Consider the following 54,164-nt stretch of genomic DNA (forward strand, 5'->3'; position numbering starts at 1 on the left):
GAATCCGACCCCGGACAGCAGCGCGCCGGCCCACAGCACCGGCGGTTGCCGCCAGCGGTCCACGGACCGGGCGAGCAGCGGCGCCCCGACCGCCATCGCCCCGGTGTAGGCCGCGACGAGCAGCCCGGCGGTGGTCAGGCTGAGCGACTGTCGGGCGAACAGCAGCAGGGCGAGCGGCGCGGAGGCCGAGGGCAGGCGGCCGACCTGGGCGGCGGTGAGCACCCGGGGCACCTGCGGGGCGCGCAGGACGGACAGGATCCCGACGGCGGGCATGGGACATCGCTCCCGTGCGATGAGAGATGAGCGGGGACCGGCGCGCGGTGCTGGCGCGGGTCAGGGAGCGAAGTCGGACCGATCGCGGTCGTCGCCGTACAACGGGAGGGCGGGCGTGACCCACTGTGCGTACGCGGCCGCGACGGCCTCCACGGGGGTCACCCGCCGACGGTAGCGCACGGGACGCCCCGGGCGCTGTCCCGCAGCCCCGGAGCCACGGCTTCCGAGGTGCGGAACAGGCGCCCGGTGAGGAAGGTCAGCGGGCCTTCTTGGTGGCCCGCTTGCGGGGCGGGGTGAGCAGGTCGGCGATCGCCGCGATCGCCGACGGCACGATCCGGTAGTACGCCCACACCCCCCGCTTGTCCCGCTCGAGCAGGCCCGCCTCGGTGAGGATCCGCAGGTGGTGACTCACGGTCGGCTGGGAGAGGCCGAGCGGCGCGGTGAGGTCACTCACCGACGCCTCGCCGTCGGGGGCGGACTGGATCAGACTGAGCAGTCGCAGCCGGGCCGGGTCGGCGAAGGCCTTGAGGACTCCCGCGAGCCGCTCGGCGTCGGCGCGCTTGATCGGCTCGCCGGTCAGGGGCGAGATGGCAGGCATGGCGGTGTTGGCAGTTCCCACGCTCACCATCGTTGCACCAACATCGTCGATAGGCCGGTGGAACGGTGCGCGTCTTCGTCACTTTCCGCGAATGGGGGACGGGCGTCGACCTGCCCTGCCGCGGCGAGCGGCGAGCACGCGGAGTTGCGGGTGCAGACGAAGACCACCCGGCTCACCCCGGTCAGCGACGCCGGGGTCAGGGCGGCGAGGGCCGCGGGGCGCAGCCGCAGGTAGGTGCGGAGCCGGTCACCCTCGGACCGGCTCCGGACGACCAGGCCGGCCCCGGTGAGCACCTTGACGTGGTGGGCGACCAGGTTCGTCGGCGACCCGAGGTCGTGACCGGTACCGCGCCGCCCGGCGCGGTTGGGACCACGCCCGGCGCCGGCAGGACGCATGCTGGGTCAGGTGCCGCGACAGCGTGGAGGGGGAAAGCGATGACCGACCTCACCGTCCGCCCGATGACGGCCGACGACGCGGGCCCGGTCCTGGCCGTCTACCAGGCCGGCCTCGACGGCGGCGACGCCAGCTTCGAGGTCACGGCACCGACCTGGGCGGCCTTCGACGCCGGCCGGCTGGCCGCGCACCGCCTGGTCGCGGCGACCGGCGACGGCACCGTGGTCGGCTGGGTCGCCGTCTCACCGACCTCCACCCGTGCCGTGTACGCCGGCGTGGTGGAGCACTCGGTCTACGTCGATCCGGCCGCCCGTGGTCGGGGGGTCGCCCGGCGGCTGCTGGACGCGCTCGTCGGGTCGACCGAGGCGGCCGGCATCTGGACGATCCAGTCCGGAGTCTTTCCCGAGAACGCCGCGAGCCTGGCCCTGCACGCGCGGGCCGGTTTCCGGGTGGTCGGCGTCCGCGAGCGGGTCGGTCGTCATCACGGCCGCTGGCGCGACGTGGTGCTGATCGAGCGGCGCAGCCCCGTCGTCACCTGAACCGGGACGGCACGGGGCCGATGACTTTTCCGGCCGCGGCCGGTCCACCCTTCGACCGCGTACGGAAGGATCATCATGGCCACGCTGCTCTACGCCGCCACCGCGTCGCTCGACGGCTTCATCGCCGGCCCCGGCGGGGACATGTCCTGGCTCACCGAGCACATCGGGGGCGAGAACCCGACGGCGGACCGCCTGCTGGCCGGCGTCGGTGCGCTGCTGGTCGGCAACACCACCTTCGGCGGCGACGACCCCAACCGCGGCACCGACAGCGAGGGCGCCTTCGGCGGTCGCTACCACGGGCCGGTGTTCGTGCTGACCCACCGGCCGCCGGCCGAGCCCGACCCGGGCGTCACCTTCGTCAGCGACCTGCACGACGCCGTCGCGCGGGCCCGGGATGCCGCCGGCGACCGGTACGTCAACGTGCTCGGCGCGGACGTCGCCCGGCAGTGACGTACTGAGACGGCGTCGCTGTGACCCTCGTCCCCTACCGGGCCGTAGGGGAATCGGATCCTCCGAGCGGGAACTGCACCCAGACGTGACCACTGTGCCGATTTCCGCCCGGGCATCCGACGACCGAACGGGAGAGATCCGATGAGCACCGCCACCGACACCCTCTCCACCCCACCCACCCCACCCACCCCGCCGTCCCCGGGCGACCTGATGACGCCGGGCCAACGGGTACGGCTGGTCCTGGTGCTCGGGTCGCTCATCGCGCTCGGCCCGCTGACCATCGACATGTACCTGCCCGCGCTGCCCGCGATCGTGGACGACCTTCAGACCACCTCGGCGGCGGTCCAGTTGACCCTCACCGGCACCCTCGCCGGCCTGGCGGTGGGCCAGTTGCTGATCGGCCCGCTGTCGGACGCGGTCGGCCGGCGCCGGCCGTTGATCGCCGGCATCGCCGTGCACGTGGTGGCGTCCGTGCTCTGCGTCGTGGCGCCGAACGTGGTGGTGCTCGGTGGCCTGCGGGTGGTGCAGGGCTTGGGCGTCGCGGCCGCCGCGGTGGTCGCGATGGCCGTGGTCCGGGACCTGTTCAGTGGCGCGGCCTTCGCCACCCTGCTGTCCCGGCTGCTGTTGGTGATGGGGGCGGCGCCCATCCTGGCCCCGACCCTCGGTGGCGGTCTGCTGCGCTGGACGGACTGGCGCGGTGTCTTCGTGGTGCTGGCCTTCTTCGGCGTGCTGCTCGTCGGGGTCGCCGCGGTCGGCCTCCGGGAGACCCTGCCCCCCGAGCGACGCCGACACGGCGGCCTGTCCGGCACGACCCGGGTGTACGGCGCGCTGCTGCGGGACCGGACGTTCGTGGGCCTGGTGCTGGTCGCCGGGCTGGCCATGGCCGCCCTGTTCGCGTACGTCGCTGGCTCGTCGTTCGTCCTGCAGGAGCAGTACGGGCTCAACCAGCAGCAGTTCGGGCTGGCCTTCGGCGCCGGCGCGGTCGGGTTGATCGGGGCGACCCAGTTCAACGTGCGACTGCTGCGCTGGTACTCGCCCCAGCGGATCCTGGTCACCGCCCTCATCGTGGGCACGGTGGCCGGCGCGGCGCTGCTCGGCTTCGCCGCGACCGGGCTCGGCGGGCTGCCCGCCCTGCTCGGGTCGCTGTGGGTGGTGCTCGCCGCGGCGGGTCTCGCGATGCCGAACGCGCCGGCCCTGGCCCTGTCCCGGCACGGCGAGGCGGCCGGCACCGCCTCGGCCCTGCTCGGTGCGGTGCAGTTCGGCGTGGGCGCGCTGGCCGCGCCCCTGGTCGGGGTGCTCGGCACCGGGGCGGTCGCGATGGCCGTCGTCGTCGCGGGCGGGATGGTCGCGGCGACGGTCGTGCTGCTGGTCGTCGTACGGCCGGCCCGGCTCGCCGACCTGGAGGCGGACCCGCTCGTCGCGGCGGTGCACTGACCGGTGGCGGCGGCCGGGGCGCGGTCGCGTACCTCACCGACCGGCTGCCGCGTACCCCTGGGGGGTATACGGTGGCGGGGAGGGGGCGATGAGATGCGCAAGGAGCGGCAGCACCCCGACCCGGGCCGGCGCGCCGGGCACGACAAGCACGCCGGGCACGACCCGGCGATGTTCCGGCGCCGGTTCTGGCTGAGCCTGGCGCTGACCGTGCCGGTGGTGGCGAGCAGCCGGATGGTGATGGACTGGTTCGGCTACCGCTGGGACGCCCCCGGCGTCGACCTGATCGGTCCGGTGCTGGGCACCGTGGTGTTCGCGTACGGCGGCTGGCCGTTCCTGGTCGGCGCGGTCCGGGAGGTCCGCGGCCGGGCGCCCGGCATGATGCTGCTGATCGCGATGGCGATCACCGTCGCCTACGGCGCCTCGATCGCCACCGCCCTCGGCGCGTTCGACCTGGACTTCTGGTGGGAGCTCGCGGCGCTGGTCACCATCATGCTGCTCGGGCACTGGCAGGAGATGAAGGCCATCGGCCAGGCGCGGGGCGCGCTGTCCGCGTTGGCGGCGCTGCTGCCGGACGACGCCGAGCGGGTGACGGCCGGTGGCGTCGAGCGGGTGCCGGCGGGCGACCTGCGGGTGGACGACGTGGCGCTGGTGCGGCCCGGTGCCCGGGTGCCGGCCGACGGTCGGATCGTCGACGGCGGCGCCGAGCTGGACGAGTCGATGATCACCGGGGAGTCCCGACCGGTCGCCCGCGGTGTCGGCGACCGGGTGGTGGCCGGCACGGTGGCGACCGACGCGGCGATCCGGGTCCGGATCGAGGCGGTCGGGGCGGACACCGCCCTGGCCGGCATCCAGCGCCTGGTCGCCCAGGCCCAGCACTCCGGCGGCCGGGCCCAGGCGCTCGCCGACCGGTTCGCCGCCTGGCTGTTCTACCTCGCCACCGCGACCGCCGCGGTGACCCTGGTGACCTGGGTGGCGCTGGGCAGCCTGGACCAGGCCGTGACCCGCACGGTGACCGTGCTGGTGATCGCCTGCCCGCACGCGCTGGGTCTGGCCATCCCGCTGGTGGTCGCGCTCTCCACGGCGGTCGCCGCGAAGGGCGGGATCCTGGTGAAGGACCGGCTGGCGTTGGAGCGCATGCGCACCGTCGACGCGGTGCTGTTCGACAAGACCGGAACGCTGACCCGCGGCGAGCACGCCGTCACCGGCGTCGCGGGCGCCGGCGGCGTCGGGCCGGACGAGGTGCTGGCGGTCGCCGCGGCGGTGGAGGCGGACAGCGAACACCCGCTGGCGCGGGCCATCGTGGCAGCGGGCGCGGAGCGTGGCCCGGCCCGGCGGGCGACCGGCTTCCGGTCGCTGACCGGGCGCGGCGTCCGCGCCGAGATCGACGGCACCGGGTACGCCGTCGGCGGGCCGGCCCTGCTGCGCGAGCTGGGCGTCGACCTGCCCGCCGAGCTGTCCGCGCGGCAGGCCGAGTGGTCCGGCCGCGGGGCGGCCGTGCTGCACGTGCTGCGCCTCGACGCCGACCGGCCCACGGTGCTCGGCGCCCTGGCCCTGGCCGACCAGGTACGCCCCGAGGCGCGCGAGGCGATCGCCGAGCTGCGGCGGCAGGGCATCCGCCCCATCGCCATGATCACCGGCGACGCCCGTCCGGTGGCCGAGGCGGTCGCCGCCGACCTCGGGTTCTGCCCCGGCGAGGACGAGGTGTTCGCCGAGGTGCTCCCCGCCGACAAGGACGACGCCGTGGCCGACCTGCAGCGCCGCGGCCTGCGGGTGGCGATGGTCGGCGACGGCGTGAACGACGCCCCGGCGCTGGCCCGGGCCGACGTGGGCATCGCCATCGGCGCCGGCACCGACGTGGCGATCGAGTCCGCCGGGGTGGTGCTCGCGTCGTCCGACCCGCGCGGGGTGACCGGGGTGATCCGGCTGTCCCGGGCGTCGTACCGGAAGATGCGGCAGAACCTGGCCTGGGCCGCCGGCTACAACGTGGTCGCCCTGCCGCTGGCCGCCGGCGCGCTGGCCTGGGCCGGGGTGACGCTCAGCCCGGCCGTCGGGGCGGTGCTGATGTCGGCGTCCACCATCGTGGTCGCGCTCAACGCGCAACTGCTGCGCCGGGTACGCCTGCGGCCGCCCGCCGAGTGAGCGCCGGAGCGGGAACGGCAACCCGGTCGCGATCGGTGGCAGCTTCCGCCAACCGGCCGTGACCGCCACGGCGGCGACCTAGCATCCCTGGCATGACCAGGGCAGCGGACGGCATGGCCGCCCGGTGAGCCGGGCCGGCCGGCGCAGGGCGACGCTGACCCCGGAGGACCACGGGGCGACCACGTTCGAGATCTTCTTCGACATCGTCTTCATCTTCGCCCTCACCAGGATCACCGCGCTGATGGGCTCGCCGCCCCGGCTGTCGTCGATGGGGCAGGGGCTGCTCCTGCTGGTGCTGCTGTGGTTCTCCTGGTCGGCGTACACCTGGTTGGGCAACCTGACCCCGGCGGACGTCGGGCTGGCGCGGGCCGGCGTGCTGGTGTCGATGGCGGGCCTGTTCGTGGTGGCGCTGGTCATTCCGGACGCCTGGCGGTCCGCGCCGGGCGTCGACGGCGCGATGATCTTGGCCGTCAGCTACGTGCTGCTGCGGGCGGTGCACCTGCTGGTCGCTCTCTGGGCGGCCGGCCCGGACGCGGCGCGGCGCCGCCGGGTGGCGATGTTCGCGCTGCCGATCACGGTGGGGTGGGTGCCGTTCCTGGTCGGGGCCCTGCTGGGCGGCACGGCGCAGACCGCGCTCTGGGTGACGGCGCTGGTGCTCGACATCGGTGGGCAGCGGCTGTTCCAGTACCGCAGGTGGGGCGAGTGGCCGTTGCGCAGCCCGAGCCACTTCACCGAGCGGCACCGGCTGGTGCTGATCATCGCGCTGGGAGAGTCGTTGATCTCCGCCGGCGTGGGCGTCGGCTCCCACCTGACCCGGCTCTCCGTGCTCGGCGCCGCCCTGGTCGCCTTCACCGTCACCGTCTGCCTGTGGTGGCTGTACTTCGGCGGCGTCGCCGACGTGGCCGCCCGGGCGCTGACCCTGGCCAGCCCGGCCCGCCGCAACCAGCTCGGCTCCGACGCGTTCAGCCTCGCCCACCTGCCGATGGTGGCCGGCGTCATCTATCTCGCGCTCGGCGGTGAGCAGGCCATCGCCCACGTCGCCGAGGCGGAACCGGCGGCCCCGGCCGGCGCGCCGCTGGGCTGGCCGGCCGCCCTGGCCCTGTTCGGCGGGGCGGCCCTCTACCTGGTCGGCCGGCTGCTCGTGCTGCGGCTGTCCGAGCATTCCCCGTCACCCGGGCAGTGGCTGGTCGCCGGGCTGCCGTTGCTGCTGCTGCCGATCGGCCACGCGGTGCCCGCGCTCGCCGCGCTCGGCCTGCTCGCCGCGCTGCTCACGGCGATCTGCGTCGTGCTGCGGCTGCGTCCCGCGCGGTCTCCGGTGTGATGCGGACCTGGGTGAGACCCGGGCGGTCAGTCGTCGGTGTCGTCGAGGTCGGCCCACACGGTCTTGCCGTCGCCGAAGGCGAAGTAGCCCCACTCGGTCGCCAGCGCGGCGACGATCGGCAGCCCGCGCCCGCCCTCCGAGATCGGCGCCGGCGCACCCGGCCGGGGGCTGTCGGACACCCGGTCCCGGACGCTGATCCGCAGCGAACCGGCCCTCGCCGTGACCGTCATGTCGATCTCCGACCCCGCGTGTTGCACGGCGTTGCTGACCAGCTCCGAGGCGACCACCATGGCCCGGTCGGCCACCGCGGCCACGCCCCATTCGGCGCAGTGCCCGGCGACGAGCCGGCGGGCGGCGGCCGGGGACTGCCGGTCGGCGGGCAGGCAGATGTGCGCCCGGCGCGGGTCGGCCGGGCGCTGTCCGGTGAGGTCGTCGGCCACCCCGAGGACCGCGTACCGGCCGAGGGTGGCCCGCAGCAGCCGGCCGGTCGGGGTCAGCGGGTTCGCCGAGACCATCAGCTGCGGGCCGTCCGCCCGGGCCACCGCCCAGCGGGCCAGCAGCGTGGCCACCGGCGCGGCGTCCGACGTGGTGAGCGCGTCCAGGTCGACCACCAGGGTGAGCGGCGCGTCGAGGCTCGCCCCGGCCAGCAGGGCGGCGAGGCGGGGCTGCGCCTCGGGAGTGAGGCCGGGTCCGATCGTGATCCGGGTGGTGCCGCGGCGGAAATCACGCAGGATCGTCCAGGTTGCCGGTGTCACCAGGCGTCAGCCGCCATTCGCCGAGCCGTAGATCGTGCCGGTCGGTCGGGTGCCGGGTCGCTCCAGCGCGCCGGCGACCCCGGTGACCCGGAGCACCTCGGCCACGATCCCGCGGGCGTTGCGCAGCACCAGCACCCGCCCCTGCCGGGTGGCGAACCGGTGCACGTCGACCAGCTCCTTCACCGCGCTCGAGTCGATCAGGGTGGTCTCCCGCAGGTCGACCACGACCCACTGGGTGGTGGTCGCGGCGAGGGTGGCGCGGACCGCGTCGAGCAGCTGGCCGGAGAAGGTCATGTCCAGCTCACCGCGGACGTGCAGCGTCCGGGGAGCGAGGCCCTCACCGGAGGACCGGATGTCGAACACACGGCCCTCCTCTTCGCCCCGACCGCCGGTTGCCTGCACGGTTGCAGGCACCTGTGCCGGGCCACGCTACCCTTCCCGGCCCGCCGGGCGGACAGAGGGATTCGTCACCCCGTCGACCGGATTCTCCACCGGAGCGGCGGGGTAGGGAACGGGGTTGCGGGTGCACCGCTCCCAGCGCTGCCACCAGTCCCGCTCGGTGCGCTCCCCGGCCGCGACGACCATGGCGTCGAGCAGTTCGCCGGTGGACCGCAGCCGGGCGGCGTCGCCGGCCCGCAGCAGCGTACGCAGCTCGGCCCGCCGGCCGCGCATGACCTCACCCACCAGGGCCCGGCCGGCCTCGGTCGGCGTCAGCCACGCGACCCGCCGGTCGGGGGACCGGTGGTGCCGGGCCACCAGCCCGCGGCGGGTCAACCGGTCGCAGGTGCGGGTCGCGGTGGACGGATGGACATGCAGGGCGGCGGCCAGGTCCAGGGTGCGCAGCGGCGCCTCCGCGGACAGGATGACCAGCGTCCGGAACTGCGGCAGCGTGACGTCGACGTCGAGCGTGGTCAGGATCCGCGCCGTCATGCCCACCACCGTGCGGCTGAACGCCGAGAGCCCGTCGATCAGCTCGTCGTCGGCGTCGTCGGGCAGCGGGCGGATCACCGGAAGCCGTTCCATCCGGCAATGATGGCAGTGCGCGGACCGTGGCCCGGACGGGCTCAGGAGGTGGCGGACGGCTCCGCGGCCGCGCTCTCGGTGGGTGTGGGCTCGCCGCCGGCCTCCGTCGACTCGGTCGGCGCGGGCGTCTGCGGCGCCGCGGTGGACTCGGTCGGCGATGGTTCCGCGCTGGTCGGAGCGGGCCTCGGGACGGCCGTCGTGCTGCCCGGGACCGCCGTCGCCGACGCGGTGGGCGCGCCCGGTGGCGTCGGTGCGGGGCCGTCGGTCGCCGTGGGCTTCGGGTTGGCGGCGGGCCCGACCGGGTCGCCGGCCCGTGGGCCATGGGTCGCGCGGGCGCCACCGGAGACGGGTGCGCCGGCACCGCCGCCGTCCGCCCCGCCCGCCGGCGCACCGGTGACCTCGGACGGCTGCGCGGCGGTGGTCGAGGTGATCGAGGTCGCGGCCTGGCCGCAGGGCAGGCCGTCGAGGGCGAAGTCCGTCGGGCCGCCCCGATCCGCGCTCCGGTAGGTGCCGCGTAGCGTCACCGTGGCCGTACCGGCCGCGGGCGGCGCGCCGAGGTCGACCGTCACCCGGTCGGCGCGCTGGGTGAGTCGCGCGTTGTCGCTGCCGCCCGTCACCCGCTGCCCGGCGGGCAGCCCGAACGACAGCGCCCAGGCGTCGCTCGACCGGGGGCCGGTCCGGGTGACGGTGAGGTCGGCGGTGAACGTGCCGTCCGGGGCCCGGTTGGCGGTGTAGCGCGCGGTGCAGCCCGCGGCCGGTCCGGCCGCGGCGCCCTCGGCGGCGTCGTCCGTCGAGGTCAGCCCGGGCAGCTGGCCGGCGAACACCGCGGCCAGCGCCACGGCGGGAGCGGCCGTGAGCAGGACTGCCCGGGGTACGCCCCGGCGTGGCCGCGCCGGCCGGCCGGCCGGCGCCGGCACCGCTCGGGCGGGCCGGCGCGGCGGCGCGGCGAGCCGGGTGGTGTGCGCGGGATCGGCCGGGGAGGCGGCCGCGAGCGGGGTGACCACGGTCGACGGCCGCACCCCGGCGACCTCGGCGAGCAGGGCGGCCGCCTCGGCCGCGGTGGGCCGGTCGAGCGCCTCCGGCGCCAGGCAGCGCCGCCGCAGCCGGCGCACCGACTCCGGCAGGCCCGCCACGTCGGGCTCCTCGGCGGCGTTGGCCGCGTGATCCTGGGCGAGCAACTCCGCGAGCGTGGCGCCCCGGCGCAGCGGCTTGCCGGTGAGGCACTCGTGCAGCAGCAGGCCGAGGGCGTACACGTCGCTGGCCGGCACGGCCGGGTCGCCGGACACCTGCTCGGGGGCCATGTAGCGGGGGGTGCCGAGCACCTGGCCCCGCTCGTCGGCGGAGCGCTGCCCGACGGCCAACGCCACCCCCAGGTCGACCAGCTTGACGCCGGTGGGGGAGAGCAGCACGTTCGCCGGCTTGACGTCCCGGTGCACCAGCCCCCCGGCGTGCGCGGCGCTCAGCGCCCCGGCCACGTCGGCGCACACCCGGACGGCCTGCGGCCAGGGCAGCGCGCCGGCGGCGTGCAGCCGGGCGGCCAGCGTGTCGCCGGGCACGAACTCCATCACCAGGTACGGCACCCGCCGGTAGCCGCGCGGCCGGGCCTCGCCGTAGTCGTACACCCCGGCGATGTGCGGGTGGTTGAGCCGGGCGGCCGCCTGCGCCTCGGCGCGGATCAGTGCCCGGGAGCGGGCGTCGGTGGCCAGCTGCGGGGCCAGCAGCTTCACCGCGACCGTACGGTGCAGCAGCTCGTCCTCGGCGCGCCAGACGACCGCCATGCCCCCCTGGCCCACCGGCTCGACGAGCCGGTACCGCCCGCTGAGCAGCCGCATCGCGCACCTCCCCCTACCCGCCCGCCGGCAGGTCCCGCCCGTGTCTGCAGGTACCCGGCCGGGCGCTCGGGGAAACGACGGCACGCCCCCACGAGCCGCCCGGCGGCGGGCGGCCCCGTCTCAGCCCTCGCGCGCCTTGCGGGTGCTGCGCGCGTCGGCCTTCCGGATCGGCTCGACCAGGTCCGACCTGGTCATCCGGGACCGGCCGCGGATCTCGCACCCGCGGGCACCTCAAGCAGGTGCTCCTTGCTGGCGGGGAAGCCTCCGTCCGTTCGGATTGCCCTGTTCAGGTGCGCCGGCCGGGCGTGCCGAGACCGGGCGCGAGCGGTGTGCGACAGTAGCCCGACCATGAACCGTTACGGACTGCTGATCCTGCCCGCCAGCAACCGGGTGTACGCCCGCTCGGCCGTCGACCTGACCCGGGCCGAGCTGGAGATCTTCGGCCGGTCGGCGCTCGGCGGGCGGATCGGTGAGCTGGGCACCGCCACGGTGGGCGGGGCCGACTACGTCACCTTCGCCACCGACGACGAGCTGACCGCCCGGGACGCGGCGGTGCTGGGCAACCTCTCCTCGGCGTACGCGTTGTTCGAGTTCGTCGGCGACCTGCTGCGCCCGGTCGACCTGCGCCGGCTGGACCGGCACGACGACGACCTGATCACCATCCAGAAGTACGTCGGGAAGACCAACGAGCAGTTCACCAAGCTGCTGCTGAACGTCACCCTGCTCGGCTCGGCCTGGGCCGGCGAGCTGCTGGAGCGCCGGTTCCGGGTGCTCGACCCGCTGTGCGGGCGCGGCACCACCCTGAACCAGGCGCTGATGTACGGCTTCGACGCGGCCGGCGTGGACCGGGACCAGAAGGACTTCGAGGCGTACCGGGCGTTCGTGACCACCTGGCTGAAGCAGAAGCGGGTGAAGCACCGGGTGCTGGAGTCCGGCCCGGTACGCCGGGAGCGCAAGGTGGTCGGCCGGCGGCTGCGGGTGGAGCTGGCCGCGTCGAAGGAGGCGCACAAGGCCGGTGACGTGCAGCTGCTGGACGTGGTGAACGCGGACACCACCCGGACCGCCGAGTTCTTCCGGCCGGGCAGCGTCGACCTTGTGGTGGCCGACGCCCCGTACGGGGTGCAGCACGGCAGTCGTACCGCCGAGGCGGGGTTGGCCCGGGACCCGCTGGCGCTGCTGGAGGCCGCCGCGCCGGTCTGGGCGTCGGTGCTGCGGCCCGGTGGGGCGCTCGGCATCTCATGGAACACCCACGTCGCCAAGCGGGAGGACGCCGCGGCGCGGCTGGCCGACGCCGGCCTGACCGTGCTGGAGTCGGCGCCCCACCTGGGGCTGCGGCACCGGGTGGACCAGGCCATCGACCGGGACGTGCTGGTGGCCCGCAAGCCCGGCTGACCGATCGGCAGCCGACCGTGCGGGGGCGTGGGCGCGCGGGTAGCGTGCCGGGCGGAACCACGACGGTGATCGCGAGGAGGACCAGGGTGCAGACGACGACGGTGGACGTGCCGACCCGCGACGGGGTGGCCGACGCGTACCTGGTCCGGCCGGACGGCGACGGCCCGTTCCCGGCGGTGCTGTTCTTCATGGACGCGTTCGGCCTGCGCCCCCGGTTGGCCGAGATGGCCGAGCGGATCGCCGAGCGCGGGTACGTCGTGCTGGTGCCCAACCTCTTCCACCGGGCCGGCCGCGCGCCGCTGGTCGACCTGTCCGGCCTGGCCGACCCGGAGCGCCGGGGCGAGATCTTCGCCCAGGTGATGCCGATGGTCGGGGCGCTGACCCCCGAGGTGGTCGCCGCGGACGCCGGAGCGTACCTGGACTACCTGGCCGGCCGGGACGACGTCGCGCCCGGCCCGGTGGCGATGACCGGCTACTGCATGGGCGGCACCAACGCGCTGCGGGCGATGGAGGCCCACCCCGACCGGATCGCCGCGGTGGCCAGCTTCCACGCCGGCCGGCTGGTGACCGACGCGCCGGACAGCCCGCACCTGGGCGTCGACCGGGTCACCGGCGAGCTGTACCTCGGCCACGCCGACGAGGACGGGTCGAACACCCCGGAGCAGATCGCCGCGCTGGAGAAGGCGCTCGACGCCGCCGGCGTGCGCTACCGCTCGGAGCTGTACTCCGGCGCCCACCACGGCTTCACCATGGCCGACACCGCCGCGTACGACGAGCCGGCCACCGAGCGGCACTGGGCCGCCCTGTTCGACCTGTTGGAGCGCACCTTCCGCCGCTGAGCGCAAACCAGCCCGCGGGTCACTCCGGGGGCAGGAACGCCAGCGCCAGCGTCAGGTCGAGCACGGTTTCCGGGTCGTTGAGCCGGTCGCCGTACAGCTCCCGCAGCTGGCCCATCCGGTAGCGGACCGTCTGCGGGTGGACGAACAGGTCGGCGGCCACGTCGTCGCGCCGGCCCTGGTGCAGCAGCCAGGAGCGCAGCGTCTCGGCCAGCCGCCGGGCGGTCGCGTCGGGCAGCTCGCCCAGCGGCCGCAGCACCTGCTCGCGCAGGTCGGCCAGCGCCTCCGGGTCGGTGCCCAGCACCAGTCGGGCCAGGTGCTGCTCGGTGTCCAGCGGCTCGTCCCCGGCCGGCCGGGGCAGCCCGAGCGCCAGCGTCCGCACCACCCGCTGGTACGACCGCGCCACCGCGGTCCACGGCCGGGCCGGCCCGATCACCGCCCGGTGCCCGTGCAGCGCGGTGGCGAACTGCCGCCGCCGGTTGCCGTGCATGTCCGGTACGAGCAGCACGGCCCGCTCCTCGGTCGGCTCCACCCCGGGCAGGTCCTCGCCGCCCTCCAGGGTGTGTCGGCTCAGCGCCGCCAGCACGCCGCGCAGGCCGCTGCGCGGCAGGACGACGACGGTCAGGGTCTGCGGGATCGGCCAGTCGGCCCGCTCGGCGCTGCGCCGCAGCACGTCCTCCGGCTCGCCGGCGAGCAGCTGTTGGGTGAGCCGTTCCAGGTAGCGGCGGCTCACCCGGCCGGCGCTGGCCAGCTCATCGGAGTGGCCGGCGACGCTGGCCGCGGAGAGCTCGTCGATGTAGGCGAACATCAGCTCGGCGAACTCGGCCACGGTCTCCGCGGACAGACCGCCGCGCACGGTGGTCGCGGACACCTCCCGCCAGGCCACCCGGGCCCCCACCCGGTACGCCGCCAGCAGCGCGTCCATGCTCCGCCCGGAGCGCGCCTCGCCGCTGCCCAGCGCGTACGCCGCCTCCAGCGCCCGGCTCAGCGGGGTGCTCGGGTCGGCGGTCTCGGCCCGCTCGATGAGCTGCAGGAACGTGCCCAGCGCGATGCGTACCGCGTTCTCGATCTTGTCGCGCATCTGGCCGGTGAGGGTGCCGGAGTAGTCGGGCACCTCGCCGGTGATCGCGCTGACCGTCCGCTCGGCGACCACGGGCAGCCGGCCGCGCAGCTGGTCGGCGACCCGCTCGTCCAGCTTCAGGTGCGCCGCGCGGTGGCTGGTCGCCGCTGTGCCGTCGGACATGTTGTTCTCCCCGCACAAAAGGTCAGGTGCAATTCACCTTTGCCGGCCAAGATGTTATGCGAACGGGCGGCCACTCTGGTGATATGACCACCACCGTCCCGCGTCCCGGCACGAAGGTGTCCGTCCGGGACCGGCTCCTCCGGCTCGCCGAGACGGTCACCACCCCACTGCTGCCCGCCGACTACCTCGACCTGGTCGCGCCGCTGCGCTCCGGGGCCGCCCTGCGCGGGCGGATCGTCGCGGTCGACCCGGAGACCCGGGACGCGGCCAGCCTCACCATCCAGCCGGGCCGCGACTGGCGCGGCCACCGCCCCGGCCAGTACGTCCGCCTCGGCGTCGACGTCGACGGGGTGCGGCAGTGGCGGGCGTACTCGATCACCTCGGCGCCCGGCCGCCCCGACGGCCGGTTCACCGTCACGGTCAAGGCCATCCCCGACGGCAAGGTCAGCAACCACCTGGTCCGCCGGGTCCGCCCCGGCACCGTGGTGCAGCTCGACCAGGCGCAGGGCGACTTCGTTCAGCCGGACCCGGCCCCGGAACGGGTGCTGTTCCTGACCGCGGGCAGCGGCGTCACCCCGGTGATGGGCATGCTCCGGGCCGGCGCACACACCCGCTCCGACGTGGTGGTGGTGCACTCCGCGCCCACCCCGGCCGACGTGGTGTTCGGCGCCGAGCTGCGGTCGTTGGCCGAGCGCGGCGCGATCCGGCTGATCGAGCGGCACACCGCCGAGGCCGGTCTGCTCGGCCCGCACGAGCTGGCCGGGCTGGTCCCCGATCACCTGGACCGGCACACCTGGGCGTGCGGCCCGATCGGTCTGCTGGACGCGGCCGAGCGGCACTGGGCGACCGCCGGCGCGGCGGACCGGCTGCACACCGAGCGGTTCCGGCCGACCGTGATCTCGCCTGGCGAGGGCGGCACCGTCACCTTCGCCCGTACCGGCCTCACCGTGCGGGTCGACGGCGCGACCCCCATCCTGGACGCGGGGGAGGCGGCCGGCGCGCTGATGCCGTCCGGCTGCCGGATGGGCATCTGCTACGGCTGCGTGCTGCCGCTGCGCGAGGGCGCGGTCCGCGACCTCCGCTCCGGCGAGATCACCACCGCCGTACCCGGCGACGGCGTGCTCATCCAGACCTGCGTGTCGGCGGCCGCCGGTACCTGCGACATCGATCTCTAGGACAGGAGGCCGCGTGACCGCGATCCAGAAGAAGGCCGACAACCCCATCGCCCACCTGAGCGCCGAGGACATCGAGATCCTCGGCAAGGAGCTCGACGCGATCCGGGACCGGGTCCTCGCCGAGCGCGGCGAGAGCGACGCCCGCTACATCCGCCGCGTGATCAAGACCCAGCGCACGCTGGAGATCTCCAGCCGGGCGGTGCTGCTGTTCTCGCTCTTCCCGCCGGCCTGGGTGGTCGGCACCGCCGGCCTGTCGGTGGCCAAGATCCTGGAGAACATGGAGATCGGCCACAACATCCTGCACGGCCAGTACGACTTCATGCGCGACCCGAAGATCCACTCCACCACCTGGGAGTGGGACCACGTCTCGCCCGCCGCGCAGTGGAAGCACTCGCACAACCAGCTGCACCACACGTACACCAACGTGCTCGGCAAGGACAACGACCTCGGGTACGGCATCATGCGGGTCGACGAGGACCAGAAGTGGCACCCGATGCACCTGGGCCAGCCGCTGTGGAACTTCCTCAACGCCTGCTTCTTCGAGTACGGCATCGCCGCGTACGACCTGGAGCTGGGCCGGAACCTGCAGAAGGGGCGGCACAAGACGCCGGAGTTCCGGGCCCGCCTGCGCGCCGTCGGCCGCAAGATCCGCCGCCAGGTGCTCAAGGACTACATCGTGCACCCGCTGCTCTCCGGCCCGTCGTTCCTCAGCACGCTGGCCGCCACCTTCACCGCCAACCTGATCCGCAACGTGTGGAGCCACTCGGTGATCATGTGCGGGCACTTCCCGAACGGCGTGGAGACGTTCGAGAAGACCTCGATCGAGGGCGAGACCCGCGGCGAGTGGTACCTGCGGCAGATGCTCGGCTCGGCCAACATCAGCGGCAGCCGGCTGATGCACATCATGACCGGCAACCTGTCGTTCCAGATCGAGCACCACCTCTTCCCCGACCTGCCCAGCAAGCGCTACCAGGAGATCGCCCCGCAGGTCCGCGCGCTGTTCGACCGGTACGGCCTGAAGTACACCACCGGTCCGCTGGCCAAGCAGGTCGCCTCGGCCTGGTGGAAGGTCATCCGGCTGTCGCTGCCGAACCGCAGGGCCGCGCGCCCGGCGCCCACCGTCGAGCCGACCCGCGCCCTGGCCCCGTCCGGAGCCTGACCGCCCGTCGGCGAGGGCGGCGCCCGCCCCGCCTGGAAGATCGTCTACGCCCCAGCGACTCGACACGCCGCGACCTCGCCGCTGAGGCGTAGACGATCAACGCAGCCAGCCACGCGACGGCGCTGCCGTGCATCGGCGTGGACGGTGGGCATGGTCGGAGGCGGTGGCAGCGGTGGTGTCCGGGTGTCAGACTTGCCAGCGGGCACACCCCGGCGGCGAGGGACGTGGACGCATGACGGAACACGGGTACGCACTGCGACCGGACACCGAGACCCGGGACGTGCTCGGCGCCCGGGTGACCGTGGTCGACGCCGAGGGCCTGCTGGCCGCGGCGGCCACCGGCCCGGTCGAGCTGCTGGCCGGCGCCGACCTGCCCGCGCCCATCCGCGACGCCCGGCTCGGCCTGCGTACCGTCGACCGGGACGGTCGGCCGACCCCGCTGTTCGAGGCGTACCTGCGCAGTGGCCCGACCCCGGCGGCCGTGGGGCTGCTCGCGTTGGGCCTGGCCGGCCCGGCCGGGCTGCTGCTCGCGCACCGGTTCGCGGCCGGCGACGCGGTGGCCGGCCGGATGGTGGCCGGCGCGGAGCGGGTCGCCGCCGAGGCGTCCCGGCGGCTCGGCCTGCGGCCGCCGACCACCACCGTCGACGAGCCCGCCCCGCGGCCGCTCGGCGCCGGCGCGTTCGCCGAGGCCCGCGAGCACGGGCTGCACACCGAGGTCGAGGACGCGGCCGCGCCGGGCGGGCGGACCGTGACGGTGCGGGCCACCGTGCCCGACGCCGAGGTCACCCCGGCCCACCTGTGGGCGATGGTCACCCTGGTGCTCCGGCTGGTCGGCGAGCTGGCCGACGAGGACGGGCCGGCGGCGCTGGGCGGGCGGGCGTACCGGATCGGTCGGCGGTCGGACGGCCCGCCGGCCGGCACCGCGACGGTGACCCTCGACCAGGTCGGCGGCCTGGACGAGGTGGTCGCCCGGTTCCGGGAGATCGCCGTGTCGTTCCGGCACCCGCAGGTGATGGCCCGCTGGGGCGCCCGCCGCCCGCAGGGCATCCTGATGTACGGCCCGCCCGGCACCGGCAAGACCATGCTGGCCCGGGCCCTGGCCAACGAGATCGGCGCCGACTTCCGGGAGATCCGCACCCCCGAGATCCTGGACAAGTACCTCGGCGGCTCGGAGCGCAACATCAAGCAGATCTTCCGCGAGGCGCGCGGCTACCGGGTGCCCACGGTGATGCTCTTCGACGAGTTCGACAGCATCATCAGCTACGCCGGGGCCGGCGGGGACGCGGCCAGCCAGGCGGTCAACGCGGTGGCCGGCATCTTCAAGCAGGAGATGAACACCCTCATCGAGGAGAACCCCGACGTCATCGTGGTGGCCACCACCAACTTCCCGCAGCGGGTCGACGCGTCGCTGATCCGCTCCGGCCGCTTCGACGTCAAGCTGGCCATCCCGCTGCCCGACGAGAACGGTCGGGCCGAGATCATCGCGAAGATGGTCCGCGAGCTGATCGACCGGCACGAGCGGCCCGGCTTCCGGATGTTCGCCGCCGACGTCGACCCGCGCGACCTGGCCGCGCACACCCCCGGCCTGAGCGGCGCCGACATCCGCGAGGTGCTGCGCCGGGTGCAGCTGGCCAAGGCGATGCGGGAGGCGACGGAGGGTGCGCCGGCCGGCCCGATCAGCCAGGATGACCTGCGGGAGGCCGTCGCCGGGCTACGTCGCGGCTGAGGCCTCCTGAGGAGGAGGAGAGCCGTGCCGTCCACCCTGCTGTCCCGTCGTGACCTGCACTTCCTGCTGTACGACTGGCTGGATGTGCCGCGGCTGACCGAGCGCCCCCGCTACGCCGAGCACTCCCGGGAGATCTTCGACGAGGTGCTCGACCTCGCCGAGCGGGTCGCCACCGAGCACTTCGCCCCGCACAACCGGGCCGCCGACACCAGCGAACCCACCGTGGTCGACGGCCGGGTGCGGATGATCCCGCAGGTCAGGCGGGCGCTGGAGGTGTTCGCCGAGACCGGGCTGCTGGCCGCCAGCCTGGACGAGTCGGTCGGCGGCATGCAGCTGCCGCACGCGGTCTCCGCCGCCGCGTTCGCGTACCTGCAGGCCGCGAACGTGGGCACCGCGGCGTACCCGTTCCTCACCCTGGGCAACGCGAACCTGCTGCTCGCGCACGGCAGCCCGGAGCAGATCGACCGGTACGTCCGGCCGATGGTCGCCGGCCGGTTCTTCGGCACCATGTGCCTGTCCGAGCCGCAGGCCGGCAGCTCGCTGGCCGACATCACCACCCGGGCCGAGCCGCAGGACGACGGGACGTACCGGCTGACCGGCACCAAGATGTGGATCTCCGGCGGGGACCACGAGCTGGCCGAGAACATCGTCCACCTGGTGCTCGCGAAGATCCCCGGCGGGCCGCCCGGGGTGAAGGGCATCTCGCTGTTCGTCGTGCCCAAGGTGCTGGTCGAGCCGGACGGCACCCTGGGCGTGCGCAACGACGTGGTGCTGGTCGGGCTCAACCACAAGATGGGCTACCGCGGCGCCACCAACACCCTGCTCAACTTCGGCGAGGGCGTGCACCGCCCCGGCGGTCGGCCCGGCGCGGTCGGCCACCTGGTGGGCGAGCCGCACCAGGGGTTGGCCCAGATGTTCCACATGATGAACGAGGCACGCATCGGCGTGGGCGCCGGCGCCACCGCGCTCGGCTACACCGGCTACCTCAAGTCGCTCGCGTACGCCAAGCAGCGCCCGCAGGGCCGGCCGGTCGCCGACAAGGACCCGACCGCTCCGCAGGTGCCGATCGTCACCCACCCCGACGTACGCCGAATGCTGCTGGCCCAGAAGAGCTACGTGGAGGGCGCACTGGCCCTGGTGCTCTACTGCGGGCGGCTGCTCGACGAGGAGAAGACCGCCTCGGCCCAGGCCGACCGGCAGCGGGCCCACCTGCTGCTGGACATGCTCACCCCGATCGCCAAGAGCTGGCCGTCGCAGTGGTGCCTGGCCGCCAACGACCTGGCCATCCAGGTGCACGGCGGGTACGGCTACACCCGCGACTACGACGTGGAGCAGCACTGGCGGGACAACCGGCTCAACCCGATCCACGAGGGCACCCACGGCATCCAGGCCCTCGACCTGCTCGGCCGCAAGGCCACCATGCAGGGCGGCGCCGGCCTGGCCCTGCTGCTGGAAACCGTCGGCGCCACCGTCAGCCGGGCTTGGAAGGCCGACGGGGAGGCCGCCGAGCTGGCCGGGCGGCTCGGCGCCGCGGTCGACCGGGTCGCCGCGGTCACCCGCCGGCTGTGGGAGACCGGCGACCCAGAGGTCGCGCTGGCCAACGCCTCGGTCTACCTGGAGGCGGTCGGGCACGTGGTGATCGCCTGGATGTGGCTGGAACAGCTGCTCGCGGCGGACGCGCTCGGCTCGCCCGACGGCGCCGAGGGGGACTTCCTGGCCGGCAAGCGGCAGGCGGCGCGCTACTTCTTCCGGTACGAGCTGCCGCGCACCGGGCTGCAGTTCGACCTGCTGGAGAGCCTCGACCGGACCACCCTGGACACCCGGGAGAGCTGGCTGTAACGCTGATCCGGTCCCCGGCTAGAGTCGCGTCGCGTCGAGTCGCGCCACCCTGCGAGAACCGGCGGTACGTCGGTAGCTGGCGTCGAGCAGCTCGGCGACCTCGTCCCAGTCGGTGTCGCCGGTCAGGTCCACCCCGATCCACCCGGAGGGACCCAGGTAGGCGGGCGGGAAGCAGCGGTCATCCTCCAGCAGCGCCGCCCGCTCGTCGGGATCCACCAGGACGAGCAGTGCGTGTTCGTGCCGCCGAAGGGCGCCGTCGACCTTCACCGATCCGCCGTAGTAGGCGAAGACCTTGGTGGTGTAGAAGGCGGGGTGTCCATGGGAGATCTTCTCGGCCGCGTCGGGAAAGGCCAGGGCCAGGGCCCGTAGCCGGGCCAGGATCGGATCCGCGTCGTCGAACATGATGGGATGCGGCATGTCGGGAAGACAACCACATCGTCGATGGCTGGTGGGGCTCGTTTCCGTGACCGGACCACCATGGACACCCCGGGAGAGCTGGCTGAAAGAGCGCTGAGCTAGCGTCCTGTGCCATGGCCAGCACCAACCTCCGCACCGAACGCCTTGAGCTTCGCCCGGTGCGCGACGAGGACGTCGACCGGATCCTGGAGTACCGCAACCTGCCGGAAGTCACCCGTTGGCTCCTGCGTACCGACGTCGAGCCGGCGTCCTTCCGGGCGGCGTGGCGGGGCGCGGCGGAGGACCCCGACGACCACAGCGCGGCGGTGGTCCTCGACGGCACGGTGATCGGGACCGTCTCGCTCGACGTGGTCGACGGGATGGGGCAGCCCGGCATGCCGTCGCGGACGGACGCCCGAATCGGTTACATCTTCGACCCGGCGTACCGCGGCCACGGCTACGCTACCGAGGCGGTCACCGCGATGGTGGCGTACGCGTTCGGCCGGCTGGGCGTGCGGAGGATCACCGCTGGTTGCTTCGCGGACAACGTCGCCTCGGTACGCATTCTGGAGAAGGTCGGCATGCGACGTGAACAGCACGGCGTCGGCGACTCCTGGCACGCCGAGCTGGGCTGGGTGGACGGCTTCACGTACGGCCTGCTCGCCGACGTCTGGCAGTCGGGGTCCGCTGAGGCACCCGTCGGCGTGCCGGGCGAGCACGCGGACAAGCGACGCGACTGAGCGTTGAACCGGTCGTTCGCGCCGCCGACCTCGCCGCGGCCGTCGGGCGACGCGGCCAAGGAGGCGCCCAGCGATGGCGGGGCCTGCCACCGGCCCACCGCGTACACCCGGACCGGCGGAAGATGGCCGGCTGCACGGTGTCGCGCTCCAGCCGCAATGCCCAACTCGACCATGACAGCCGTCGTCACGGGTCAGCGGGCGTGCCGCACGTGACGGCAGAATGCCGGGATGCATCGGAGCGTCAGGGGCCGGGATCCCGCAGACGGACGTGGTATCGGCGGCGCTTCCGCGCCAGGCCCGGCGATCGGAGGGCGGGGTGTGGCCCGTCGCCTCGGCCAGGCTTCGGCCGCGGTAGCTGTGGTCCTCCTCGTGCTGGGGCTGGTGATCCTCTCGCCCGTCGCACTGAGAGCGGTGAGCGGGGGAGATGCCGAAGACTGGGGCCGGTTGAGTGAGATCGGCCAGACCTACGGAGCCGCGTCGGCGGTCCTGTCGGCGCTCGCGGTGGGCGGCGTGGCGGCATCGCTCCTGCTCCAGGCCCGGCAGGTCAGGGCCGACCGGATCCAGGCCATCCGCGGCTTTCACGCCGACCTGATCAAGATGCAGCTCGATGACCTGGCTGTCTACCTGCCATGCTGGGGGCCGCTCGAGCTGCCCGACGACACCGCCAAGCGGCAGCACATCTACACGAACCTGCTCTTGCAGTACGCCTGGATGGGCTACGAGATCGGCACGATCCCGGAACCGCTGCTGCGGGACATGCTGGGCGGCATGTTCCGTGGCGACGTCGCTAGGCGCTTCTGGCCGATGGCTCGCGCATCCTGGGCGGCGAGTACGGCGGGGACGAGACGAGGACGACGCTTTCTCCACATCATTGATGAGCAGCATGCCACCGCCCTCTTGAGCGACCCGAGAGCGCGCGCAGTGGTATCTGACGATGGCCTCAGCACCGTCCGACGCTCCGTCCCAGCGGCGGCCGACCTACTCAGCTACGTCGTCATCGGCGTCGCGGCGAGCATCTCGGCAGGCGTGATGTGGCGCAGGCTGCGGTCAGCTCGTACTCCAGCCAGAGACATCGGTCCGACATGACGCGGCGGGCCCACCCGGCACCGCATCACGGAGACCGGCAGCAACCGCCGCCCGGACCGGCGGCGCCTCGGCGGGTCGTCCGCCGGGGCGCCGCCGTCCCGGATCAGGAGCCGATCTGGCTCAGCGGGCCGGCCAGGTCGGGGTAGTTGCGGGTGCTCATGGCCTGCACGCCCGCGGTGTGGTCACCGTTGAACGGGGTGGTCGCCCCCGGGCATCCGGCGGCCACCGCCTCCTGCGGCGAGTTGAACCAGAAGCCCAGGTGGTACGTGTGGATCGGGCGGAACGCCGGGTTGGTGGTGGCGTCGGCGCCGGGGTGGGTGTTCGGCGCGGGCGCGACGCCGGGCGCGATGGCGAAGGTCTCGATGTTGAATCGTCCGACCACCGTCACCCAGGCCACACCGTTCTGGTTGGACCGCAGGTCGCTCTGGTACCACGACACTCCGAAGGGCGCGTTGGGCACCTGGAGCACGAACAGGTCGAAGTTGGTGCGCGGCGGCAGGCCCTCGGCCCGGATGCTCAGCACCTCGTTGACGCCGACCGGATAGACCCGCACGACGGCACGGGCGTTCGCGAGGCAGCCGGCCGCCTCGGCGCCCTGGGAGCGGACCATCGTGAACGAGAAGCTGTGCGCGTCGGCGCTGGCCGGCTGCCTCGCTATGCCCGTGGCGACGAGCGTGCACGCGGCGGCTGCGGCGACGAATGCCCCGACAGCCCTGGTACGGAACCTCATGACGTCCTCCATTCGCCGGGTCGACTGCCCGCCCCGCCAGCGGTGCGCCGGCATGGGCCGGTGCGGTGGGAACGGAGACCCCGGCGATGCGTACGTTATGACCGTCAGCTAGCATCGACGGCGTATAGACCTAGATCAGTCAATATGAGCCGTTTTCGGGGAGCTCCGGCCGTCGGTCTCGTGGACCTCGGCGAGACGGCCTGCCGTACGGCGAAATCAACGGGTGCATCTGTTGTCGCTATGACAGCAACAGCTGCACCCGTTGAATGCCGGGCGCCGTTCGAGCTAGGGGGTGTCGCGCTGCGCGGTGGCCGCGTGCTGCCGGACGAACTCGACGCGAGCGGCGACGTCGGAACGGGGCAGCGTGACGAGCTGGTAGCCGTGTGCGGTGTAGGCGGCGACCATGGCGTCGTGGGTGCGGACGGCCTCGGCGAAGTCCTGGTGTCGTTCGCCGTCGGTGGCGTAGATCTGCCGCCAGGGCGGGGCGATGAACACCCGTCGGTGGTACCGGAACAACCGGGCCGCGGCCGTCACGTGTTCCGGTACGGGCAGGCCGAGCAGCAGGTGGTAGCCGACCAGATCCGGAATGCCCCGGTCGAAGAAGACCAGCCCGGTGTGCCGGCCGGCCTGACGGTAGGAGCGGATCTCCCAGCTGAGCATGACCTCGGCGAACAGGCGGGCGTCGCCGGTGTGCAGCGCCCGCCCGCCGATCGCCAGCTGGTCCTGGATGATCTGCCGTCCCGCCTCCTCCACGCAGGCGTGCCCGGCCCCCCGAAGGCCGTCGATCAGGGTGGTCTTGCCGGCTCCGGGTCCACCGGTGACGACGATGTACTGGCTGCTCAACCATGGTCCTTCCATGATGCGGGCGGGGTGGGTGTCCGGATACCTGTGGAAGTTCTTCCAGATCACCGACTCGTCGGACGACGGCTTGCGGGCCGTCCAGGACGCGTGGTTCGGAACGACCAGGTCCGGTGGGGGCGAGCCAGCCGGGAATCCGCGTCAGGCCGGATGTCGCGATGCGTCCTGCGGCCGGGCGAACGCGCCGCCCGTCAACGAGTCCGCAGGGGACCCGGTGGCGCTATCCGAGGTATGGGGCGTCGCGGTGCTCCGCGTGGTGGCGGAGGCGGAGTCGCATGGTGTCGTGGATCGGGATGTGGTCGAAGTCGGTCGGGTGGATGAAGCGCACGTCGGTGGACTCGTCGCTGACGCTGATGGTGCCGCCGACGACGTCGGCGAGGTAGGTGATGGTGAACTCCTGACGCACCTCGCCGTCGGGGTACGCGATCACGTGCGCGGGGTCGGTGTAGATGCCGAGCAAGCCGGTGATCTCGACGTCGAGCCCGGTCTCCTCCTTGACCTCGCGGATGGCGCACTGCTGGAGGGTCTCGCCGATGTCCATCGCGCCACCGGGCAGCGACCAGTTCCCGGAGTCGGTGCGGCGCTGTAGGAGTACGCGGCCGTGCTCGTCGGTGACGAGCGCCGCGGCACCGGGGACCAGGCTGTTGGGGGTGGGGGCGTCGGGGTCGTGGTAGTAGTCCCGCCGACTGGTCACGGGATCTCCTTCCGGTACGCGGAGGTGGTCTGCCAGATTTGTTCGAACTGGTCGGCGTGGGCAGCGAAGATCCCGTGCGGGGACAGCTCTCGGAGATGTAGGGCTGGGTGTTGATAGCCGCGGGCGCGGTACAGGTGCGGGGTGACGATCATCTGGTGGTCGAAGCGGAACACCGAGTTGTACAGGTGAACGGTGTGTAGACCGATCTCGACGCCGGAAGTGTCGTGGAGTGGTTCGCAGAAGTTGAGGGCATTGCGGATACGGCCGGGTAGGGTCCCGCCAATCTGTTCAAGGGCATCACGTTCGGCGACGTGCGGGCAGTCGGGATCGGCAAATGCGAGCCGAATGTGAGCGCCGCTACCGGCCTTCTCTTTCATGAGCTGCATCGTGTTTGGCAGCAGTTCCAGCAGGAACGGGTAGGCGTAGCCGAGCAGGTCGATCTGCTTCGAAGCGCCGTTGAGTAGCGCGGCCCAGGTGTGGCGAGGGATGTCCGCGCGGTGCGCGTAGGCGGCGACGACCTCAGCCGTGGATTCCGCTCCGGGAGACTGGTCGGGGCGGGTCTGTGGCCACAGGTCGGCCTCCGTCTCGCCAAGAGCGTCGGCCACGGCTAAGCGACTGCGTTGATGAGGAACGCGGCCGGCCAGCCACCGTGTGACGGTCTTGACGTCAACACCCACTGTCTGGGCCAGGGCGGCCGGGTCGAGCTGAGCGCGGAGCATGGCCGCGCGTAGGCGGTGACTCATGACTCCCACCGTAGTGGACACATTGGGACGCGCTACTCCGTGAAAGCGTCCGCCTCGGTGTCCATCGGGACGTTGGTATGTCCAGAACTGCCCCATAGGTTCAGCAGCAGGGCCTTGCCGGTTCGCATGCGATAGGTCGCCGGGCCGGTGGGTGCCAGGGGGAAGGGGTCGTTGTCGGCCCATGAGGTGGTCGGGCCAGGCACGGGCGTCGGCCCCTTCTCCCTTTCAACGACCGGGAGGTGGTGAGCTGCATGTCGGTGCATCAGCCTGATCGGCGTTGGCGCCGCTCCGTGGGTGGCGTCGTCGCCGGCGATCCCCCCTCGCCGCGAGGACCACGGGCCAGCTACGAGGACTATCTGGCCGCCGCCGCGCTCACCCTCGCCGGGCGACACCGCCCGGTGTGGTGCTGGCGCAGGTGGCGACGCGTCTGCCGGTGTGGGGCGATCCTCGCCGTGCACGTACGAGGTCTCGACGGGATGTGCGTCGGCTGCCGGGCGTGGTGGGCGCGGCTGACGCCGTACCCGTGCTGGCAGGTGGCCTGGGCGACCAGCCGGCAGGCGCGGGCGCGCACCGCCCGCTTCCTCGGGGTACGCGGGTGACCGCGCACGGGCCGCTGCCACCCGCGTGGACGTGCGGCGGCTGCGGGGCGGCCTGGCCGTGCCCGACCCGGCGGCGGGAGCTGCGGGCGGAGTACGCGGACGCGCCCGTCTCGCTGGCGCTCTACCTGGGCGGGCAGCTTGTCCGGGCCACCGAGGACCTGGGCGCGGCGCCGGCCGGGAGCCTGCACCGGCGCTTCCTCGGCTGGCTGCGCTGAGCACGACTGACACCGACGGCTCACTGGTGGTGGCGTAACCGATGGGTTACGCCATCGTCGCCTGCGAGCCGCCGTACCGGCTGGCGCTCACCGCCGGTGACGAGCAGGGCGCCTGGCATCTCGACCTGGTGCTCACCGAGACGGCCGACGGCACCCGGCTGCGGTTCACCCAGCACCTGGCCGGCCTCGACGGCGTCGGTGAGATCGGGCCGGGCTGGGAGTACTACCTGGACCGGCTGCTCGCCGCGCGGGAAGGGCAGCCGGCGCCCGACTTCGCCGACTACTACCCGTCGATGAAGGAGCATTTCGAGGCGCAACGGTAGCGAGACCGCCACGCCCTCAGCCGGTGAACTCCACACCCGACAGGGTGGTCGACCGGTGCGCGGCGAGGCGTTCGGCCTGGTCGGCGACGGCCTTCCGGTGGCGCTCGGCAATCGGCTGCCAGGGATCGACGGTCACCCGCAGGCCACGGCCCGACTTGCGGGGACGCCAGGTGCCCATGATCTCGCCGTCGACCAGGACGGCGCCGGGGCGGCCCAGCACCGGCCACAGCTCCTTGGCCCGGGCGGCGTCCGGCACCAGGGTCGCCCGGTCCCTGGCCTGGAGGAAGAGGTCGAACGGGCCGAGCAGCCGGACGCCCTCAACATCGGTCGACCCCAGGGCCGCCTGGTCGGCGGCGAGCAGCCAGCGGGTCTCACCGTCCACGACCACCTCGACCGCGTCGCCCGGCCAGCGTGCCTTCACCTCCTTCACCGGGGCGTCGAGGTAACCGGCGACGTGTTGCGGGGTGGCCGGCCCGAGCAGTCGCAGGTACGCCCGGACGACGTCGAACCGGTCGCCCGGGGTGTCGGCCCGGGTGAACCCGCTGATCCGTTGCAGGATCGGCGGCGACGTGTCGGGGCGCAGCTCCAGCCCGGCCCGGATGGCGGCCAGCCGGAACGGCATCTCGTACAGGTGGGTGGCGTCGCACGGTCGGCAGAAGCGTAGGTACGGCTCGGGCAGCGCCTCGGCGAGGCGGCGCGACACCTCCCCCTTGACGGTCGGCCGGGTGACCACGGCGCGCATCCCGGCGGCCACCTCGTCGAGGGCGGCCAGGGTGCCGATGCCGGCGGCCTTCAACTGCTTGGCCGCGTCGTAGATGCGCTTGCTCGCGTCGGCGTCGGAGAACGGCGCGACCGCGGCCGCCACCTGCGGCAGGTCGGCGCGGCGGTAGAGGTGCGGGGCGCCGCGTACGCTCCACAGCAGGGTCAGCTCGTCGCCGGACAGGGCCGCCACGTCCACCCCGCGCAGGGCCAGCGCCCAGCGGCCACCGTCCGGGCCGGTGTCCTGCACGCCCAGGTCGAGGACGGTCGTCGCCGGCAGCGCCCCGGCGACCCGGTCGAGCTGCTGGGCGCGGACGCGGAAGCTCATCACCCGACGACGGTCGACCATCACCACAGCGTAGGCGGCGGCACCGACACTTCCGGCGACCGCTGCGCCGGTCAGTTCCCGGCGAGCAACCGGTCGCGTACCTCGCGGCGCAGCACCTTGCCGATCTGCGAGCGCGGCAGGTCGTCCGCGACCACCACCCGGCGCGGCACCTTGTACCCGGTGAGGTGCTCCCGGCAGGCGGCGCGGATGCTCTCCGGCTCGCTGGTGCGGTCGGGGTGCAGCACCACCACGGCCACCACCTCCTCGCCGCCGTGCGGGCCGGGCATCCCCACGGCCGCGGCGTCGCGGACGCCGTCCACCCGGCGCAGCGCGTCCTCCACCTCGGACGGGTAGACGTTGAACCCGCCCGTGATGATCAATTCCTTGATCCGGTCGACCACGGTGACGAAGCCGTCCGGGTCCATCGTCACGATGTCGCCGGTGCGCAGCCAACCGCCGGGCAGCAGCACCTCGGCGGTCTCCTCCGGGCGGTTCCAGTAGCCGGGGAACACCTGCGGGCCGCGGACCAGCAGCTCACCGGCCTCGCCGGGCGCGCGGTCCCGGGACGGCTCCTCCGGGTCGACGATCCGCACGTCGGTGGAGGGGAACGGCACCCCGACCGTGCCCGGTCGGCGTGCGGGGGAGACCGGGTTGCCGAGGGTGATCGGCGAGGTCTCGGTCATCCCGTACCCCTCGACGAGCAGGCCCCCGGTGACCGACTCCCACAGCTCCACGGTGGACGGTGGCAGCGACATCGCGCCGGAGATCGCGTACCGGACGGACCGCAGGTCCACCCCACGCTCCCGGGCCGCGGTGGCCAGGCGCTGATAGATCGGGGGTACGGCCGGCAGGAACGTCGGCGGTCGGCGGCGCACCGCGTCGAGGGTCTGGTCCAGGTCGAACCGGGGGAACAGCACCAGCGTCGCCCCGATGCCCACCGAGAAGGTCAGGCAGAGCGTCAGCCCGTACGCGTGGAACAGCGGCAGGACGGCGTACACCGTCTCCTCGCCGTCGCGCAGGCCGGGCACCCAGGCGCGGCCCTGCGCGGCGTTGACCCGCAGGTTGCGGTGGGTCAGGATCGCGCCCTTCGGGGTGCCGGTGGTGCCGCCGGTGTACTGCAGCAGCGCGGTGTCGTCCGGGCCGGGCGCCGGGTGGTCGGCGGCCAGCGGCTCGGCGGCGGCGAGCAGGTCGTCCCAGCGCAGCGCGTCGGGCGCCGGCGTGGTCATCGCGGCGCGGGCGGCGCGCGCCTTCGGCACCGGCAGCCGCAGGGCCCAGCGCTTGAGCCGGGGCAGGGCGCGGCTGAGGTCCACCGCGATCACCGTCTGCACCGACCCGGCGCCGCGCACCCGAGGGGCGACCGTGTCCCAGACGACCGCGACCCGGGCGCCGTGATCCGCGAACTGCTGGGTCAGCTCCTGTGCGGTGTAGAGCGGGTTGTGCTCGACCACCACCGCACCCAGCCGCAGCGCGGCGTAGAAGGCGACCACGTGCTGCGGGCAGTTCGGCAGCACCAGCGCCACCCGGTCGCCGTGGCCGACGCCGAGCCGGCGCAGCGCGGTCGCGGCCCGCGCGACCTGAGCGGCCAGTTCGGCGTACGTGGTGGTGGCACCGAAGAAGTCGAGGGCCACCCGGGAGCCGTGCCGCCGGACCGTGGCGTCCAGCAGGTCGACCAGCGACTCGTCGGACGGAGCGATGGTGGCCGGCACGTCGGGTGCGTAGCTGCGCAGCCAGGGCCGGTCGGCGGTCGGGTCCATCGTTCTCCCATCGCAGGTCAGGGTGGCGTGCCGGGCGTTACCGTGACGCCCGGCGCGGCACCTCCAGCCTAAACTACGGGCCGGTAACCTACGGTGGCGTAGGTGGTCAGCAGCCGGTCCAGCACACCGGCAGGACCGCCCCGTCGTTGCGGAAGCCGACGATCACCCCGGTGTCCGCGATCGCCCGCGCGCCGACGGTCACCCGCGGCCCGCCCGATTCGTTTACGTCATCAGCTCCGTAGCGTCCGTGGGGAGGCGCCGGGGCCGGCGGGCGCGGTGACGAAGTCCGCGGCCGGATGTCCGGTTCGGGGGTCGGCGGCGAGCTCTCACGAACGGGGATGCCGCAGCCGAGGTCGACAAGGTTCGTGCCCGGGTGTCCGGTTCGCGACGTGGGCCGGCTACGCGGGCGGTGCGGTCTGGGCGGTGGTGTCCGGTGGTGTCCCGTGACGGGTGGCACTCTGGCAGTGGAATGGTGGGCGGGGCGGGGTCGTTACATCACCTGGATGACCGCAGGAGCGCCCCGCCCGGCCTGGCCGGTGGGTGCCACGTCCCCCGGGAATGAGGGTGGGCGGGCGGTCGTTACACCTGGTCCGGCGCCGCGACCCCCTTCCGGTCGTGCAGCCGCCGAACCCCTCAAGACTTTCCCCCGTGCATGCGCCGCCGGTTGTGGCGCGCACGGATCCCCTGATTGAGAGCGCCCCGTCGTGGTGCTTGCTCGTGCCACCGTCCCCCTGGTGGTGTGGGCCAACCCCCGAGGAGCTGATTTCTGATGGCTACCACCATGCTGCGTAAGAGTGTGCTGGGTATCGCTGGTCTGGCCTTCGCCGGTGGCGTGTTCGCCGGCCCGGCCATGCACGCCGACGCCGCCCCCACCACCGGCGTCAAGCCGGTCGCCGTCGCGGTGCAGGCCGACAAGCCGGGTGTGGACAAGGGCAAGCTGATCCCGCACGGTGTGCAGGGTGCGCAGTCCCGCATCACCCTGAACGACGAGCAGACCAAGAACGTGAAGGCGATCATCGCCGGCACGAAGAAGTCGGGTCTGGACGAGCGGGCCGCGGTGATCTCGATCGCCACCGCCCTGCAGGAGTCGAAGCTGGAGAACCTGGGTCATCTGGGTGACCGCAACGACCACGACTCGCTGGGCCTGTTCCAGCAGCGCCCGAGCTCGGGTTGGGGCACCCCGGAGCAGATCACCGACCCGATCTACTCCACGATGGCGTTCCAGAAGGGCCTGAAGCAGGTCGACGGGTGGCAGGACATGCCGCTGACCGAGGCCGCGCAGACGGTGCAGGTGTCGGCGTACCCGGACGCCTACGCCCAGTGGGAGCAGCAGGCCGCCGACCTGGTGGCCCAGCACTGGAACAGCTGACCCGACAGGAACCACCGCTGGCCGGTACCCCCAACCCGGGGTGCCGGCCAGCGGCGTCTTCAGCGTCGCATCACCTGACGACCCCGGACGAGCGCCAGCACGATCACCACGATCAGCGCGATGATGCCGATGACCACCAGCCAGCGGACCGCCTCCAGGAGCAGTCCGAGCAGAATGAGCGCGCCGCCCACCACACCGACGACCCAGAGCATGGCCCGCATGTCCGCCTCCTCGCCTCAGTCCTGCCGGCCCGTCTTCCCGCTGCGGCGGCGAGCATGCCGGCCGACCAGCGGATTCACCGACGGGCGACGTACACCGTGTTCGCGGACTCGCCGCCGGTGAGCGGATTGGCGAACCGGACGACGTGCGCCTGCCAGATCGGGAACACCGCGGCCAGCACCGCGCCGAAGTCGTCGTCCGGCGGGTCGTCCGACCAGAGCGCGAAGACGCCCTCGGGGCGCAGCACGTCGGCCAGCCGGCGTAGGCCGTCCGGTGTGTAGAAGGCGGCGTGGCTCGGATGCAGCACGTTGCGGGGGGAGTGGTCCACGTCCAGCAGCACCGCGTGGAAGCGTCGGTCGGGATCGTCCGGGTCGAGGCCGTTTCCCTCGGCCAGCATGGCGAAGAAGTCGGCCCGGACGAACCGGGTACGCGGGTCGACGGCGAGCCCGGCGGCGAAGGGCAGCAGCTCCCGGCGGTGCCAGTCGATCACGTCCTCGATCGCCTCCACCACCACCATGGAGCGCAGCCGGGGGTCCTCCAGGGCGGTGCGCGCGGTGTAGCCGAGGCCGAGGCCGCCGACCACCACGTCGAGCGCGTCACCGCTCAGCGGCGCCAGCCCCAGCCGGGCCAGCTCGATCTCCGCCACCGGAAAGAGGCTGGACATCAGGAACTCGTCGTCGAGCTTCACCTCGTACACGTCGACGTCGACCGTCGGGTCGTGCCGGCGGCGCAGGCTGATCTCCCCGATCGGGGTGTCCCGCCAGGCCAGTTCCTCGAATCGCGTGCCCACCCGGCCGCCCTCCGCCTCGTCGTCAGTGCCCGGATGCTACCGGCCCGGGCGGCCCGGGGCCGCGAACCCGGAGCAGCCCGCGGGCGGGCTTCAGGCCGGTCTGGTGGCGACCACCAGCGTGTCGAGCGCGTCCACGGTCGATCCGTCCGCCGTCACCGGCCGGCGCACCGTGCCGGCCCGCCGCACCCGCAGCCCGGCCAGGCCGTCGACCACCGCCTCCGGGGTCAGCAGGACCGTCGGGTCCTGCGGGCCGCCGACCCCGCCGTCGAGGTTGGCCCGGTCGTGCCCGACCACCACGATCGTGCCGCCCGGCCGCAGCGCCGCCGCCGCTCCGGCGAGCACCGACGCCCGCTGCGCCGCGGGCAGGTGCAGGTAGGAGATCAGCACCAGGTCGTACCGGTCGGGCTCCGGCAGCTCGGTGGTGACGTCCGCGACCCGCCAGTCCACCGGTACGCCCCGAGCCGCCGCCAGCTCCCGTCCACGCGCGACGGCCACCGCGGCGAAGTCGACCGCCGTCACCCGCCAGCCGCGGGCGGCCAACCAGACGGCGTTGCGGCCCTCGCCGGCGGCCAGGTCCAGGGCGTCGCCAGGTGGCAGGTCGCCGGTCGTCTCCACCACGAACCGGTTCGGCTCACCGGTCCACACCAGCTCCGGCGCGGCGGCGTACCGGGCGTCCCACTCGGTGCTGTCCATACACCGGTTATACGCCGTCGACGACGGTGGGTGGGGGAGCGCCGCGGTCACGCCGGGTCCCCGGGACATCGACGCAGCGCATATCCTGTGCCGGTCGAATCGCCGGAAGGGACACCATGCCGTCGCGGCAGGACCAGCTGCACTCGTACCAGTTCACCGTCCAGCGGGCGGTGGCCGCGCTGGTCACGCGGGAGACCGACCCGGCGCAGTCGCCGTTTCGCCGGCTGGCCGGGGCCGGGCTGGCGAGCGTGCTGGTGGCGGTGATCGTCCTCGGTGGCTTCGCGCTCTACGGGTTGTTCGCCGGCGGGGGGTCGAAGTGGCGGGACACCGGCGCGGTGATCGTCGAAAAGGAGTCCGGGGCCCGCTTCGTCTACCGCGACGGCAAGCTGCACCCGGTGCTCAACTACGCGTCCGCGCTGCTGATCGTGGGTGCCGACCGGTCCCGTACGGTGCTGGTGTCGCGGCGGTCCATCGAGGGTGTGCCGCGCGGCCTGCCGCTGGGCATCGCGGACGCGCCGGACTCGCTGCCCGCGCCCGGCCGGCTCTCCACCGTGCCGTGGACGGTCTGCTCGGTCGCGGCGGCCGGCGCCGACCGCGCCGCCCCGCGGTCGGCCCTGCTGATCGGCCGGGAGGCGACCGGCGGGCGGGTGCTCGGCGACGACGCGCTGCTGGTGCGGCATCCCGACGGCACCCTGTACCTGATCTGGCACCAGCGGCGTTACCTGCTGCGGGACCCGGTCCGGGCGCTGGCGGCGCTGGCGGCGACCCGGCAGCGCGCCGTGCCGGTGGCGCCGGCGCTGCTGGACACGTTGCCTGCGGGGGCCGACCTGGCCGCGCCCGCGCTGCCCGGCCTCGGGAAGCCCTCCGACCGGGTCGAGGGCGCCACCGTCGGCGACGTCTACCTGGTCCGCAACTCCGGCGGCGGCCGGCAGTACGCGGTCGCGGTGCGCGCGGGCCTGGCCGGGATCACCGAGTTGCAGGCGGCCCTGCTGATGGCCCGCACCGGCCAGGGCGAACCGGAGCCGGTGACGCTCGGCCGGTTCGCCGCGCTGCTCCAGCCGCAGGACCTCGCGCCGAGCGGGCCCACCGCGCCGCCGGCCGGGCTGCCCCGGCTGGCCGGGTCGGACGGCGGCGGCCTGTGCGGCCGGGTGGGCGCCGACGGCGAGGTGCGCGACGTCCGGGTCGGCGCCGCCGTGCCGGACCTGTCCACCACCGCCCGCACCGCCGGGTCCGCCCGGGGCGCCCTGGCCGACCACGTGCTGGTCGAGCCGGGCGCCGGGGCCGTGGTGGAGTCGGTCGCCGCGCCCGGTGCGACCGGCGGCGCCGTCTCCGTGGTGACCGACCTGGGCCGGCGGTACGTGCTGGCCGACGCGGACGTCCGGGGCATGCTCGGCTACCGGGACGTCACGCCGGTGCGGCTGCCCGCCGGGCTGGTCAGCCTGGTCCCGGCCGGCAGCACCCTGGACCCGGCGGCCGCCCGGGTGGTGGCCGCCCCCGCCTGACGGTCGGGCGGGCGCCGGCGCGACGCGCCCGGCGACGACAGGCGTCGCGGATCAGCCGGCCGGGCGGCGCAGCAGGGTGACGGCGAAGTCCGCGTCGTCGCGCCAGGGGCGCAGGTCCCAGGTGGCGAAGCGCTGCTCGACGCGTAGCCCGGCGGCGACCGCGTCGGCGTCGAAGTCCTCGATCCGGTAGCCGCGGTCGGTGCCGAAGCCGACCAGGGCCGGCCCGTCCGGCTTGAGGTGGGCGGCGATCCGCGCCAGCACGGCCGGTTCGGTGCCGGGCGCCACGAAGGCCATCACGTTGCCGGCCACCACCGCGGCGTCGAACGGCTCCGGCTCGCCGGCCGCCGCCAGGTCCAGCGTGGCCAGGTCGGCGACCAGCCAGAGCGGGCCGGGATGGTCGGCCCGGGCGGCCTCGACCAGCGCCGGGTCGGCGTCCACCCCGATCACCCGGTGCCCCCGCGCGGCCAGCGCGGCACCCACCCGGCCGGTGCCGCAGCCGGCGTCGAGGATCCGCGACCCGGGCGCCACCACGGCGTCCACCAGCCGGGCCTCGCCGGCGAGGTCCGCGCCCTCGGCGGCGAGCTTGCGGAACCGGTCGATGTACCACTGCGAGTGCCCGGGGCCGGTCTCGGCCGCCCAGCGCGTCGGCTTGCTCATGCCGCCACGGTAACCGGCCGCCGGGCGCCGGGCCGGGCGGTCACGGCACCCGGGCGACGGTGACGAACTCGTTGTACGTGAAGATCCTGCCCAGCGCCCGGGGGAAGGGGAAGGAGTACTGCCGCCGGACGGTCAGCCCCAGGTCCCGGGCGGCCTGGGCGGCCTCGGCGAAGCCGACGAAGCGTACGTGGGTGGCGTCGCTGGCGTACCCGCGCTCCTGCGGGGTGATCAGCACGACGGTGCCGCCGGAGCGCACGTACGGCAGGTAGCCGGCGAGCACCTCGAGCGCCTGCTCGGCGGGGAGGTGCTCCAGCAGGTGCGCGGCGAGCAGCGCGTCGAAGGCGCCCGGCCGGGCGTGCGCGCCGCGGTGGAACTCCTCCACGGTGTAGGCCTCGAACCCGGCCGCCCGGGCGTGCGCGATCGAGGTGGGGTTGTGGTCCACGCCGACCGCCCCGGCGCCGAGGTTGCCGAGGTTGCGGCCCAGCCCGCAGCCCACGTCCAGGGTCCGGCCCAGGCGCAGCCGGCGCAGGTTCCACCGGTACGGCGCCTGGACGTCGAGCACCCGCTTCCACCGCGCGCCGCCGAGGCGCTGCAAGCGTCGGGTGTACTCCTCGCCCTGCGTTCCCGCCGGGCGGTCCATCGGTGTCTGTCGCATCGTCGGTCCTCTGTCGCGGGTACGGGGGTGGTGTGGGTACACCTCCGGCGTCCGCGCGCGGCGCGACGTCGGCCTCCCCGTACCCGCCGAGGCGGGCTCCGGCAGATGCTACGGCCGATGAGTCATGATTGGTACCACTCGACGGGGATGTGTCGCACGGCTACGCGCGGTGACCGACGCGCCGGTCACCGCCCGTGGTTCCGTGCCGGTCAGCCCTTCTCGGCCCCCGCGGTGAGCCCCTCGGTCAGCAGCCGCTCGCTGGCGAAGAAGAGGATCACGATGGGCAGGGTGAGGATCACCGAGCCGGCCATCAGCACCGTCTTGGGCACCTCCACGCCGTCGGAGAGCAGCGACAACCCGAGCGACACCGTCCACCGGTTCGGCTTGTCCACCAGGAACAGCAGGGCGAAGAGGAACTCGTTCCAGGCGATCATGAAGTCGTACAGCGCGACCGCCATGATCGACGGGGCGGCCAGCGGCAGGGCGACCCGGCGGATGATGCCGAGACGCCCGGCCCCGTCGATGGCCGCGGACTCCTCCAGGCTGATCGGGATGGTCTCGAAGTAGTTCTTCAGCATGTAGACCGAGACCGGCAGGGTCTGCGAGATGTAGACCAGCACCAGCCCGAACAGCGACCCGCGCAGCCCGGCCCGGGTGAACACCACGAACAGCGGGATGGCGATGACGATCGACGGGAACAGGTAGACCGCCAGGAACAGGAAGTTGACCTGTCGGCGCCCGAAGAACCGCAGCCGGGAGACCGCGTACGCCCCGGGGATCGCCACCACCAGGGTCAGCAGCGTCGCGGAGATCGCCACGATGCCGCTGTTGCGGATGAAGGTGAGGAAACCCTGGCCGCCGTCGTCGGCGGCCTTCAACACCTCGGTGTACGTGTCGACGGTGAACTCGCTGATCGGCACCCAGAGCGAGCCGGGGTCGAGCAGCAGCCGCTCGATCGGGCGCACCGAGAGCACCAGCATGTACCAGAACGGCAGCACGGTGACCAGCAGGAACGCGGCGATCACCAGCCGGCGCAGCCAGCGCAGGGAGGCGGTCTCGAACTGGTCGCGGTCCATCACGCCTCCCGTCGCGGGGTGAAGAAGCGAAGGTAGATCGCCACGAAGACGATCAGCACCACGGCCAGCACGACCGCCTGCGCCGCCGCCGCGCCCACGTCGGTGCGGGCGGTGAGGAACTGGTAGACCCGGACGCTGACCACCTCGGTGCCGGCGGAGCCGCCGGTGAGCAGGTAGACGTCGTCGAACTTGTTGAACGTCATGATGAAGCGCAGCACCGACAGCAGGGCGATCACCGGCAGCAGCTGCGGCAGCAGGATGTGCCGGAAGCGCTGGGTCGGGGTGGCCCCGTCGACCCGGGCGGCCTCCTCCAGCTCGCCGGGCACCGCCTGCAGCCGGGCCAGCAGGAACAGGAACGCGAACGGGAAGTAGCGCCACGCCTCGAAGGCGATCACCGTCCAGAGCGCCGTCGAGTCCTGGGAGAGGAAGGGGATCGGCGCGTCCCAGCCGAGGAACCGCCGGCCCCAGTCGTTGACGATGCCGAGCTGCGGGTCGAGCATCACCTGCCAGACGAAGGCCACCGCGACCACCGGCGCCACGTACGGCAGCAGCATCGACGCGCGCACCAGGGTGCGCCCGCGGAACGGCCGGCGGACCACCAGCGCGGCCACCAGGCCGATCGCGATCGAGCCGAAGGTGCCGCCCACGCTGTAGAGCAGGGTGGTCCACAGGGTGTCGGCGAAGCCGGGGGTGTGCAGCACCCGGTCGAAGTTGCTCAGCGTCAGCTCACCGAAGAGCCCGGTCTTGCGCAGGGTGGCCAGGCGTACCCGCTGGAAGGCCAGCACCACGGTCCACACGATCGGGATGCCGATCACCGCGATCACCACCAGCAGGGTGGGGGCGACCAGGGCGAGCCCCTCGCGCGACTCGCGGCGGCGCAGCGGCGACGGGCGGCGCCGGCCGGGACCGGGCCGCTCCCCAGCGGGGGAGCGGCCGGTCTCCGGCGCGGTGGTGGTCAATTGACGCCCGCCTTGATCGCCTCGACGTCCTTCTTGGCGCGGGCGGCGGCCGCCGCGGCATCGGTCTTGCCGCCAACCACGTCGGCGAGCGCCTTCGGCACCGGCAGCTCACCGAGGATCGCCCCGACCAGCTTGCCCTGGCCCTGCGGCAGGCCCCAGCGCTGGAAGGTGTCCGGGCTCTTGCGGACGGCGTCCAGCACGTCGGCGCCGTACACCTCGGAGAGCGGCTTCTTGGTGTCCACCCCGGCCTTGCTGGTGTTCCAGGCGGTGAGGAACTTCTGCTTGTCCTCCGCGGTGCCCCGGCGCACCGGCACCCGGCCCTCGGGGGACATGCCGAACCAGCGCGGGTAGCCGTCGGAGAGCATGTACTCCACGAACGACTTCGCCGGGTCGGCGGCCGCGCCGTCGAGCACCGCCCACGAGCTGATCTCGCCGTACTGGGCCGGCTCGGTGCCGTTGGGCCCCTTGATCGCGTTGACGAAGCCGCTGTTCTTGGCCAGCCAGGTCGGGTCCTTGGCGCACTGCGGGCAGGTGGGCTTGGCGTCGTTCCGCAGCCCGGCCAGCTCGTCGAGGATGAACGGCGACCAGATCAGCATCGCCGCCTTGCCGGCGAAGTAGGTGGCCCGGGTGCTGTCCACGTCCTGGGCGCCCTTGACCGAGTGGTTGCGCATCAGGTCGCCGTAGAAGCGGAACGCCTCCACGCACTCCGGCGAGTCCAGCTTGACCGCGCCCGAGTCGTCGGTGAGCTGGCAGTTGTTCGCCAGCGCGATGTGCTCGAAGGTCTGCTGGGTGAACACGTCGCCGGGGGCGGTGGCCGCGGTGATGCCGGCGACGCCGCCGGTGTTCAGCGTGGTCGCGGCCGCGGTGATCTTCTCGTACGTGTCCGGGGCGGGCAGGCCGGCCGCGGTGAACAGGTCCTTGCGGTAGACCAGCACCTGACCCCACCCGTCGCTGGGCACGGAGAGCTGCTTGCCGCCCTCGGAGCTGAGCTCCAGTGCCCGGGGGGAGAAGGTGTCCTTGCCGAGCTTGTCCACGATCTGCTGGTTGGCGTCGGGGTGCAGCAGCTCGTTGCCGGCCAGCGTGCGGATGCCGGCGAGGGAGACGGACCCGACCACGTCGGGCAGCTCACCGGCGGCCGCGCTGGAGGCGATGAGGGACGGGAACTGGTCCTCGTTGACGGTGACCAGGTTGACCTTCACTCCGGTCTTGGCGGTGTAGTCCGCGATGATCGCCTTGGTGGCGGTGACCCGGTCGGCGACGTCCTCCAGGCTCCACACGGTTATCTCGTTGCTGTCGCTCTTCTGCTTGTCGTCGCTGCAGGCCAGCAGGCTGACCCCGGTTACTGCCATGATCAGGGTGGCGGCCAGCATCCGCACCGGAGGGGAAGACATCGGTGGCACTCCTCTCGAAGGGTACATGACGGATTCAACGTGCCTGATTGATCAATTACAAGACATATGGCAATTTTTTGTTAAGATTGAGCCCGGTACTTTCCGGGAGCGACACTATGGACAACTTCGTTGTCTCGCTGGCCGGGCCGCGGCGCGTGAGCCTCGAGCCCTGCCCCTCCGATCCACTCGGCCCGGGGCAGGTGCGGGTGCGCACCTGTTTCTCCGGCATCTCCGCCGGCACCGAGCTGACCCTCTTCCGGGGCAGCAACCCCCGGCTCAGCAAGGACTGGGACGACGTCAGTCGGATGTTCGTCCCCCGCCACACCCCGGTGCCGTACCCGCTGGTCGGGTTCGGCTACGAGGAGGTCGGCGAGCTGGTCGAGGTGGCCCCGGACGTCGTCGGCAGGCGCCCCGGCCAGCTCGTCTGGGGCATCTGGGGGCACCGCGCCGAGGCCGTGCTGCCGGCCGACGCGGTCACCCCGCTCGCCCCCGGGCTCGACCCACTGGCCGCGGTGTTCGCCCGGCCCGGCGCCATCGCGCTCACCGCCGTGCTCGCCGCCGACCTGCACCTCGGCGACTGGGTCGGGGTCTTCGGGCAGGGCGTCATCGGGCTGCTCGCCACCCGGCTCGCGGTGCTGTCCGGCGCCCGGGTGGTCGCCGTGGACCGGGTCTCCACCCGGCTCACCACGGCCGCCCGCCTCGGCGCCCGGATCACCGTCGACGCCGCCGCCGAGTCCGCCGCCACCGTGCTGCACGGCGCCACCGGCGGGCGCGGGGCCGACGTCTGCCTGGAGCTGTCCGGGGCGTACCCGGCGCTGCACGAGGCGATCCGCGCCACCACCCAGTCCGGCCGCGTCGTGGCCGCCGGCTTCTACCAGGGCCAGGCCGACGGCCTCGGCCTGGGCGAGGAGTTCCACCACAACCGGATCCAGCTGGTGGCGGCCCAGGTCTCCGGGCCCGCCCCGGTGCCCGGCCTGGCCGGCCGGTGGACCGGTGCCCGCATCGCCCACACCTTCATGGACCTGGTGGCCGAGGGCAGCGTCGATCCGCTGCCGCTGGTGAGCCACGTCGTGGACGCCCGCGCGGTGGCCGACGCGCTGGCGTTGCTCGACCGGGGTGCCGATGACGTCCTACAAGTCGTGCTGAGGTTCTGATGTCGATTCCGCTCGCCTGCCAGGAGCAGCTGCTCCCGGGCACCGACCTGTCCCAGAAATTCGCCCTCGCCACCGCCCTCGGCTACGACGGCATCGAGCTGCGCGGCCGTGGCGACCTCGCGTTCGCCCGCCGGCTGCCGGAGCTGCGCCGGGCCCGCGCCGACGGGGTGGTGATGCCGACCGTCTGCGTCGACATGGACCACTTCATCGGCGATTTCGACCCGGCCCGCTCCCGGGACGCGGTCGCCAACCTGCGTTCCCAGCTGTCGGTGATCGCCCAGCTGGGCGGGATCGGCGCGATGACCCCCGCCGCCTGGGGGATGTTCTCCCGCCGGCTGCCGCCGTTCGAACCGCCCCGCCCGCCGGCCGCCGACCGGCAGGTGCTCGTCGACGCGCTCGGCGCGCTGGGCGAGCACGCCCGCGCCGAGGGGGTCACCCTCTTCCTGGAGCCGCTCAACCGGTACGAGGACCACATGGTCAACCGGCTGGACGAGGCGGTGGCGCTGTGCGCCGCGGTCGGGCTGCCCTCGGTGCGGGTGGTCGCCGACACGTACCACATGAACATCGAGGAGGACGACGTGCCGGCCGCGCTGCGGGCCGCCGCGCCGTACCTCGGGCACGTGCAGGTCAGCGACTCCAACCGGTACCAGCCGGGCGCCGGGCACCTGGACTGGCCGGGCACCCTGCGCACCCTGCTGGAGATCGGCTACCGCGGCTGGCTGGCGCTGGAGTGCCGACTGCGCGGCGACCCGGTGCGCGCGCTGCAGCAGGCGGCCGTGGTGCTGCGGCACGCCCAGCCCCGGCAGGCGGCGGCGTGAGCGCCGGGACCGGCGGCCCGACCGGGGCGCCGACCGGCGGCCTCGGCGTCGCGCCCCTACCCGGCGGCACGCCCCGACCCGACCCCGGCGAACGGGTCGCCGAGCTGCGCCGGTCGGCGCTGGCCACCCTGGACGCCAACTGGGAGCACGACCACACCGTGCCGTCGCGCACCCTCTACCCGCACCAGTGGAGCTGGGACTCGGCGTTCATCGCGATCGGGCTGGCCCACGTCCGCCCCGACCGCGCCTGGCGGGAGCTGCGCAGCCTCTTCGCCGCGCAGTGGGCCGACGGGCGGGTGCCGCACATCGTGTTCAACCCGGCGCTGCGCGTCGGTTCGTACTTTCCCGGGCCGGAGTTCTGGGACTCCGCCGCCGCCGACGGCGCCCCGGCGGCCGCCACCTCCGGCCTGATCCAGCCGCCGGTACACGCGACGGCCGCCTGGCTGGTGCACCGCCGGGCGCCGTCCGAGGCGTCGGTGCGGGAGCTGCGCTGGCTCTACCCCCGGCTGGTCGCCTGGCAGCGCTACCTGACCGGGCCGCGGGACGTGGGCGGGGCCGGGCTGGCCGCGATCGTGCACCCGTGGGAGTCCGGGCTGGACAACAGCCCCGCCTGGGACGTACCGATGGCGGCGGTGCCGGCCGACGCGAGCGTGATGAAGGCGTACCGCCGGCATGACACCGCGCACGCGGCGGCCGCGCAGCGCCCCACGGACCTGGACTACGCGCGCTACGTCGCGCTGGTGGCCGCCTACCGGCGGCACGGCTACGCCGACGACGGGCTGGCCGGGCGGCAGCCCTTCCTGGTGGAGTGCCCGCTGCTCAACGCGGCGCTGGGGGCGGCCGAGCACGCGCTGGCCCGGATCGCCGGCGTGGTCGGCGCCGACCCGGGGCCGCACCAGGCCCGCGCGGCGGCGATCACCCGGGCGGTGGTCGACCGGTTGTACGACCCGGTCACCGGCACCTTCCACCCGCGTGACCTGCGCACCGGCCGGCTGATCCCGGCCCGCACGGTGCTCGGGCTGATGCCGCTGATCCTGCCCGACCTGCCGGCCCGGCAGGTCGATGCGGTGCTGACCGAGGCCCGCTCGGCGCGGTTCGGCCTGGCCGAGCGGATGACCCGGCCGCTGCCCAGTCACGACCGGACCGCGCCGGACTTCGAGCCGCTGCGCTACTGGCGGGGGCCGAGCTGGTTGAACACCGGCTGGCTGCTCTGGCGGGGGCTGCGCGGGCACGGCCGCCCCGACCTGGCCGCCGGGCTGCGGGAGTCCATGCTGGAGCTGGTCGCCGGCGCCGGCTGCCACGAGTACTTCCACCCGGACACCGGCGCCGGGCTCGGCTCACCGGCGTTCAGCTGGACCGCCGCGCTGCTGCTGGACGTCCTCGCCGAGGGCTGAGGCGCCCCGGCGGGCGCGCCGTCCGTTCGCGGTTTCCCGGCCGGCGCCGACGGGGAAAGGGACTGCGTGGGCATTTCCCCTCGGCGGCGTCCGCCCGCCCCTCTCTACGCGGCGATGGGCGTGGTCGTCATCGTCGGATTCGCGATCGCCACCTGGCAGACGTGGAGCAACGACAACGCGCTGCGCGACCGCGGCCGCGAGGCCCCGGCGCGGGTGGTGCAGGTGAACCGCGGCCGGGCGAAGGTCGAGTTCACCACCGGCGACGGGCGCCGGGTGCAGGCCAGGATCGGTCAGGGCGACGCGGCCCCCGGGCCGCGCCCCGTCGTCGGCGACGCGGTGACCATCGTCTACGACCCACGCCGGCCCACCGACGACGTCCGGGACGTGCGCGCCCCGGAGAACCGCCAGACGGCGTACGTGGTTCTCGGCGCCACCATCGCCGCGCTGATCGGGGTGCCGCTGGCCACCTGGGGCCTCATCCGCGCCAACCGACGGGAACGCGCGGCCCGGTGACGGGCCGCCGGCAACCCGCTTGACCCGCCGGTCGGCCGTGCTGCGACGCTACGAGCGGGCGGGGCGGCCGGGCAGGGCCGCGCGCACGTGCCGCCCGGGTCGTTGGTCCCTCGTTTGCGCCCGGCCGGCCCGGGTAAGCGCGCGGCCGGCGCCCGGCCCCGCGTGCGCCGGCTGAGGGGAGGAGGGCTGAGGTGCGGTTTCCTCTCTTCGTCGCGGCGGTGGCGCGGCGGGCCGAGCTGCCGCCGGAGACGGCCGCGGCGATCGCCCGCGCCACCCTGGTGACGGTCGCCGAACGGGTCAGCGCCGGCGAGGCCGGCGACCTGTCCGCCCAGCTGCCGGACGAGCTGAGCGGCTACCTCGCCGCCCCGCCGCCGACCGACGCCCCGCAACCGCGGCTGACCGGCCCGCACCCGGGCGGCGGCGCGGCGGCCTTCGGGCCGGTGGAGTTCCTGCGTCGGGTGGCCGACCGGGCCGGGGTGGAGCCGGCCACCGCGCAGGCCGGGGTGCGCGCCGTCTTCGCCACGTTGCGTGAGGCGGTCACCGTCGGCGAGTTCCACGACCTGGTGGCCCAGCTGCCGGCCCGCCCCGGTGGCGCCGTCGACCCGGGCCCACCCCGACCGTCCGGGGGAGCGCGGTAGGTCAGAACGCCGTGGGCGGATCGGCCAGGTCGCTCTCCGCCGGCTCCTGCGGCTCGGCCACCCAACCGGAGAACACCGGCACCCCGTGCCAGGGGCCGACGCCACCCTCGCGCCGGTCGGTGGTCACCGCGACCACCGCGTACGGCTGGCCGAAGCGCAGCCGTGCCGTCCGGATGACCCCCTCCGGGGGCATGCTGGCCAGGGCGAACGCGGCCGTCACCGCGGCCGCCTCGAAGCCGTACCGGCCGTAGCGGGCCATCGTCGCCTGCCGCGCCTCGACGCCCAGCTCCGGCTCGCCGAGCAGCCCGGCCAGCGCCCGGGACACCGCCGGGAAGCCGAGCGCGGGGGCGGTCAGGTCGTGCTCGTCCCGCGCCGACCAGCAGGGCAGCACCGCGTGGTGCCGCTCCTCCCGGCCACCCGGCGCGCGGGTGGGTGCCCGCTCCTCCCGTACCGTCCAGAGCGGGGCGTCGCCCAGCGGCAGGTCGAACAGGGACCGCCGGCCGGCCGGCTCCGCGCCGTCGTCGGCGAGCCCGGCGGCCACCTCGTAGGCGGCGTCGAGCACCTGTGCCGGCGTCCCCGACCCGGCCACCGACACCACGGTCAGCCCGGCCCCGTCGTGCTCCGTCGCCGCCGCCTGGTGCACCGCCACGTCACCGGCCGCCGCGCTGGTCGCGATCCACGCCCGGTGCCCGCGTTCCGGGGTGCGCAGCACCCGCTCCAACCGGCCGGCCCAGGCGCTGTCCGCGCCGAGCGCGGTGGCCGGGGCGAGGTCGAACGGGTCGGCCCAGGAGACCCGGGTGGCCAGCGCGCCGGCCAGCGCCAGCACCACCTGCGGCGAGACGGTCAGCGGGAACCGGTCGATCAGCCCGAGGGTGTGCTCCCGCGCCCAGGCGTCCAGCTCTGCCTGCCCGGGCAGCGGCCCGGTCTCGGTGGCCCGGGGCAGTGTCGCCCGCCAGTCGGCGAGCGGAGCGGCGTCGTACCCCGGTCGGTGCCAGATCGCGCTGGCCGACGGCACCAGCGGATGCGGCCGGTCCAGCAGCGCGGCGGCCGTCGCGGCGGCGGTGTCGGCGTCGGTGCCGAGCGCGTCCTCCAGCTCCGCGCGGGCCGGGCCGGTGGCCGCCGGCGCGGTCAGCGCCAGCAGCAGCCAGGCGCCCAGCGGCGAGGCGACGTGGTGGCGGGCGCCGATCTCGGCGTGCAGCCGGGCGGCGTAGCGGGCCAGCGGGGCGTACGGGTTCGTCGTCATGCCACCAACTGTGCCCACCCCGGGCCGGGTCGGCATGTCAGGACCACAGTTCGAACGGCTCGTCGATCTCCTCGCCGGCCAGGAACGGGGTGAGCAGGCCGGGCAGCCGGCCCGGGTAGAACAACTGGTCGCTGCCCACCACCTCCCGCGGGGTCCACCAGCGGAACCCGAAGTAGTCCTCGGCCTCGTAGTCCAGCCGCTCGGCGCCGTCCACGTCCGGGCCCGGCCCGTCGAGCCGTACCGTCATGACCACCTCGTCCTGGACGTGCCGCCGGTCGCGGTAGACGAAGCTGGCCCGTCGGCGCCAGGACGGCGGGCCCAGCCGGTCGGCGCCGACCACGATGCCGGTCTCCTCGCGCAGCTCCCGCATCGCCGTCTCGGCGTACGTCTCACCCGGGTCCACGCCGCCGCCGGGCAGCTCCCACCAGGTGCCCTGCCAGGGGCGCGTGGGGTCGCGGGTGTGGAACAGCAGGATCCGGCCGTCCCGGTCGCACACCACCAGCCGCACGGCGGTGCGCTCGACCACGGGGAAGTCGTGCGGCAGCTCGGTCATCCGGTCTCCCTCCGGCCCCCGTCGCACCCGGGTCGATGCCAGGATGGGGGCATGGCGGACGTCTTCGGAGAGGTGGCGGACAGCTACTCCACGGCCCGTCCCGGCTATCCCGCCGACCTCGCCCAGGCCATCCTCACCTATCACGGGCGCCGACCGGAGCTGCTGGTCGAGGTGGGCGCGGGCACCGGCCTGGCCACCGAGCTGCTGGTCGGGTTGGCCGCCCGGACGACCTGCGTCGAGCCGGACGCGCGGATGGCCGAGGTGCTGGCCGCCCGGTTCCCGCAGATCGACGTGGTGGTCTCCCCGTTCGAGCGGTGGGCGCCGCCGGCCGCCGGGGTGCCGGTGCTGGCCTGCGCGATGGCCTGGCACTGGCTCGACCCGGCCGGCCGCAACCGCCTCGCCCACGACGCGTTGGCGCCCGGTGGCACCCTGGCCGTCTTCGCCCACCGGTACGACTACGTCGACCCGGCCCAGTCGGCGGCCATCCGCGCCGCCATCGAGTCGGTCGACCCGGCGCGGCACGTCGACGCCCCGGAGGACTGGTTCCACGTGGACGTGCGCGGCAGCGGGCTCTTCGCCGACGTCCGGTCGCTCGCCTTCCGGCGGGCGGTGCCGCTGTCCACCGCGGCGTACCAGCGGCTGATGGCCACGTTCTCCCCGCAGCTGCGCCGCCCAGGGGAGCTGCGGGAGCGGGTGCAGGAGGCGATCGGGGCCACCGTGGACGGCTTCGGCGGCACGGTCACCCTGGATCTGCGTACCACCCTGGTGCTGGCCCGCCGGCCGGGCTGACCGCTCCGGCGGACCCCGGCCGGACGCGGACCTCCGGTCGGGCGGGGTGCCGGCGCGGCGGCTAGGCTGCCGGCCGTGGCAGGTCTGTTGAGGAACGTGGCAGCCCGGCTCGGCCGGGTGACCGGGAGCGCCGGCACGCCGGCCGGCACCGCCGGGCCGATCCCGGCCCAGGTGGCGCGGCGGCGTCAGGTCAGCGCGCTGCAGCGCCGTGAGCTGGCGTACGCCCCGGAGCTGGACGGGCAGGCCGATCCGGGCGAGATCGTCTGGACCTGGGTGCCGTACGAGGACGACCCCCGGCAGGGCAAGGACCGCCCGGTGCTGGTGGTGGGCCGGCAGAGCCGGACGCTGTTCGGCCTGATGCTCTCCAGCCAGAGCGACCGGGACGGCCAGCGGCACTGGCTGTCCCTGGGCCCTGGCGAGTGGGACCGGGACAACCGGCCCAGCTGGGTCCGGCTTGACCGGGTGCTGACCATGCGGGAGGACAGCATCCGCCGCGAGGGCGCGGTGCTGGACCGGGCTCGCTTCGACCGCGTCGGTCAGGCGCTGCGCGCCGGATACGGCTGGCGCTGAGCCGGCGACCCGCCGCCGGCCGACGTAGGGCGTCGCCGACCGACTAGGCCAGGTGGGCGCCGTCCAGCAGTTGCCGGGGCGCGCGACGCCCGGCGACGCCCTTGGCCCGGTACATCGCCGCGTCGGCCCGGCAGAGCGCGTCGGCGAGCTGGGTCGGCCCGGTCACCGGTGCCAGGCCGACCGACGCGGTGACCCGGACGGTCCGGCCGCCGAGCGGAATTGGCGCGGCGAGCGCCTCGCGCAGCCGCCGGGTGGCGTGGTCGATCCAGCGGCGGTCCACCGACGGGCTGGTGAGCAGCCCGGCGAACTCGTCGCCGCCGAGCCGGGCCACCAGGTTGTCGCCGGCGAACGCGGCCAGCCGCTGGGCGACGCTGATCAGCACCTGGTCACCCGCGGCGTGCCCGTACTGGTCGTTGACCTGCTTGAAGTCGTTGAGGTCCAGCACCACGGCGATCAGCGGCTGCGCGCCGGGCTCGGTGAGCAGGGCGGCGGCCAGCCGGTAGAAGGCGCGCCGGTTGGGCAGCCCGGTGAGCGGGTCGTGGCTGGCGGCGTGCCGTTCCGCGGCGAGCTCGGCCTGCAGGTGGGCGATCTCCGCCTCGGCGCGTACCGCGCGGCGGCGCAGCTGCCAGACGGACACCAGCGCCCCCGCCGCCGAGATGCCGGAAGCAACGGTCATCGGATCCGGCACGAACCCTCCCTCGCGGCGTCGTCGCGCGGGAGGGGTCGGCGGCTGCCGACGCACCGCCCGGGCCCGTCGTTTTCCCAGGTGGCTGCCCGGGTTGGGGTAACCAAGAGTGAACGGATGGGTACCGCGCACGTGCGTTATCATGCTCGCTGTCCGATGCAGATGCAATAGCAGATGCACGTGCAGCACGATCCGTGTCCGCTCGTCGCGCAACTCCTCCCGCGGCGGCACCGTCCATTCGCGACGGCGGACGCTCCTCACAGAAAGACGCCCCATGCAGCAGCCTCAGAACGGCGTGTCGACCGCCCAACTACCCCCGGTGCGGTGGCTGAAGAGCCGACGCAGCAACCCCAGCGGGAACTGCGTCGAGCTCGCCGAGCTGCCCGGCGGTGCCGGCATCGCGGTGCGCAACTCGCGGCACCCCGAGGGTCCGGCCCTGATCTACACGGTGGACGAGATCGCGGCGTTCGTGCTCGGCGCCCGGGACGGTGACTTCGATCATCTGATCAACTGATCCCAATCCCGTCGACGGGACTGATCGTCCGTCCGGAGGAGTTCTCCTCACCGTCGGTCCATGGCATGCTTACACGTCGGCCGGGCAGGGCGCCCGCAGCCGACATGGGCGCTCACCGGGAGGGCGGCACGTGACGATGGTTACCGCCGACGGTGCACCGGCCACCGGTCCGACCGTGCTGCGCATGCTGCTCGGCGCGCAGTTGCGTCGGCTGCGGGAGGCGAGCGGCGTCACCCGTGAGGGCGCCGGCTGGGAGATCCGGTCCTCCGAGTCGAAGATCAGCCGGATGGAGCTCGGCCGGGTCGGGTTCAAGGAGCGGGACGTCGCCGACCTGCTCACCCTCTACGGCGTCACGGCCGAGCAGGAGCGGGAGGCGCTGCTCAAGCTCGCCCGGGACGCGAACAGCCCTGGCTGGTGGCACCGCTACGGCGACGTGCTGCCCAGCTGGTTCCAGTCGTACCTCGGGCTGGAGGCGGCCGCGGCGATGATCCGCACGTACGAGCTGCAGTTCGTGCCGGGCCTGCTGCAGACCGCCGAGTACGCCCGCGCCGTGGTGCTGCTCGGGCACGGGCGGGCGTCCACCGCCGAGCTCGACCGGCGGGTCGAGCTGCGGATGCAGCGCCAGCAGCTGTTGGGCCGCGCCGACCCGCCACAGCTGTGGGCGGTGGTGGACGAGGCCGCACTGCGCCGGCCGATCGGCGGCCCCGCGGTGATGCGCGCCCAGCTGACCGCGCTGATCGAGGCCACCCGGGCCCCGCACGTACGGTTGCAGATCATCCCGTTTGACGCCGGTGGCCACGCCGCCGCGGGGGGTGCCTTCACGATCCTGCGGTTCGGCGACGACGACCTGCCCGACATCGTCTACATCGAGCAGCTCACCAGCGCGATCTACCTCGACAAGCGCGAGGACCTCGACTACTACGCGGTGGCGATGGAGCGGCTCTGCGTGGAGGCCGCGCCGCCGGAGCGCACGCCGGAGATCCTCACCCGGCTGCGCGACGAGCTCTACCCGGGGTGACGGCGACCACGGGCGCGGCTCTACCATGGTCACCACCACCGGTGACAGTGGACGGAGCCGATCCGCGCGGCCGGTGACGCAGAGTCATGGAGGCGGTTGTGACCACCGATGCCCAGGGCGCCGCGACCGGCCCCGTCCGTCCGAGCGACCGGATCGACACCTCCGTCGTCCACCCCGCCCGCCGGTACAACTACTGGCTGGGCGGCAAGGACAACTTCCAGGCCGACCGCGAGTCCGGCGACGCGATGGCGGCGGCCTTCCCGACCATCCGCACCAGCGCCCTGGAGAACCGCCGGTTCCTACGCCGCGCTGTCGACCACCTGGTGCGCGAGGCGGGCATCCGGCAGTTCCTGGACATCGGCACCGGCATCCCGACGGCGGACAACACGCACGAGGTGGCCCAGCGGGTGGCCCCGGAGGCGCGGGTGGTCTACGTCGACAACGACCCGATCGTGCTGGCCCACGCCCGGGCGCTGCTGACCAGCTCGGCCGAGGGCGCCACCGCCTACATCGACGCGGATCTGCGCGAGCCGGAGCGGATCCTCGCCCACCCCGACCTGGCGCGCACCATCGACAGGTCCCGCCCGGTCGCGCTGATGCTGGTGGCCGTCCTGCACTTCGTGGCCGACGGGGAGGACCCGTACACGACGGTGGCCCGGCTGCTCGACGCGTTGCCCTCGGGCAGTTACCTGGTGGCCACCCACGCTACCTACGAGTACCTGCCACCGGAGGTCGCCGAACAGGCCAAGGCCGCCGCGCTGGGCAACAGCCCGCACGGCATGATCTACCTGCGCGGCATGGCCGATTTCGCCCGGTTCTTCACCGGCCTCGAACCAGTCGAGCCGGGCCTGACCTCGGTGGCCGAGTGGCGGGCCGGTGACGAGCCGCAGCCACGCCCCACCGTGGCCGAGGTGAGCATGTACGGCGGGGTGGCCCGCAAGCCCTGACCACACTCGACTGACAGGCGGCGTCGGCTCCGGCCGGCGCCGCCTTTTCGCGCCCGGTGTCCGGATCCGGTTGACCGTCACCGATGGCCGGTTGCAGTCTGCGGCCCGCCGACGCGATGGAGCCCGCCCCGGCGCCCGCCGGGCCCCACCGCACCTGACCGGGCCGATCGGGTGCCCGGAGACGGCCGTAAAACCGGGGCAATCGGCGACACGCCGGCACGATTCGGGCCGCAGGGTTGGTGCCCGGCGACCCCGGCTTGGCAGACTAGATCCCCATGTCGTCGTTCACGCCCACCCTGCGGCTGCACGATCGGTACGTCCTGCGCGAGCGCATCGGCCTCGGCGGGATGTCCGAGGTGTGGCGCGCCGACGACCGGGTCCTGCACCGTCCGGTCGCGGTGAAGGCACTCGCGGCGCAGCTCGCGACGGACCCGGAGCTGCGCGCCGCCATCCAGCGCGAGGCGCGCGCCGCCGCCCGGCTCACCCACCCGCACATCACCCGGGTGTACGACTACGGCGAGGCGCCGCTGCCCGGCGGCGCCGTCGTGCCGTACCTGGTGATGGAGCTGGTGGAGGGGCGCAGCCTGGCCGACCGGTTGACCGGTGGGCCGCTGGCCTGGGCGGCGGCGGTGCGCACGACCGCGGAGGTCGCGGCGGCGCTGGCCGCCGCGCACCGGATCGGCGTGGTGCACCGGGACGTCAAACCGGCCAACGTGATGCTGACCGAGGCCGGCGCCAAGGTCCTCGACTTCGGCATCGCCGCCCTGGCCGGCCCGAACCGGGGCGCCGGCCAGCCCGGTGAGCTGATGATGGGCACGCCCGCCTACTTCGCGCCGGAGCGGATGACGCCGGGCCCGCCGGACCCGGCCAGCGACGTGTACGCCCTCGGCACGCTGCTCTACCGCGCGCTCAGCGGCCGGGCGCCGCTGCCGGTGCAGACCTGGGAGGACGCGCTCGAGGTGCACGGCCGGCGGACCCCGGTGCCGCCGCTGCGGGTGCCCGGCCTGCCCACCGACCTCGCCGAGCTGACCATGGCCTGCCTGGCCTCCGATCCGGCCCGCCGGCCCACCGCCGAGCAACTCGCCGACCGCCTCCGGGCCGCCCTCGCCGCCGCGGCGCCGACCGCCGCGCCGCCGTCGATGACCCGCCCGCCCGTGAACGCGCTGACGGTGGCGCACCCGCCCACCCTGGTCGACCGGTCGGCGTCCGGGCCGCCGGAGGGCGGGGCGTTGCCCGCCGGGATCGACCCGACCGGAGTGCGCCCCGGCCCCAGCCGGCCGGACCGGTCGAACCGGGCCGTCGGGGTGCTGGTCGCGGCGGGGCTCACGCTGATCGTCGCCCTGGTCGGCGTACTCGCCCTGGACGACGATCCCGCCGCCGTGCAGACCCCGGCTGCACCGCTCACCGCCGCGCCGGTCGAGAAGCCCAGCCCCACCCGGGCGCCGGACCGGCCACGGCCGTCCACCTCGACGACCACCACCGCGCCGTCCCGGGCGCAGCGGCCGGCGCCCCGCACGGCCGAGGAGCTCGCCGACACCTTCACCGCCGTGCTCGCCGAGGCGCGGGCCGGCGAGGACATCGACCGCAGGACCGCCGAGCAGCTGCGGCGCGGCGTGACCGACCTGGTCGACGGCGAGCCGAAGGACCGGGTCAAGCGCCTCCGGGAGCTGAACCGGACGATCGAGAGCGGGGCCGAGGACGAGAAGATCGACCGGAGCGTCGCCGACGACCTGGCCGACCTGCTGGCCGGGTGGCCCCGCTCGCGCAACGGCGACTGACCCGGCTCAGGGCCGGTCGGCCACCGTACGGATCAACGCCACCGCCCGGCGCAGCGTCTCCACGTCCACCGTGCCGCCGCGCCCACGCCGCGCGGCGGCCTCGTCGAGCATCGCCGGGGGCCCGCTCTCGGCCAGGTACGCCGGCAGCACCGCCCGGGCCGGGCCGGCCAGCGGCGACGTCGGGTCCACCGCCGACTCCGCGATGATCACCGTGCTGACCGCCCGGTCCAGCGCCGGCGGCCCGTCGGTGGCGTTGCGCCAGTCGATGACCACCGGGCCGTCGGCGGTCAGCACGACGTTCTCTGGGTGCAGGTCGAGGTGCAGCACCCGGTCGGCCGGGTCGGTGGAATGCCGGGCCGGCAGGGCGTGCAGCCGGCGGTGCAGCTCGGCCAGCAGGCCGGCGACCCACCGTGCGTCGCCGGCGCCGTTCATGAACGCCCTGGTCAGCGTCGGGCCGTTCAGGCGGGCCAGCTCCAGCTCGGGGCCCTCCGCCCGGAACACCTCGGGCACCGGATACCCCCGCTCCCGCAGGTACGCCATCACCTCGGCCTCCGGCCGTACGTCGCCGCCGGCCCGGTAGCGGCGCAGCGCCCGGTGCGCGTCCAGGGCGTACACGTCCGCCTCCCGCCCCGCGCCGAGCAGTGGCAGTCCCGTCACCGCACCCACCGTAGTGCCGCCGGCCATCCCGCGAGGCCCCGCCGAGGGGCGTGGGATCAGGTGAGCGTGGCGCGGGCCAGGTCGCCTACTCCCGCGCCGGCCCGGGCCGCCACGCGGCCGTCCGGCCGCCAGATCCCGGATCCGCCGGCCGTGGCCGGGTAGGCGACGCCGGAGGGCCCGGCGAAGCTGGCCACCGCGACCCAGACCCGGTGGTCGGCGGCGACCCGCCGGGCCCGCTCCTCGGGCACCGCCGCGTCGGCCGGGGCTTCCAGCACCCCGGCCAGGTACGCGTCCACGCCGAGCGCCGCCGTCCGGGCGGCGTGCTCCGGCACGCCGGTGTCCTTGCAGATCGCCAGGCCCAGCCGCCAGCCGTCGACCTCGAGCACCGCCGGCTCGTCCCCGGCGACGAACCGCCGGTCCTCCGTCCCGCCGAGGAAGATCTTCCGGTACGCCACCCGCGCGCCGTCGGTGTCGACCGCCAGCATCCCGAGGTACGCGGTCCGACCGTTTCCGGCCACCGGGGCGCCCGCCAGCGCTACCGTGCCAGTCTCCGCGCACGCGCGTACCAGTGGGGCCAGCCGCTCGTCGGTCGGGTCGAGGGTCGGCAGGTCGAGGTCGTACCCGGTCAGCGACAGCTCGGGGAAGAGCACCACCCGGGCGTCGGCGGCGCGTACCGCCGCGGCGTGCGCGGCCGCGTTGGCCGCCACGTCCCGCGGCACGCAGGCCGGTTGGCTCACCGCGACGGTCAGTGCCGCACGCACCATGACTCACCTCCGACCGCGGCGTCCGCACCGTGGTCGATGGCGATCTTGCCATCTACCGTTGTCGGATGACTTCAGGCTCCCTGGCGCTCAGCCACCGCTCCGTCGTCGCCACCGCTGAACCGGCCTCCGAGGGGCCGGTCGGGTACGTGACCGGTCTGGTGGAGCGGCTCGGCGGCCCCGGCGCGGGGCTCGCCGTGGCGCTGGAGAACCTCTTTCCACCGATCCCCAGCGAGGTGATCCTGCCGCTGGCCGGCTTCGCCGCCGCGCAGGGCCGGATCAGCCTGCTGAGCGCGATCCTGTGGACCACCCTCGGCTCCGTGCTCGGCGCCTGGGTGCTCTACGGCATCGGCGCGGCCCTGGGCCGGGACCGGATGCGCGCGCTCGCCGCCCGGCTGCCGCTGATCAAGCTGGACGACGTGGACCGCACCGAGGCGTGGTTCCTCCGGCACGGGGTGAAGGCGGTGTTCTTCGGCCGGATGATCCCCGTCTTCCGCAGCCTGATCTCCGTCCCGGCCGGCGTGGAACGGATGCGGATCGGCACCTTCCTGCTCTACACCACGCTGGGCAGCGCGGTGTGGAACACGGTCTTCGTGCTGGCCGGGTACCTGTTGGGCGCGAACTGGCACGTGGTCGAGGGGTACGTCGGCTCGTTCCAGAAGGTGGTGATCGTCGTCTGCGCGGCCGGCGCCGGCTGGTTCGTGGTCCGGCGGATCCGGCGCGACCGGCGGTCCGGAGCGACCGGCGAGCCGTCGTCCGCGGCCCACCGTGGCACCGCCGGCGAGCCGGCTCGGGCGTACCGGGGCACTGTCTACCGGGGCGGCACCTGGCCGGGCGACGCCGAGCGGAGCACCGGGCAGCCGCCCCGGCCGAGCACGGACTGATCCGTTCCGACGGTGGGCCCGTACCTCTGCGTGGGGACCGCGGAAGGGGCACACCATGGTGGGGTCGGATGGGGACCGACGGGACGATCCCGGGCAATCGAACGTCGGGCCGACCGACGACGCGCGCGCGGCGCGGGCGTCCTGGTTTCCCGGCGCTCGGCTGCTGGCCGCCGCCGCGGTGCTGGTGCTGGCCCTGGGTGCCGTCGCCGTGGTGGTGACGCTGGCCAACCCGGACCGGCTGGGGGTGGCCTTCTCCGGCGGCCGTGGTGGACCGCCGACCGTCTGGGTCGGCGGGGAGCCGGCCGGGGCCGGTGCCGCCGAGAACGCCGCCGAGCGGGCCGCCACCGCACCGGTGGGCGGCCGCCGACGGGCCACCTTCGAACTGGTCGACGGGGTGATCGTGCTGCGGCTGCGGGTGGCGGACCTGGGTGACGAGCTGTACCGGATCAGCAGCCCCGCCGGCGCCGCACTGGCGCCCCGGCCTGAGGTGGCCGGAGACCGGGTCCGGCTGCGGGTCGTGGGCAGCGACGGGACCGGCCCGGGCGTCGTCGACGTGGTGCTCAACTCGCGAGTCGGCTGGCGGCT

At 74.2% G+C, this 54,164-nt stretch carries 59 protein-coding genes (2 of these 59 cut by a window edge); 31 read left to right on the plus strand and 28 right to left on the minus strand.

The window, feature by feature from the left end:
- The 3 genes from ACFY3U_RS12010 to ACFY3U_RS12020 all read right to left on the minus strand — a co-directional run.
- Positions 1-273 carry the start of an MFS transporter gene (locus ACFY3U_RS12010; protein WP_387199127.1) on the minus strand. Its footprint begins 918 nt before the window's first position, so only the first 273 of its 1,191 coding nucleotides appear in the window; the start codon lies at positions 271-273; its stop codon lies beyond the left edge, outside the window.
- A gap of 256 nt (positions 274-529) precedes the next feature.
- Positions 530-901: an ArsR/SmtB family transcription factor gene (locus ACFY3U_RS12015; RefSeq protein ID WP_387199130.1), complete on the minus strand. Its 372-nt coding sequence runs from the start codon at positions 899-901 to the stop codon at positions 530-532.
- Positions 895-1,266: a hypothetical protein gene (locus tag ACFY3U_RS12020; RefSeq protein WP_387199133.1), complete on the minus strand. Its 372-nt coding sequence runs from the start codon at positions 1,264-1,266 to the stop codon at positions 895-897. Before ACFY3U_RS12020 ends, ACFY3U_RS12015 begins: the two co-directional genes overlap by 7 nt.
- A 39-nt stretch (positions 1,267-1,305) precedes the next feature.
- On the opposite strand from ACFY3U_RS12020, the gene ACFY3U_RS12025 reads away from it, so the two are divergent.
- The 5 genes from ACFY3U_RS12025 to ACFY3U_RS12045 all read left to right on the plus strand — a co-directional run bounded on the left by ACFY3U_RS12025 (position 1,306) and on the right by ACFY3U_RS12045 (position 7,147).
- Positions 1,306-1,803 (plus strand): GNAT family N-acetyltransferase, encoded by a 498-nt coding sequence (locus ACFY3U_RS12025; RefSeq protein WP_387199137.1) that lies wholly within the window; start codon positions 1,306-1,308, stop codon positions 1,801-1,803.
- 75 nt (positions 1,804-1,878) lie between these two features.
- The gene (locus tag ACFY3U_RS12030; protein WP_387199141.1) at positions 1,879-2,253 is read left to right on the plus strand and encodes a dihydrofolate reductase family protein; all 375 of its coding nucleotides are present in this window, start codon (positions 1,879-1,881) and stop codon (positions 2,251-2,253) included.
- 210 nt (positions 2,254-2,463) lie between these two features.
- A complete protein-coding gene (locus ACFY3U_RS12035; protein ID WP_387199912.1) occupies positions 2,464-3,687 on the plus strand; it encodes a multidrug effflux MFS transporter in 1,224 nt (407 codons plus the stop codon).
- A 93-nt stretch (positions 3,688-3,780) separates the two neighbouring features.
- Entirely contained in the window at positions 3,781-5,826 is a 2,046-nt protein-coding gene (locus tag ACFY3U_RS12040; RefSeq protein ID WP_387199144.1) for a copper-translocating P-type ATPase, read from the plus strand.
- Between the two features lie 124 nt (positions 5,827-5,950).
- Positions 5,951-7,147 (plus strand): low temperature requirement protein A, encoded by a 1,197-nt coding sequence (locus tag ACFY3U_RS12045; protein WP_387199147.1) that lies wholly within the window; start codon positions 5,951-5,953, stop codon positions 7,145-7,147.
- A 26-nt stretch (positions 7,148-7,173) separates the two neighbouring features.
- On the opposite strand, the gene ACFY3U_RS12050 is transcribed toward ACFY3U_RS12045, so the two are convergent.
- The 4 genes from ACFY3U_RS12050 to ACFY3U_RS12065 all read right to left on the minus strand — a co-directional run bounded on the left by ACFY3U_RS12050 (position 7,174) and on the right by ACFY3U_RS12065 (position 10,757).
- A complete protein-coding gene (locus ACFY3U_RS12050) occupies positions 7,174-7,902 on the minus strand; it encodes an ATP-binding protein (protein WP_387199150.1) in 729 nt (242 codons plus the stop codon).
- Between the two features lie 6 nt (positions 7,903-7,908).
- The gene (locus tag ACFY3U_RS12055) at positions 7,909-8,265 is read right to left on the minus strand and encodes an STAS domain-containing protein (RefSeq protein ID WP_387199153.1); all 357 of its coding nucleotides are present in this window, start codon (positions 8,263-8,265) and stop codon (positions 7,909-7,911) included.
- A 66-nt stretch (positions 8,266-8,331) separates the two neighbouring features.
- Positions 8,332-8,925: a MarR family winged helix-turn-helix transcriptional regulator gene (locus ACFY3U_RS12060; RefSeq protein ID WP_387199156.1), complete on the minus strand. Its 594-nt coding sequence runs from the start codon at positions 8,923-8,925 to the stop codon at positions 8,332-8,334.
- A 41-nt stretch (positions 8,926-8,966) separates the two neighbouring features.
- Complete coding sequence (locus ACFY3U_RS12065; protein WP_387199159.1) at positions 8,967-10,757, minus strand: protein kinase; 1,791 nt, start codon at positions 10,755-10,757, stop codon at positions 8,967-8,969.
- A gap of 348 nt (positions 10,758-11,105) precedes the next feature.
- Here ACFY3U_RS12065 and ACFY3U_RS12070 point away from each other — a divergent pair, with 348 nt between their 5' ends.
- Positions 11,106-12,149 carry a TRM11 family SAM-dependent methyltransferase gene (locus ACFY3U_RS12070; protein WP_387199162.1) on the plus strand — a complete coding sequence of 348 codons (1,044 nt, stop codon included), beginning with the start codon at positions 11,106-11,108 and terminating at the stop codon, positions 12,147-12,149.
- 86 nt (positions 12,150-12,235) lie between these two features.
- A complete protein-coding gene (locus ACFY3U_RS12075) occupies positions 12,236-12,988 on the plus strand; it encodes a dienelactone hydrolase family protein (RefSeq protein WP_387199165.1) in 753 nt (250 codons plus the stop codon).
- A 19-nt stretch (positions 12,989-13,007) separates the two neighbouring features.
- Here the strand turns inward: ACFY3U_RS12075 and ACFY3U_RS12080 are convergent, their stop codons facing one another.
- Positions 13,008-14,228: a PucR family transcriptional regulator gene (locus tag ACFY3U_RS12080; protein WP_387199168.1), complete on the minus strand. Its 1,221-nt coding sequence runs from the start codon at positions 14,226-14,228 to the stop codon at positions 13,008-13,010.
- 83 nt (positions 14,229-14,311) lie between these two features.
- Here ACFY3U_RS12080 and ACFY3U_RS12085 point away from each other — a divergent pair, with 83 nt between their 5' ends.
- From ACFY3U_RS12085 to ACFY3U_RS12100, 4 genes are all read left to right on the plus strand, one after another.
- Positions 14,312-15,403 carry a ferredoxin reductase gene (locus ACFY3U_RS12085; RefSeq protein ID WP_387199171.1) on the plus strand — a complete coding sequence of 364 codons (1,092 nt, stop codon included), beginning with the start codon at positions 14,312-14,314 and terminating at the stop codon, positions 15,401-15,403.
- 13 nt (positions 15,404-15,416) lie between these two features.
- Entirely contained in the window at positions 15,417-16,562 is a 1,146-nt protein-coding gene (locus ACFY3U_RS12090) for a fatty acid desaturase family protein (protein WP_387199174.1), read from the plus strand.
- A gap of 232 nt (positions 16,563-16,794) precedes the next feature.
- Positions 16,795-18,288, plus strand: a complete 1,494-nt coding sequence (locus ACFY3U_RS12095; RefSeq protein ID WP_387199177.1) for an ATP-binding protein — start codon at positions 16,795-16,797, stop codon at positions 18,286-18,288.
- Positions 18,289-18,312: 24 nt separating this feature from the next.
- The gene (locus ACFY3U_RS12100; protein ID WP_387199180.1) at positions 18,313-20,127 is read left to right on the plus strand and encodes an acyl-CoA dehydrogenase; all 1,815 of its coding nucleotides are present in this window, start codon (positions 18,313-18,315) and stop codon (positions 20,125-20,127) included.
- An 18-nt stretch (positions 20,128-20,145) separates the two neighbouring features.
- On the opposite strand, the gene ACFY3U_RS12105 is transcribed toward ACFY3U_RS12100, so the two are convergent.
- On the minus strand, positions 20,146-20,544 hold the full coding sequence (locus ACFY3U_RS12105) for an MmcQ/YjbR family DNA-binding protein (protein ID WP_387199183.1): 399 nt from the start codon (positions 20,542-20,544) through the stop codon (positions 20,146-20,148).
- Positions 20,545-20,657: 113 nt separating this feature from the next.
- Between ACFY3U_RS12105 and ACFY3U_RS12110 the strand changes: the two genes are divergently transcribed.
- Together ACFY3U_RS12110 and ACFY3U_RS12115 are read left to right on the plus strand one after the other, a co-directional pair.
- Entirely contained in the window at positions 20,658-21,263 is a 606-nt protein-coding gene (locus ACFY3U_RS12110) for a GNAT family N-acetyltransferase (RefSeq protein ID WP_387199186.1), read from the plus strand.
- A gap of 369 nt (positions 21,264-21,632) precedes the next feature.
- Positions 21,633-22,349, plus strand: coding sequence for a DUF6082 family protein (locus tag ACFY3U_RS12115; RefSeq protein ID WP_387199189.1), 717 nt, complete (start codon positions 21,633-21,635; stop codon positions 22,347-22,349).
- Positions 22,350-22,452: 103 nt separating this feature from the next.
- Here ACFY3U_RS12115 and ACFY3U_RS12120 read toward each other — a convergent pair whose 3' ends face one another.
- The 4 genes from ACFY3U_RS12120 to ACFY3U_RS12135 form a co-directional block, all read right to left on the minus strand.
- Positions 22,453-23,079, minus strand: a complete 627-nt coding sequence (locus ACFY3U_RS12120; protein ID WP_387199191.1) for a hypothetical protein — start codon at positions 23,077-23,079, stop codon at positions 22,453-22,455.
- Between the two features lie 285 nt (positions 23,080-23,364).
- A complete protein-coding gene (locus tag ACFY3U_RS12125) occupies positions 23,365-23,922 on the minus strand; it encodes an AAA family ATPase (protein ID WP_387199194.1) in 558 nt (185 codons plus the stop codon).
- 235 nt (positions 23,923-24,157) lie between these two features.
- Complete coding sequence (locus tag ACFY3U_RS12130; protein ID WP_387199198.1) at positions 24,158-24,631, minus strand: NUDIX domain-containing protein; 474 nt, start codon at positions 24,629-24,631, stop codon at positions 24,158-24,160.
- Positions 24,628-25,350 (minus strand): XRE family transcriptional regulator, encoded by a 723-nt coding sequence (locus ACFY3U_RS12135; protein WP_387199915.1) that lies wholly within the window; start codon positions 25,348-25,350, stop codon positions 24,628-24,630. Before ACFY3U_RS12135 ends, ACFY3U_RS12130 begins: the two co-directional genes overlap by 4 nt.
- A 275-nt stretch (positions 25,351-25,625) precedes the next feature.
- Here ACFY3U_RS12135 and ACFY3U_RS12140 point away from each other — a divergent pair, with 275 nt between their 5' ends.
- From ACFY3U_RS12140 to ACFY3U_RS12150, 3 genes are read left to right on the plus strand one after another with little or no spacing between them, the layout of a single operon-like run.
- The gene (locus ACFY3U_RS12140) at positions 25,626-25,973 is read left to right on the plus strand and encodes a hypothetical protein (RefSeq protein ID WP_387199966.1); all 348 of its coding nucleotides are present in this window, start codon (positions 25,626-25,628) and stop codon (positions 25,971-25,973) included.
- A complete protein-coding gene (locus ACFY3U_RS12145) occupies positions 25,970-26,188 on the plus strand; it encodes a hypothetical protein (protein ID WP_387199201.1) in 219 nt (72 codons plus the stop codon). The genes ACFY3U_RS12140 and ACFY3U_RS12145 overlap by 4 nt, the downstream gene beginning before the upstream one ends.
- A gap of 41 nt (positions 26,189-26,229) precedes the next feature.
- Positions 26,230-26,511: an SRPBCC domain-containing protein gene (locus ACFY3U_RS12150; protein ID WP_387199203.1), complete on the plus strand. Its 282-nt coding sequence runs from the start codon at positions 26,230-26,232 to the stop codon at positions 26,509-26,511.
- A 16-nt stretch (positions 26,512-26,527) separates the two neighbouring features.
- Here the strand turns inward: ACFY3U_RS12150 and ACFY3U_RS12155 are convergent, their stop codons facing one another.
- Both ACFY3U_RS12155 and ACFY3U_RS12160 read right to left on the minus strand, forming a co-directional pair.
- Positions 26,528-27,619, minus strand: a complete 1,092-nt coding sequence (locus ACFY3U_RS12155; protein ID WP_387199206.1) for a winged helix DNA-binding domain-containing protein — start codon at positions 27,617-27,619, stop codon at positions 26,528-26,530.
- A gap of 50 nt (positions 27,620-27,669) precedes the next feature.
- On the minus strand, positions 27,670-29,352 hold the full coding sequence (locus tag ACFY3U_RS12160) for a long-chain-fatty-acid--CoA ligase (RefSeq protein ID WP_387199209.1): 1,683 nt from the start codon (positions 29,350-29,352) through the stop codon (positions 27,670-27,672).
- Positions 29,353-30,121: 769 nt separating this feature from the next.
- Here ACFY3U_RS12160 and ACFY3U_RS12165 point away from each other — a divergent pair.
- Positions 30,122-30,721 (plus strand): hypothetical protein, encoded by a 600-nt coding sequence (locus tag ACFY3U_RS12165; protein WP_387199212.1) that lies wholly within the window; start codon positions 30,122-30,124, stop codon positions 30,719-30,721.
- A gap of 59 nt (positions 30,722-30,780) precedes the next feature.
- Here ACFY3U_RS12165 and ACFY3U_RS12170 read toward each other — a convergent pair whose 3' ends face one another.
- From ACFY3U_RS12170 to ACFY3U_RS12180, 3 genes are all read right to left on the minus strand, one after another.
- A complete protein-coding gene (locus ACFY3U_RS12170) occupies positions 30,781-30,942 on the minus strand; it encodes a hypothetical protein (RefSeq protein WP_387199215.1) in 162 nt (53 codons plus the stop codon).
- A gap of 74 nt (positions 30,943-31,016) precedes the next feature.
- Positions 31,017-31,730, minus strand: a complete 714-nt coding sequence (locus ACFY3U_RS12175; RefSeq protein WP_387199218.1) for a spermidine synthase — start codon at positions 31,728-31,730, stop codon at positions 31,017-31,019.
- Positions 31,731-31,820: 90 nt separating this feature from the next.
- The gene (locus ACFY3U_RS12180; protein WP_387199221.1) at positions 31,821-32,423 is read right to left on the minus strand and encodes a class I SAM-dependent methyltransferase; all 603 of its coding nucleotides are present in this window, start codon (positions 32,421-32,423) and stop codon (positions 31,821-31,823) included.
- 116 nt (positions 32,424-32,539) lie between these two features.
- Between ACFY3U_RS12180 and eccB the strand changes: the two genes are divergently transcribed.
- Positions 32,540-33,925, plus strand: a complete 1,386-nt coding sequence (gene eccB / locus ACFY3U_RS12185) for a type VII secretion protein EccB (RefSeq protein ID WP_387199224.1) — start codon at positions 32,540-32,542, stop codon at positions 33,923-33,925.
- A gap of 51 nt (positions 33,926-33,976) precedes the next feature.
- On the opposite strand, the gene ACFY3U_RS12190 is transcribed toward eccB, so the two are convergent.
- The 5 genes from ACFY3U_RS12190 to ACFY3U_RS12210 all read right to left on the minus strand — a co-directional run bounded on the left by ACFY3U_RS12190 (position 33,977) and on the right by ACFY3U_RS12210 (position 38,663).
- Positions 33,977-34,582 carry a class I SAM-dependent methyltransferase gene (locus ACFY3U_RS12190; RefSeq protein ID WP_387199227.1) on the minus strand — a complete coding sequence of 202 codons (606 nt, stop codon included), beginning with the start codon at positions 34,580-34,582 and terminating at the stop codon, positions 33,977-33,979.
- A gap of 40 nt (positions 34,583-34,622) precedes the next feature.
- Positions 34,623-35,237: a methyltransferase domain-containing protein gene (locus ACFY3U_RS12195; protein ID WP_387199230.1), complete on the minus strand. Its 615-nt coding sequence runs from the start codon at positions 35,235-35,237 to the stop codon at positions 34,623-34,625.
- A gap of 209 nt (positions 35,238-35,446) precedes the next feature.
- Positions 35,447-36,313, minus strand: coding sequence for a carbohydrate ABC transporter permease (locus tag ACFY3U_RS12200; protein WP_387199232.1), 867 nt, complete (start codon positions 36,311-36,313; stop codon positions 35,447-35,449).
- On the minus strand, positions 36,313-37,272 hold the full coding sequence (locus ACFY3U_RS12205) for a carbohydrate ABC transporter permease (RefSeq protein WP_387199236.1): 960 nt from the start codon (positions 37,270-37,272) through the stop codon (positions 36,313-36,315). The genes ACFY3U_RS12200 and ACFY3U_RS12205 overlap by 1 nt, the downstream gene beginning before the upstream one ends.
- Positions 37,269-38,663: an ABC transporter substrate-binding protein gene (locus ACFY3U_RS12210; RefSeq protein WP_387199239.1), complete on the minus strand. Its 1,395-nt coding sequence runs from the start codon at positions 38,661-38,663 to the stop codon at positions 37,269-37,271. Before ACFY3U_RS12210 ends, ACFY3U_RS12205 begins: the two co-directional genes overlap by 4 nt.
- Before the next feature lie 116 nt (positions 38,664-38,779).
- On the opposite strand from ACFY3U_RS12210, the gene ACFY3U_RS12215 reads away from it, so the two are divergent.
- The 5 genes from ACFY3U_RS12215 to ACFY3U_RS12235 all read left to right on the plus strand — a co-directional run bounded on the left by ACFY3U_RS12215 (position 38,780) and on the right by ACFY3U_RS12235 (position 43,180).
- On the plus strand, positions 38,780-39,817 hold the full coding sequence (locus tag ACFY3U_RS12215; protein ID WP_387199242.1) for a zinc-binding alcohol dehydrogenase: 1,038 nt from the start codon (positions 38,780-38,782) through the stop codon (positions 39,815-39,817).
- Positions 39,817-40,635: a sugar phosphate isomerase/epimerase family protein gene (locus ACFY3U_RS12220; RefSeq protein ID WP_387199245.1), complete on the plus strand. Its 819-nt coding sequence runs from the start codon at positions 39,817-39,819 to the stop codon at positions 40,633-40,635. The genes ACFY3U_RS12215 and ACFY3U_RS12220 overlap by 1 nt, the downstream gene beginning before the upstream one ends.
- A gap of 104 nt (positions 40,636-40,739) precedes the next feature.
- Entirely contained in the window at positions 40,740-42,029 is a 1,290-nt protein-coding gene (locus ACFY3U_RS12225) for a hypothetical protein (RefSeq protein ID WP_387199918.1), read from the plus strand.
- Positions 42,030-42,149: 120 nt separating this feature from the next.
- Complete coding sequence (locus tag ACFY3U_RS12230) at positions 42,150-42,542, plus strand: DUF3592 domain-containing protein (protein WP_387199248.1); 393 nt, start codon at positions 42,150-42,152, stop codon at positions 42,540-42,542.
- A 191-nt stretch (positions 42,543-42,733) separates the two neighbouring features.
- Positions 42,734-43,180: a DUF2267 domain-containing protein gene (locus tag ACFY3U_RS12235; RefSeq protein WP_387199251.1), complete on the plus strand. Its 447-nt coding sequence runs from the start codon at positions 42,734-42,736 to the stop codon at positions 43,178-43,180.
- Position 43,181: 1 nt separating this feature from the next.
- Here the strand turns inward: ACFY3U_RS12235 and ACFY3U_RS12240 are convergent, their stop codons facing one another.
- Positions 43,182-44,423: a hypothetical protein gene (locus tag ACFY3U_RS12240; RefSeq protein ID WP_387199254.1), complete on the minus strand. Its 1,242-nt coding sequence runs from the start codon at positions 44,421-44,423 to the stop codon at positions 43,182-43,184.
- Positions 44,424-44,460: 37 nt separating this feature from the next.
- Positions 44,461-44,976, minus strand: coding sequence for an NUDIX hydrolase (locus ACFY3U_RS12245; RefSeq protein WP_387199256.1), 516 nt, complete (start codon positions 44,974-44,976; stop codon positions 44,461-44,463).
- A gap of 51 nt (positions 44,977-45,027) precedes the next feature.
- Between ACFY3U_RS12245 and ACFY3U_RS12250 the strand changes: the two genes are divergently transcribed.
- Positions 45,028-45,765 carry a class I SAM-dependent methyltransferase gene (locus ACFY3U_RS12250; RefSeq protein WP_387199259.1) on the plus strand — a complete coding sequence of 246 codons (738 nt, stop codon included), beginning with the start codon at positions 45,028-45,030 and terminating at the stop codon, positions 45,763-45,765.
- A 75-nt stretch (positions 45,766-45,840) separates the two neighbouring features.
- Positions 45,841-46,335, plus strand: a complete 495-nt coding sequence (locus tag ACFY3U_RS12255; RefSeq protein WP_387199262.1) for a type II toxin-antitoxin system PemK/MazF family toxin — start codon at positions 45,841-45,843, stop codon at positions 46,333-46,335.
- 43 nt (positions 46,336-46,378) lie between these two features.
- On the opposite strand, the gene ACFY3U_RS12260 is transcribed toward ACFY3U_RS12255, so the two are convergent.
- Entirely contained in the window at positions 46,379-47,023 is a 645-nt protein-coding gene (locus ACFY3U_RS12260) for a GGDEF domain-containing protein (protein WP_387199265.1), read from the minus strand.
- Between the two features lie 271 nt (positions 47,024-47,294).
- Here ACFY3U_RS12260 and ACFY3U_RS12265 point away from each other — a divergent pair, with 271 nt between their 5' ends.
- From ACFY3U_RS12265 to ACFY3U_RS12280, 4 genes are all read left to right on the plus strand, one after another.
- Positions 47,295-47,534: a DUF397 domain-containing protein gene (locus tag ACFY3U_RS12265; protein WP_387199268.1), complete on the plus strand. Its 240-nt coding sequence runs from the start codon at positions 47,295-47,297 to the stop codon at positions 47,532-47,534.
- 136 nt (positions 47,535-47,670) lie between these two features.
- The gene (locus ACFY3U_RS12270) at positions 47,671-48,552 is read left to right on the plus strand and encodes a helix-turn-helix domain-containing protein (protein WP_387199921.1); all 882 of its coding nucleotides are present in this window, start codon (positions 47,671-47,673) and stop codon (positions 48,550-48,552) included.
- Positions 48,553-48,650: 98 nt separating this feature from the next.
- Entirely contained in the window at positions 48,651-49,499 is an 849-nt protein-coding gene (locus ACFY3U_RS12275) for an SAM-dependent methyltransferase (RefSeq protein WP_387199270.1), read from the plus strand.
- 275 nt (positions 49,500-49,774) lie between these two features.
- Positions 49,775-51,277, plus strand: coding sequence for a protein kinase (locus tag ACFY3U_RS12280; RefSeq protein ID WP_387199273.1), 1,503 nt, complete (start codon positions 49,775-49,777; stop codon positions 51,275-51,277).
- Positions 51,278-51,283: 6 nt separating this feature from the next.
- Here ACFY3U_RS12280 and ACFY3U_RS12285 read toward each other — a convergent pair whose 3' ends face one another.
- Together ACFY3U_RS12285 and ACFY3U_RS12290 are read right to left on the minus strand one after the other, a co-directional pair.
- Positions 51,284-51,934, minus strand: a complete 651-nt coding sequence (locus tag ACFY3U_RS12285; protein WP_387199276.1) for a phosphotransferase — start codon at positions 51,932-51,934, stop codon at positions 51,284-51,286.
- A 56-nt stretch (positions 51,935-51,990) separates the two neighbouring features.
- On the minus strand, positions 51,991-52,695 hold the full coding sequence (locus ACFY3U_RS12290; RefSeq protein WP_387199925.1) for a carbon-nitrogen hydrolase family protein: 705 nt from the start codon (positions 52,693-52,695) through the stop codon (positions 51,991-51,993).
- Between the two features lie 68 nt (positions 52,696-52,763).
- Between ACFY3U_RS12290 and ACFY3U_RS12295 the strand changes: the two genes are divergently transcribed.
- Both ACFY3U_RS12295 and ACFY3U_RS12300 read left to right on the plus strand, forming a co-directional pair.
- Positions 52,764-53,579: a DedA family protein gene (locus tag ACFY3U_RS12295; protein ID WP_387199279.1), complete on the plus strand. Its 816-nt coding sequence runs from the start codon at positions 52,764-52,766 to the stop codon at positions 53,577-53,579.
- Positions 53,580-53,634: 55 nt separating this feature from the next.
- A protein-coding gene (locus ACFY3U_RS12300; RefSeq protein WP_387199282.1) for a hypothetical protein crosses the window boundary here: on the plus strand, positions 53,635-54,164 show its 5' portion. 355 nt of this gene lie beyond the right edge of the window; 530 of the gene's 885 nt are visible here — the first part of the coding sequence; the start codon lies at positions 53,635-53,637; its stop codon lies beyond the right edge, outside the window.

The sequence above is a fragment of the Micromonospora sp. NPDC000089 genome (assembly GCF_042899365.1).
In the GTDB taxonomy this organism is placed as follows: domain Bacteria; phylum Actinomycetota; class Actinomycetes; order Mycobacteriales; family Micromonosporaceae; genus Micromonospora.

Coding starts and splice junctions, on each gene's coding strand:
- ACFY3U_RS12245 (WP_387199256.1), bottom strand. CDS start 44,976: ATGACCGAGCTGCCGCACGACTTCCCCGTGGTCGAGCGCACCGCCGTG.
- ACFY3U_RS12200 (WP_387199232.1), bottom strand. CDS start 36,313: ATGGACCGCGACCAGTTCGAGACCGCCTCCCTGCGCTGGCTGCGCCGG.
- ACFY3U_RS12215 (WP_387199242.1), top strand. CDS start 38,780: ATGGACAACTTCGTTGTCTCGCTGGCCGGGCCGCGGCGCGTGAGCCTC.
- ACFY3U_RS12190 (WP_387199227.1), bottom strand. CDS start 34,582: ATGAGCAAGCCGACGCGCTGGGCGGCCGAGACCGGCCCCGGGCACTCG.
- ACFY3U_RS12015 (WP_387199130.1), bottom strand. CDS start 901: ATGGTGAGCGTGGGAACTGCCAACACCGCCATGCCTGCCATCTCGCCC.
- ACFY3U_RS12085 (WP_387199171.1), top strand. CDS start 14,312: ATGACCACCACCGTCCCGCGTCCCGGCACGAAGGTGTCCGTCCGGGAC.
- ACFY3U_RS12150 (WP_387199203.1), top strand. CDS start 26,230: ATGGGTTACGCCATCGTCGCCTGCGAGCCGCCGTACCGGCTGGCGCTC.
- ACFY3U_RS12240 (WP_387199254.1), bottom strand. CDS start 44,423: ATGACGACGAACCCGTACGCCCCGCTGGCCCGCTACGCCGCCCGGCTG.
- ACFY3U_RS12070 (WP_387199162.1), top strand. CDS start 11,106: ATGAACCGTTACGGACTGCTGATCCTGCCCGCCAGCAACCGGGTGTAC.
- eccB (WP_387199224.1), top strand. CDS start 32,540: ATGCCGTCGCGGCAGGACCAGCTGCACTCGTACCAGTTCACCGTCCAG.
- ACFY3U_RS12110 (WP_387199186.1), top strand. CDS start 20,658: ATGGCCAGCACCAACCTCCGCACCGAACGCCTTGAGCTTCGCCCGGTG.
- ACFY3U_RS12065 (WP_387199159.1), bottom strand. CDS start 10,757: ATGCGGCTGCTCAGCGGGCGGTACCGGCTCGTCGAGCCGGTGGGCCAG.
- ACFY3U_RS12170 (WP_387199215.1), bottom strand. CDS start 30,942: ATGCGGGCCATGCTCTGGGTCGTCGGTGTGGTGGGCGGCGCGCTCATT.
- ACFY3U_RS12270 (WP_387199921.1), top strand. CDS start 47,671: ATGGTTACCGCCGACGGTGCACCGGCCACCGGTCCGACCGTGCTGCGC.
- ACFY3U_RS12030 (WP_387199141.1), top strand. CDS start 1,879: ATGGCCACGCTGCTCTACGCCGCCACCGCGTCGCTCGACGGCTTCATC.
- ACFY3U_RS12080 (WP_387199168.1), bottom strand. CDS start 14,228: ATGTCCGACGGCACAGCGGCGACCAGCCACCGCGCGGCGCACCTGAAG.
- ACFY3U_RS12040 (WP_387199144.1), top strand. CDS start 3,781: ATGCGCAAGGAGCGGCAGCACCCCGACCCGGGCCGGCGCGCCGGGCAC.
- ACFY3U_RS12280 (WP_387199273.1), top strand. CDS start 49,775: ATGTCGTCGTTCACGCCCACCCTGCGGCTGCACGATCGGTACGTCCTG.
- ACFY3U_RS12155 (WP_387199206.1), bottom strand. CDS start 27,619: ATGGTCGACCGTCGTCGGGTGATGAGCTTCCGCGTCCGCGCCCAGCAG.
- ACFY3U_RS12095 (WP_387199177.1), top strand. CDS start 16,795: ATGACGGAACACGGGTACGCACTGCGACCGGACACCGAGACCCGGGAC.
- ACFY3U_RS12210 (WP_387199239.1), bottom strand. CDS start 38,663: ATGTCTTCCCCTCCGGTGCGGATGCTGGCCGCCACCCTGATCATGGCA.
- ACFY3U_RS12220 (WP_387199245.1), top strand. CDS start 39,817: ATGTCGATTCCGCTCGCCTGCCAGGAGCAGCTGCTCCCGGGCACCGAC.
- ACFY3U_RS12135 (WP_387199915.1), bottom strand. CDS start 25,350: ATGCTCCGCGCTCAGCTCGACCCGGCCGCCCTGGCCCAGACAGTGGGT.
- ACFY3U_RS12160 (WP_387199209.1), bottom strand. CDS start 29,352: ATGGACCCGACCGCCGACCGGCCCTGGCTGCGCAGCTACGCACCCGAC.
- ACFY3U_RS12250 (WP_387199259.1), top strand. CDS start 45,028: ATGGCGGACGTCTTCGGAGAGGTGGCGGACAGCTACTCCACGGCCCGT.
- ACFY3U_RS12105 (WP_387199183.1), bottom strand. CDS start 20,544: ATGCCGCATCCCATCATGTTCGACGACGCGGATCCGATCCTGGCCCGG.
- ACFY3U_RS12295 (WP_387199279.1), top strand. CDS start 52,764: ATGACTTCAGGCTCCCTGGCGCTCAGCCACCGCTCCGTCGTCGCCACC.
- ACFY3U_RS12165 (WP_387199212.1), top strand. CDS start 30,122: ATGGCTACCACCATGCTGCGTAAGAGTGTGCTGGGTATCGCTGGTCTG.
- ACFY3U_RS12035 (WP_387199912.1), top strand. CDS start 2,464: ATGACGCCGGGCCAACGGGTACGGCTGGTCCTGGTGCTCGGGTCGCTC.
- ACFY3U_RS12060 (WP_387199156.1), bottom strand. CDS start 8,925: ATGGAACGGCTTCCGGTGATCCGCCCGCTGCCCGACGACGCCGACGAC.
- ACFY3U_RS12180 (WP_387199221.1), bottom strand. CDS start 32,423: ATGGACAGCACCGAGTGGGACGCCCGGTACGCCGCCGCGCCGGAGCTG.
- ACFY3U_RS12140 (WP_387199966.1), top strand. CDS start 25,626: ATGTCGGTGCATCAGCCTGATCGGCGTTGGCGCCGCTCCGTGGGTGGC.
- ACFY3U_RS12195 (WP_387199230.1), bottom strand. CDS start 35,237: ATGCGACAGACACCGATGGACCGCCCGGCGGGAACGCAGGGCGAGGAG.
- ACFY3U_RS12025 (WP_387199137.1), top strand. CDS start 1,306: ATGACCGACCTCACCGTCCGCCCGATGACGGCCGACGACGCGGGCCCG.
- ACFY3U_RS12120 (WP_387199191.1), bottom strand. CDS start 23,079: ATGAGGTTCCGTACCAGGGCTGTCGGGGCATTCGTCGCCGCAGCCGCC.
- ACFY3U_RS12265 (WP_387199268.1), top strand. CDS start 47,295: ATGCAGCAGCCTCAGAACGGCGTGTCGACCGCCCAACTACCCCCGGTG.
- ACFY3U_RS12020 (WP_387199133.1), bottom strand. CDS start 1,266: ATGCGTCCTGCCGGCGCCGGGCGTGGTCCCAACCGCGCCGGGCGGCGC.